Source organism: Sphaerotilus sp., assembly GCF_031429695.1.
Classification (GTDB): domain Bacteria; phylum Pseudomonadota; class Gammaproteobacteria; order Burkholderiales; family Burkholderiaceae_C; genus Sphaerotilus.
Map to the genome: position 1 here is coordinate 1 of NZ_JANPAB010000009.1, position 53,499 is coordinate 53,499.

A 53,499-nucleotide genomic window follows, 5' to 3' on the forward strand; every position below is an offset into this window, starting at 1 on the left:
CGACATCGCCGACTACATCGTCAGCTTCTACAACAGCGTGCGTCTGCACTCCACACTGGGCAACTTGCCTCCCAATGCCTTCGAGCAGCAATCGGCAATCACACAACCTGTCGGGCTGTGCGAAATAACTTGACCAGGACAAGGAACCCCCATGACCACGAGCACCGTCCGCTGGAACGTCGCCGTCTCGCCGGAAGTCGATCAATCCGTGCGCATGTTCATCGCCGCGCAGGGCGGCGGGCGCAAGGGGGATCTGTCACGCTTCATCGAGGAGGCGGTGCGGGCCTACCTGCTGGAGCGCGCCGTCGATCAGGCCAAGATGGCGGCCGCTGGCCTGAGCGAAACCGCGCTGGACGACCTCATCGAAGAGGCGGTGCAGTGGGCGCGTGAGCACTGATGCGGGTCGTGCTGGACACGAACGTGCTGCTCGGTGCGCTGATTTCGCCGCATGGCGCGCCCGATGCGATCTACCGGGCCTGGCGTGCGGGTCGCTTCGAGCTGGTGACATCGGTGGTGCAACTGGACGAGCTGCGCCGCGTCAGCCGCTATCCCAAGCTTCGGGCGATTCTGCCGGCGCACCGGGTGGGCACGATGGTCAACAACCTGCACCGGGCCGTCGTTCTGGAGGCGCTGGCGCCGCTGCCGGTGGGTGTGGAGGCGAGTGATCCCGACGACGATTTCCTGCTGGCGATGGCGCTGACCGGCGAGGTGGACTACCTCGTGACGGGGGATCGCCGCGCCGGTTTGCTGCAGCGAGGCCGTGTCGGGCACGCCTGCATCGTGACGCCGGCGGTCTTCTGTGCCGAGACACGGGTGGTGTGACCATGCAAGCCTGGATGGAATCCCTGATGGCGGCGCTGCTGGCAGCGCTGGCGCTGCCGAAGTTTGGCCTCAGCACCATTTTCATCGTCTCGCTGATCTCGGCGACGCTGTTGCCGCTGGGGTCGGAGCCGGCGGTGTTCGGGCTGGTCAAGCTCAACCCGGAGTTGTTCTGGGTCGCCGTGCTGACCGCGACCGCCGGCAACACGATCGGCGGCGCGATCTCGTGGTGGATGGGCTACGGCGCCGAGAAAGCCTACGAACACGTCACCCACCACGCCGCCAGCGACCACAAGGCGCTTGCGCTGCTGCGCCGCTTCGGGGCGAAGGCGTGCCTGCTGAGCTGGCTGCCGCTGGTGGGGGATCCGCTGTGCGCGGTGGCGGGGTGGCTGCGGCTGCCGTTCTGGCCGTGTCTGCTGTACATGGCGATCGGCAAGTTTCTGCGCTATCTGGTGATGACGGCGGGGTTGCTGTGGGTGTTTCCGGGACAGTTCGCGCCGTGATCCACCATGTTCATTGCCTGTTCAACGACTGAAGGGGGACACCTTGTCTGCTTACTCCGACCTCGAAGCCCGCTTCCTGCGCCTCTACCGCTTCGAGCACCTCGGCTCGATCGTCGGCTGGGACCAGGCCGCCAACATGCCCCCCGGCGGCAACGAAGCCCGCGCCGCCTCGATGGCTGAACTCGACGGCCTGCTGCACGCCCAGCGCACCGACCCCGCGCTGGCCGCCCTGCTGCGCCGGGCGGAAGACGAGACGCTGTCCGACTGGCAGCGCGCCAACCTGCGCGAGATGCGCCGCGACTGGCTCGCCGCCAACGCGCTGCCCGCCGCACTGGTCGAGCGCCGCACGTTGGCCACCGCCCGTTGCGAACACGCCTGGCGCCACCAGCGGCCCGCCAACGACTGGGCCGGCTTCGTCGAGAACTTCAAGCCGGTCGTGCAGGTCGCCCGCGAGGAGGCGATGCACCTGGCCGATGCCACCGGCCTGATGCCCTACGACGCGCTGATGGACCGCTTCGAACCGGGCATGACCAGCACCGAAGTGGACCGCGTGTTTGGCGACCTCAAGACGTGGTTGCCCGGTCTGATCCGGGATGTGCAGGCGCGCCAGCAGGCCGAGCCGCCCGTGCTGCCGCCGGTCGGGCCGTTCCCGCTGCCGCAGCAGAAGGCGCTGAGCCTGGCGGTGATGCAGCGGCTCGACTTCAATTTCGATGGCGGCCGGCTAGACGAGAGCACGCATCCCTTCTCCGGCGGCGTGCCCGAGGACGTGCGGCTGACGACCCGCTATGCCCTGGACAACCTGATGTCGAGCCTGATGGGCACGGTGCATGAAACCGGCCACGCCCGCTACGAACAAGGCTTGCCGCGCGAGTGGCTCGGCCAGCCGATTGCCCGTGCGCGCTCCTACGGTCTGCACGAGAGCCAGAGCCTGTCCTTCGAGATGCAGCTCGGCGCACACCCGGGCTTCGTCGCGCAACTGGTGCCGTTGATGGTCGAGCACTTCGGCGCGCAGCCGGCGTTCACGACCGAGAATCTGACCCGCCTGGCCACGCGGGTCGAGCCGGGACTGATCCGGGTGGATGCCGATGAGGTGACCTATCCGGCGCACGTCATCCTGCGCTTCGAGATCGAGCGGGCGCTGATCGAGGGCCAGATCGATGTGGCCGACATTCCCGCGCTGTGGGACGAGAAGATGGCCGCTTACCTCGGGCGCGACACGCGGGGCGATTACCGCAACGGCCCGATGCAGGACGTGCATTGGCCGTCGGGATCGTTCGGCTATTTCCCCTGCTACACGCTAGGGGCGATGTACGCCGCGCAGTGGTTCGCGACGATGCGCCGCCAGATGCCGGACCTCGACGAGCGCATCGCTGCGGGCGATCTGAACCCGGTGTTCGACTGGCTCAAGGACCACGTCTGGCGCCAGGGCGCGCGCTGGGAGACGCCGGAGCTGACGCGCCGGGCCAGCGGCGAGGCGCTGAATCCGGCGCATTTCCGGGCGCATCTGGAGGGGCGGTATCTGAAATGAGCGATGGATGTGCAGACGTGACCCAGGGCGTCGGCGAGGCGAAGAAGACCCCAGCGCCGGCACAGGTCGTGCCGTCACAGCACTTGGTGGATCTGGCGGTGTCGCTTTTCGGGCAGGAGCATGGGGTTGAGCTGGAGCTTCCGGCCCGCACCGAGGCGCGCCCCCTGGTGTCGTGGCAAGCGTTGATGGACGGTTGATGCGCGCCGAGCCCCCACCCCAGCCCTCCCCGCTGAGGGAGGGAGCAAGAGCATATTGCCCGGCCTCTGCTCTCCTCCCCCCAGCGGGGGGAGGTCGGGAGGGGGGCCTCCGGGGTCAGCCGACGTGTCAATTCGCGCACTGTCAACCGACCCTTGGCATGACACTGGTTATTTCGCCGGCGTGAGCTTGACCACCGTGTACTGCCCCCCCACCTTGTCGGCATCGAACTTCACCTTGTCGCCCACCTTCACGGCGTCGAGCATCCCGGCGTCCTGCACGCGGAACACCATCGTCATCGGGGGCATGTCGAGGTTCTTGATCTCGCCGTGCTTGAGCGTGATCTTCTGCTGCGGCTTGTCGATCTTCAGTACCTCGGCGTCGGTGCTCTGGGCGTGCGCGGGCAGCGCGGCGAACAGGGCAGCGGCGGTGAGGGCGAGAGCGGCGGTCCAGCGGGAAACGGTCATGGCAATTTCTCCTTGCAGTGCAGTAACGGTTCAGCGGGCTTTCGGGGTGACACGCGGGGCCACGCGCAGCGCGCCGACCATGCCGGACTGGAAATGTCCGGCGATCAGGCACGCGAACTGGAAGTCCCCGGCGCGGTTGAAGTTCCACACGATCGCGCCGGACTTGCCCGGTGGCACATGGGCCATGTAGGGCTCGTCATGCTCCATGTCGGGGAACTTGACCATCAGCGCCGCGTGTTCGGCCAGGTCCGGCGGGGTGCCGATGACGAACTCGTGCATCAGCTTGCCCTCGTTGTGCATCACCAGTCGAACCGTCTCGCCCTCGCGCACCTCGATGCGGTCGGGCCGGAAGCGCATGTCGTCGCCCATGCGGACGGTGACCGTGCGGCGCACGGCGCGCGGGTCGCCGGCGATGCCCCAGGCTTTCTGTTCCTTCTTGACGGGGCCGGCGGCGGCGTGGGCTTTCTCGCCGTGGGCCTCTGCTTCGGGGCTGAGCGCAAGGCCGCCGCAGCACAGGGCGCAGCAGGCAGCGATGAAGTTACGGCGGGATGGCGTGTCGTGCAGGTTCATGGTCATGGCTTCTGGATTCAATGGTGCTTGTGATCGGTCGGCTTGCGGGCGCGGACCGTGGTGTCGGTCGGCGCCGGCTGTGCGGGGGCGGCCTTGACCGGCTCGGGCAGCGGCTCGCCCGTCCATTCGTAGGCGACGGTGCCCTTGGGGTGCTTGAACCAGCCGGGGTCGCTGTAGTCACCCGGCTTCTGGTCGCGCCGCACCTTCACGACACTGAACATCCCGCCCATCTCCACCCCGCCGAACGGCCCCTCGCCGGTCATCATCGGCGCGGTGTTGTCGGGCAGCGGCATTTCCATTTCGCCCATGTCGGCCATGCCGCGCTCGCCCATGACCATGTAGTCGGGGATGAGCTTGCTGATCTTCTTCGCCAGCCCCGAGTGATCGACGCCGATCATGGTCGGAACGTTGTGGCCCATCGCGTTCATCGTGTGGTGGCTCTTGTGGCAGTGGAAGGCCCAGTCGCCCTCTTCGCTGGCGATGAACTCGATCTGCCGCATCTGCCCGACCGCGATGTCGGTGGTGACTTCCGGCCAGCGCGCCGACTTCGGCACCGGCCCGCCGTCCGTGCCCGTGACCTCGAACTCATGGCCGTGCAGGTGGATCGGGTGGTTCGTCATCGTCAGGTTGCCGACGCGGATGCGCACCCGGTCGTTCAGCCGCACGTTCAGCGAATCCAGCCCGGGGAAGATCCTGCTGTTCCACGCCCAGAGGTTGAAGTCGAGCATGGTCATGATCTTGGGCGTCGCGCTGCCCGGCTCGATGTCGAAGGCGTTGAGCAGGAAGCAGAAGTCGCGGTCGGCGTCCTCGATCAGCGGGTGGCGGCCCCTGGCGTCGAGCTTCGGGTGCGTGATCCACAGCCCCATCATCCCCATCGCCATCTGCGTCATCTCGTCGGCGTGCGGGTGGTACATGAAGGTGCCGGGGCGGCGGGCCTCGAACTCGTAGACGAAGGTTTTCCCCGGCGGGATCGACGGCTGCGTGAGGCCAGAAACACCGTCCATGCCGCAAGGCAGGCGCTGGGCGTGCCAGTGGACGGCGTGGTGTTCGGGCAGCTTGTTGGTGACGAAGATGCGCACGCGGTCGCCCTCGACCACTTCGATGGTCGGCCCCGGCGACTGGCCGTTGTAGCCCCACAGGTGGGCGTTGAAGCCGGGCGTCATCTCGCGCACGACGGGCTCGGCGACGAGGTGGAACTCCTTGACGCCGTTGTGCATGCGCCAGGGCAGGCTCCAGCCGTGCAGCGTCACGACCGGGCGGTAGGGGCGGCCGTCGGGGGGCATCAGCGGCCTGGCGGTCTGCGCGCTGGTCTGGATCACGGGTTCGGGCAGCGCGGCCATCGCCACGCGGCTGACGGAAGCAGCGGCAACCGCGGCGCCCGCAGAAAAGAAAGTGCGTCGGGAAAGCATGTGGGAATCCTGAGGACTGGTTCTGTTCAGTGCCCGCCGCCGGATTCGGCGCTGGCGGAGGAGGCGGGCGCGGTACCCGCAGACAGCACGGGTCGGCCGAGCATCGCCATCTGCAGATCCGCGTCGGCGAGCCAGAACTCGCGCCGTGCGTCGATGGCGCTGTTGACGCTGGCGATCTGGGCGCGTGCATCGGCGAGCAGCTCAAACACGCCGATCAGCATCCCGTTGTAGCGCAGCACGTTTTCATCGCGGATGCGCTGGCGCAGCGGCACGATGGCGGTCTGCACATGGCGGGCGATGTCCCAGGTGTGGCGCCAGTGCCGGTACGCCTCGCGGACTTCGGAGCGGGCATCGATGGCGATCTCGGCGGTGCGGTGCAGGCTGGCGGTGTAGGTCGCCTCGGCGCGCGCGACCTTGGCGTCGCCCCAGTCGAACAGCGGCAACTCCAGCCCGACCTCCCAGGCGCGGCTGCGGTGGCCATCGTTCGTGATCGAGCGGGTCGCGCCGATTTCCAGCACGTTGAGGAAGCGTGTCGTGCGCGTCAGGCCGAGGGCGCGGGCGGTCTGCTCGGTGGCGGTCTTGGCGGCCTGCACGTCCAGCCGCTGCGCAAGGGCACGCTGCTCGACGTCGGGCTGCTCGATCGGCGTGGCGGGCAGGTCCGGCAGGCGCTCGGGCAGCGTGTAGTCGAGCGCGTCGCCCCATAGGCCGAGCGCCCGGTTCAGCCGCTCGCGGCTGGCGTCGCGGGAACGCTCGCCCCGGGCCATGTTGAGTACCGCGTCGGCCTCGAACGACTGCTCGCGGGCCAGCGCCAGCTTGTTGAAGTTGCCGGCCTGCGCCATGCGCCGCGCCAGTTCCGCACCAGCCGCTGCTGCATCCTGCACCTGCCGCAAATAGCGCAGGCTCTCCTCGGCCGCGACCGCTTCGACCCACGCCTGCCGCACGGTGGCGATCTGCGTGACCACGCGCTGTGTCGTCTGTGCCTGCTGCTGGGCGAGGCGGTGGTCCTCCAGCGTGCGCGTCAGCGGCATGAGCAGCAGGCGGCCGAGGTTGAGGTGCAGGCCACGCTCCCATTCCACCTCGGCGCCGCTGGTGGTGCGGCTGAAGGTGAAGCCGGGGTTGGGCAGGCGGGTGACCTGCGCCCGCTCGGCCTGCGTCACGCCTAGGTCGGCGAGCGCGGCCTGCAGACCCCGGTGGTTCAGCAGCGCGACCTCGACCGCGCCGTGCATCGCCAGCGGTGCGGTGAGCAGGGCGCGGGTGCGCTGCTGGGCGTCGGCGGACGGCGCTTGGGCGTCGGGCCAGCGGGTCAGGGTGGTGCCGGTGTGCTGGCGGAGCTGCTGCTGCACAGGCTCGATCGCCGCGTCGGGCGAGGTCGTGGCACAGCCGGCGAGCACGGCGGCAGCGGCCAGTGCGCTCCAGGCCAGGGAACGGGGCGGCTTCATCGCGTGGCCTCCGGGCTGGCGGTTGGCACTGGATCGGGCGCCTGGGCCTGCTTGAGATAAGCCTTCCAGCCGCCAACTGCCCGCACCCGTTCGTTGACGGCGCGCCAGTCGGCGAGTTCAGGGTGGTCCGGCGCGGCACGGCCTGCCAGGGTGGACCGGTGGACCAGCGGGCGCACGGCGGCCCGTGGATCGGCTGGATCGGCCGGAGCGGCAACGGCCGACATCGCCACCAGCGCGAGCGCGGCGGCAGGGAAACAACGCAACATGGATGGACCTCATCGGACAGATCGACACGGCACGGCACACGACCCGCCAGGCAGGTCGCGCACCACGGTTCGGATCAGGCCGAGCGGCGGGGAGGTCGGAAGAGTTCGCCGGGCGGGCCGTCGCGCACACCCGTGATCGGTGTGACGGCGGGTGCCGCATGGGGCAGGGTGGGCAGGTGCAGCTCGGTCAACGTCGGCAGGCCGAGGCTGGCGTGGCAGACCTCGCACAGCGAGCAGCCAGCGTGGGAGGGTGTTGCCTTGGACGATGCTTCCGCATGGCAGGGCTGCTGCATGTCCTTCACCGCATGGTGGGCGGCAGTCACCGGGGCCACCGCCATCTGCGCCATCGCCCACCCGCGCAGCGGCAGCAGCGCGATCACCAGCCAGAGCAGCCAGTGCAGGGAGGGACGGGACGGGCGGAACATCGCCGCAGTATAGGGGGCCTGCTTGATTCATCTCCCCTGCGGCGAGCGCGAGGTCAGCGCTGCCGGCTCGCCCGGCGTGACCAGCGGCGCAGCGGTGGCGGTCGGGCAGTGCGTGAAGCGCAGGATCTCGCCAACGCGGCGCCACTGCTTGAAGTGCGCCAGATAACGGTTCTGCGCCGCGTAGGCCTCGGACTCGGCCTGCATCACGTGCGGGCAGTCGGCGAACAGCGCGTCGCCGTCGCGGCGGTGCTGCAGGTAGTGGACCAGCTCGTGGACGAGGTAGGACTGGTCGGTCTCGTCGCGCAGGTCCAGCGTGTCGCGGTAGAGGATCTCCGTGCGCTCGGTGTCGTAGACGGCGATCAGCGTGCGGCAATGGCGCGGCTCATCCGGGCAGACGCGGCGTGCGAGTTCGGTGTCGGGCAGTGCGGTCAGGGTGGGCAGTGCGGCTGGCGGGTCCAGCCCGGTGAGCTTGCCGGCCCAGCGCAGCAGATCCTGCATCAGTTCGGTGTCGGGCGGCGGCGCGGCATGGGATGCGGGCACCAGCAGCGCAATCAGCAGCGTGGTGACGATGAAGCCTGCAGGCTGACGTGGATACCGCATAGTGCTCTGCCTCGGAGACCGACACGAAAACACCCTGCACCCGGACCGTTGACGGGGCGTATATGCCGCGTCATGGCCGTGATTAACGCCGCATCAACGCCTGTGTGGTGGAGTGGAATTTCCACGACGGACTCTTGGAGATGAACATGAACTACCGCACCCTTTGCGTCGTCGGCACCGTTGTCACGCTGCTGTTCGGACTCGGATTCGTGATCGCCCCTGCGGTGGTGCTGTCGCTCTACGGCATCGCGACGGTGGACGCCCCGCTGGCGCTGCTGGCGCGCTACTTCGGATCGACGCTGGTCATCTATGCGGCCGCGATCTGGAGCTTCCGCGAGGTCACGGCGGTGCAGATCCAGCGTGGCGCCGCCCGCCTGCTGGCTGCTTCGCAGACCCTCGGGCTGCTGGTGAGTCTGCAAGGCGTGCTGGCCGGCACAGTCAACGCACTGGGCTGGTCGTCGGTGCTGATCTACGGGTTCTTCGTCGTGGCCTGGGCCAGGCTGGGCATGGCGCGGGACTGATGCGTCGCGGTCCACGGACGCAACTCCTCCATGTGCTGGCGCAGGTACTCGATCACCACGCGCCGGTGTTCCGCACCACGGACAGGCGTCGTGCCCTCGGCCGTTGCGCCGGTGGTGTCGTTGCACAGGTCGGGCATGTGGGTGGACACGGCCTTCAGGATGCCGCGCCACGCCTGCTTGACCGCATCGGCCGAGATGCCCAGCCGTGCGGCGATGGCGCGGTCGGTGTCGCCCTGCAGCGCGTAAATCGCCACCGTCTGCTGTGATGGTGGCAGGCCGAACACCGGTGTCTGCGGGTGCAGCAGCCACAGCGACAGGGCGTTGATGGCCCCTGGAGGCTGGTGCGCCCGGTCGAGCACATGCTGGTGCGGCTCGCTGTCGGGAGACAGGTCGGAAGGCGCTTCGAAGGTGTGCGCGAGCTGGAAGCCGCCCGCTGCCATGTACGCCCCCGCTGGTCGCCCGTACACCTCGCCGATCAGGCGCCGCACGTTGTAGCCGGCATGGCAGAAGTACCACGCCGCCGGCCCGAGGGGCATCAGCCGCTGGCTGTCCGGGTGGGTCAGGTCGTGCTCGCGCTGCAGATACAGCGGCATGACCAGGCTCAGGCCCTCCCCGGCATTGGCCCGTGCGGTTTCACGCTGGTCGAGGAAGGGGCGATGGCCGTCGAGTTCCATGCGGTACAGGCGGTCCAGCAGATAGGGCTGCGGCGAGCGCATCAGTTCGTCGTAGACCTCGTCCCGGACGAAGTGGCTGGTGCCGATGGCTTCCATCCGCGGCTGGTGTGGTGTGCGCAAGTCCTCCCAGACCGCGAAGGATTTCGGGGCGCGCCGGTCCTGCGCCAGCCAGTCGGACCACAGCCGCGGCAACTGTTCGCGGACCCGCGGCGAGAGCAGGCAGCGGCCATTGCGGTCGAAAAGATCGAGACAGGCGGGCAGATCCGCTGCCTGTGCCAAGCGATATCGCATGACGCGCTCCCTGTGCTCCATGTCGAAACAGTCCCCATTTTCGGGACTTTTGCCCAGCCTGCAAATGCGCAGAATCGGAGCAAAGCGTTCCACGGGAGGGGCCATGTTGACGGGACACGAACAACGCAGCGAATTGTTCACTGCCGCTGCTGCCGCGCCGTCGGTGCTGCAGATGCATGTGCTCGGATTGCCGCAGCTCTGGTGGCGTGGCGACGACCTGGCGTGGCGGCTGCCCGACAAGCAGCAGGCCTTGCTGTATGTGGTGGCCGTCGAGGGGCATGCGATGTGCCGCACGGCGCTGGCGCAGATGCTGTGGGGCGAATGGCCGGACGAGGCGGCGCGGGCCAATCTGCGGGTGGCGCTGTCGCAATTGCGGCGGGCGCTGCCGGGGATGCTGGAGATCGACATGCGCCGCGTCGGCTTCGTGGGCGCGGGGGCTGCGGTCCTGTGCGATCTTGATGTGCTCGCCGATGCGCTGCTGCCGGGAGCGCCGGCGGCCTGCCGGCTGGCGGGGGCACGGGCGTGGCGCGGCGAGTTGCTGGCGGATTTTGCGCTGCCGGGTTGTGACGGATTCGAGCGCTGGTGCGCCGTGCAACGCCAGCGCGCGGCCGGCATGGCGCTGGCGCTGCAGCGCGAGTTGATGCACGTCAGCGAGGCGGCTGGTGAAGTCGATGCAGCCATCCGCCATGCGCGGGCGCTGCTGCGCATCGACGGCGCCGACGAGGCCGCGCACATGGTGCTGATGCGTCTGCTGGCCGGTCTGGGCGAGCGCACGGCGGCGTTGCGCCAGTACGCCGAATGCACCGCCGCGCTGGCCGAGCAGTTCGGCGCGCGGCCGTCGGCGCGCTGTTACGCGCTGTATGTGCGCATCCATGCCGACATGCTGCCGACGCGGGCGCAGATGTTCGAGCAGTTGGCCGGGCCAGCGCCTGCAGCGACCGCGCTGCGGGTGCATTGAGCGGGGCAGGGCGGTCCTAGAATCCGGAAATTGCCCTGAACCGCACTTTTCCGGAGTCCTGCATGTCCCAAGCCCCCGTCGATCTCTCCCACATCATCCCGCGCGACAAGGCCGAGATCCTCGCCCAGGCGCTGCCGTACATCCGCAAGTTCCACGGCAAGACCATGGTCATCAAGTACGGCGGCAACGCGATGACCGACCCGGCGCTGCAGCAGGCGTTTGCCGAGGACGTGGTGCTGCTCAAGCTCGTGGGCATCAACCCGATCGTGGTCCATGGCGGCGGTCCGCAGATCGACTCGGCGCTGGCGAAGATCGGCAAGAAGGGCACCTTCATCCAGGGCATGCGCGTCACCGATGCCGAGACGATGGACGTGGTCGAGTGGGTGCTCGGCGGCGAGGTGCAGCAGGACATCGTCGGCCTGATCAACGCGGCCGGCGGCAAGGCGGTTGGCCTGACCGGGCGCGACGGCGCCATGGTCCGCGCCCGCAAGCTCAAGCTGCTCGACAAGAACGACCCCAGCATCGAACACGACGTCGGCCAGGTCGGCGAGATCGAGTCCATCGACCCGAGCGTGGTCAAGGCGCTGCAGGACGACCAGTTCATCCCCGTCATCAGCCCGATCGGATTCGGCGAACACAACGAGAGCTACAACATCAACGCCGATCTGGTGGCGTCCAAGCTGGCCGAGATCCTCAAGGCCGAGAAGCTGATGATGCTGACCAACATCTCGGGCGTGCTCGACAAGCAGGGCCAGTTGCTGACCGAGCTGACCTCGCGCCGCATCGACGAGCTGGTCGAGGACGGCACGATCTCCGGCGGCATGCTGCCGAAGCTGGCCGGCGCGATCGACGCGGCCAAGTGCGGCGTGAACGCGGTCCACATCATCGACGGCCGCGTGCCGCATGTGCTGCTGCTGGAGATCCTGACCGACCAGGCCTTCGGGACGATGATCCGGGCGCGCTGAGGTGCCGATGCCGCGTGGCAAGGCCGAGTCGCCGGTCTGGCTCTTCGACCTCGACGACACCCTGCACGATGCGTCGAACGCCGCGTTCGCCGGCATTTCCGCGTCGATGACGGCCTTCATCGAGCGCGAGCTGGCCCTGTCCCGCACCGACGCCGAGGCGCTGCGCGGCCACTACTGGCGGCGCTACGGCGCCACGCTGATCGGGCTGGTGCGCCACCACGGCATCCAGTCGGCGCATTTCCTGCACGACACCCACGCGCTGCCGGGGCTGGAGGCGCGGTTGCGCAGCCATCCGCACGACCTCGCGGCGCTGGCGCGGCTGCCGGGACGCAAGTTCATCCTGACGAATGCGCCCCGTGTCTACGCCGAACGGGTGCTGGACGCGCTGGGGCTGTGGCGCCACTTCGATGGGGTGATCACCATCGAGCAGATGGCGATGTTCGGCCACCTGCGCCCCAAGCCCGATGCACGGATGCTGCGCCACATCGCCGTGCGGCTGAAGGTGCCGGCGCACCGCTGCGTGCTGGTCGAGGACACGCTGGAACACCAGAAGGCGGCGCGGCGCGTCGGCATGCGCACCGTGTGGATGCAGCGCTGGCTGGGGGGCTCACCCACCGCATCGCCGGGGCGTCGGCCGGTGTACGTGTGTGCCAGAATCCGCAGCCTTCAGGCGCTGGCCCGCTGGCGCTGAGTCCTGACGATCCACCTTTGACGCCCCGATCCCACGTGCTCGATCCGATGTCCGACGCCTCCGATTCCGCCAGCCCGTCCATGGCCGCACCCACCGCAGCGCCTGTTGTGCGCAAGCGGCCCAAGCCGGGCGAGCGCCGCGTGCAGATCCTGCATGCGCTGGCGCAGATGCTGGAGCAGCCCGGCAGCGAGCGCATCACCACCGCCGCGCTGGCCGGCCGCCTGGACGTGAGCGAGGCGGCGCTGTACCGCCATTTCGCCAGCAAGGCGCAGATGTTCGAGGGCCTGATCGAGTTCATCGAGTCCAGCGTCTTCACGCTGGTCAACCAGATCGTCGAGCGCGAGCCGGATCCGCGTGTGCAGGCCGCCCACAGCGTCGCGGTGCTGCTGCAGTTCGCCGAGAAGAACCCGGGCATGGCGCGGGTGATGGTGGGCGACGCGCTGGTGCTCGAACACGAGCGGCTGCAGGCGCGCATGAACCAGTTCTTCGACCGCATCGAGTCGTTGTTGCGCCAGAGCTTGCGTTTGGCGGCGGATGCCCGCGGCTCGCTGGCACCCACCGCCGAAGCTGCGGCGCAGGCGTCGATGCTGACCAGCTACTGCCTCGGCCGTCTGCAGCGGTTTGCCCGCTCCGATTTCAAGCGCAGCCCGGTCGAACACCTCGACGCGTCGCTGCAGATGATGATTCACTGAATTCGAAGGCGCCTGCATGAGCGATTTCACCAGCCTGATCACCCGGGCCGAGGCGCTGCTGGCGCGCCTCGAAGCCGTCCTGCCCCACCCGCTGACCGCGCCGGACTGGGGCGCGTCCATCGCCTTCCGCTACCGCAAGCGCGGCCAGGGCGGCGTGCTGGAACCGGTGCGCCACATCGCGCCGTTGAAGCTCGCCGACTTGAAGGAAGTGGACACGCAGAAGGAGCGTCTGCTGCGCAACACCGCGCAGTTCGTCGCTGGCCGCCCCGCCAACAACGTGCTGCTGACCGGCGCACGCGGGACCGGCAAAAGCTCGCTCATCAAGGCTTGCCTGAACACCTTCGCCGACCAGGGCCTGCGCCTGATCGAGGTGGACAAGGCCGACCTGACCGACCTGCCGGACCTCGTGGACCTGATCGCCGAGCGGCCCGAGCGTTTCATCGTCTATTGCGACGACCTGAGCTTCGACGAGGGCGAGTCCGGCTACAAGGCACTGAAGTCCATCCTCGATGGCACCGTGGCGCAGACCAGCGACAACGTGCTGATCTACGCCACCAGCAACCGCCGCCATCTGCTGCCCGAGCAGATGAAGGACAACCTGGGTGCGACCTACACCGACGACGGCGACATGCACCCTGGCGAGGCGGTCGAGGAGAAGGTCTCGCTGTCCGAGCGTTTCGGCCTGTGGGTGAGCTTCTACCCGTTCAGCCAGCGCGAGTACCTGACCATCGTCGGCCAGTGGCTGCGCCACTTCGGCTTGACCGAGGAGGCCATCGCGGCGGCACGCCAGCCGGCGCTGCTCTGGGCGCTGGAGCGCGGCTCGCGCTCGGGGCGCGTGGCCTACCAGTTCGCCCGCGACATGGCCGGCGGTGCGCATGACTGAGCGCGTGCCGGTGGAGGTCGCCGTCGGTGTGCTGATCGAGCGCGAGGCGGATGGGCGCGAGGGCCGTTTCCTGCTGACCTCACGCCCCGAGGGCAAGGTCTACGCCGGCTACTGGGAATTCCCGGGCGGCAAGCTCGAAGCGGGCGAGTCGGTGGAAGACGCGCTGCGCCGCGAGCTGCACGAGGAAATCGGCATCACCATCGGCACCGGGCCGGACGCGGTCCGGCCGTGGCAGCAACTCGTCATGGACTACCCGCACGCGCGGGTGCGCTTGAACTTCTGCAAGGTCTACACATGGACCGGAGCCTTCGAGATGCGCGAGGCGCAGCAGATGGCGTGGCAGACGCTGCCGGTGGACGTGGTGCCGGTGCTGCCCGGGACGATTCCGGTGCTGCAGTGGTTCGCCGAGGAACGTGGCCACACCGGGCCGACGCACCGGGAGGTCTAGGGACTGCCCTGGTCGTCCGGCGGCTCGACCGCGGCGACGCGGAACGACTCGCTGGCCCAGGCGCCGAAGTCGCGCTGGCGGCAGCGCTCGCTGCAGAACGGGCGCCATGGATTGCTCGGCGCGAACAGCGTCATTTCGCGGCAGCTCGGGCAGGCCACTTGCGGTGCAGGGCGCGCGGCGCCTGCCGGGGTGTCGATCGGGTGCATGCGGGGGTGGGTCAGGTCAAGCGCACAGCGTCAGCGGGAGCTGGATGCTGTCGGTCATCGGGCGCAGCTTGCCCTCGTGGTCGGCGCGGGTCAGGCGGATGGCCAGCAGCACGCGGTTGCCGCTGATCTCGGGGATCAGGTGCGAGGTCGGATCGACCTGCAGCCGCGCGAGCAGCAGCGGGCGGCTGCCGGTCAGGTTCTGCTGGAACAGGCCGCTGCGGAACGGCACCATCTGCGTCACACCCGCCTCGCGCAGCAGCCCGAGATTCACCTCCAGCGCCTCGGCCAGCGGATCGAGCACGCCGACCCAGCGCAGCAGATCGTGCCGGCGCCGGTTGGCCGGTTCCTGCTGCCAGGCGAAGTAGGCGGGCAGGTCGAACTCGCAGGTACCGCCGGGGATGTTGATCCGGCTGCGCACGCTCATGAGCCATTCGTTGGACGACAGTGTCTGTTCGGGTTTGGCGGGTGTTGCCTGCAGACGGCGGTGGGCACTGCTGATGCGGTCGATGGCGAGATTGAGCGCCCCTTCCGAGATGGACGGGTTGCCGCGGTAGCCCTCGAAGAGTTCGTGCTGGCGGGCGAGTTCCTGCAGCAGGTCGGTGCGGAAATCGGTGCGCGAGGTCACGTCCATGATCTCGAACAGCGTCGCCAGTGCGTAGTGGTGGTCGGTGGCGCTGTCCTTGGGGACGAGCTGTGCCAGACGCGTGAACAGACGCTCCAGCCGCAGCATCGTGCGGATGCCTTCAGTGAAAGGGTATTCGTAGTAGATCAAGGCCATGCGCTCCCACGGTCCGGGCGCTGGCGCGGCCCGGTCGAGACGATTGTTTCACAGCCAGCCGGACCAGATCCTGCGAACTTCGGTGGCCAGTTCTGCCAGTTCAAGCCCATCGTTGACGATTACGTCATCGGCCACGGCCAGCCGCTGTGCCCGGCTGGCCTGCTGGTCGATGATGCGCTGCACGGCCTCGGCGGTCCAGCCATTGCGTTGCATGACACGGCTGATCTGGGTCTCGACGGCGCAGTCGATCACCAGAATCCGGTCCACCTGCGCCCGCCAGCGGCCGGACTCGACCAGCAGCGGCACATCGAACACGACGATCGCCCCGGCCGGTGCGGCAGCGGCATCGATGCGGGTGTCCTCGCCGATCATGGGATGCAGGATCGCCTCCAGTGCGCGGCGCTGGGCCGGGTCGGCGAAGACCCGCTCGCGCATGCGGGCGCGGTCCATGGCGCCGTTGTCGGCGATCACTTCCGCGCCGAAGTGCGCGGCGAGGGCGGGGATGGCCCGTCCGCCCGGTGCGGTCAGGCGGTGGGCGATGGCGTCGGTGTCCACGGTCCAGGCGCCCAGGTCGCGCAGCATGCGGCAGACGGTGCTCTTGCCGCTGCCGATGCCGCCGGTCAGCCCGACACGTCGCACCGGCTGGCGCGCAGGCTTCACGCCCAGCCCATCCACCGCATCACCCGCTCGCTGCCCGCCAGCAGCACGACCGCGCCGCCGCCCGCCAGGAACGGACCGAACGGCACATAACGCCCCTCGCGCAAGTTGGCGCTGAGCTTCATTCCGATGCCCACCACCGCGCCGAGCAGCGATGCACCCAGCACGATCGGCAGCAGCATCGCCGGCCCCAGCCACGCGCCCAATGCGGCGAGCAGCTTGAAGTCACCCGCGCCCATGCCGTCCTTGCCGGTGGCGAGCTTGAACAGCCAGAAGATGCTCCACAGGCCCAGGTAGCCCGCGACCGCGCCCCAGAGCGACTGGCTCAGCGTCAGCGGAATCCAGCCCATCGCGGCGGCGATCAACCCGGCCCAGGCCAGCGGCTGGGTCATCGAGTCCGGCAGCAGCGTGGTGTCCCAGTCGATCAGCGACATCGCCAGCAGCATCGCGGCGAACGCGCACCACAGCAGCGTCACGGGCTGCGCGCCAAAGCGCCAGCCGATCGCGGCGAACAGCAGCCCGCAGCCCGCCTCGACCAGCGGATAGCGCAGCCCGATCGGCGCCCGGCAGGCCGAGCAGCGCCCACCCAGCCGGAGCCAGCCGACGAGCGGGATGTTCTCGTGCCAGCGCAGCACATGGCCGCAGTGCGGGCAGCGTGAGCGCGGGCGCGACAGGCTCAGCGGCGCGCCGTCGTCACCAGGTGGGCGGGTGGCCTCGATGCCGAGCAACTCGGCACTCTCGGCGCGCCACTGGCGCTCCATCATGATCGGCAGCCGATGCACCACCACGTTGAGGAAGCTGCCAATGCACAGCCCTAGCAGCGCCAGGGTGGCTGGAGAGAGCAGCCATGCCTGGCTCAATGCATGCATATTGGGGTCAGAGGGGATCTACGCATGGTGCTCCCGCAAGGTTGGTCAAGAATCCATTCTCGCCCAGTCTGGTCGGTGCTGCGACGGGCGATTCAGTGGATCAGCACCGGTGTCCGGAGTTTTCTCATGCGTCCTCAATTCAAGGTGTCTTGCCTCGCGGCGGGTGTGTTGTCCTTATGTGCCGCTGCGCCCGTGCTGGCCTTCGACGGCTGGCGGCTGGTGGACAGCACCACGCTCGACAGCACCGGATCGGCCTGGGACTATGTCAACTTCGACCCTGCCTCCAACCGCCTCTACATTGGCCACCGCAAGGAAGGCTTGCAGGTGTTCGATGTGGGGACGAAGAAGCTGCTCAAGACGGTGGCCGGTACCCCGGCGGCCAGCTCCAACGGTGCCACCCTGGTGCCCGAGCACGACCTGGGCATCTCGAACAACGAAAACGGCACCGTGACGCCGTTCCGCCTGTCCACGCTGGAGGCGTCCGAGCCGATCAAGCTCGGCGACGAACTCGACACCAGCCATTACGACCCGGTGACCCAGCGCATCATCGTCAACATGGCCGCTGGCAAGGAGGGCACCGATCTGGTCGTGCTGCAGGCACCCTCGCTCAAGCAGGTCGGCGTCATCCGCGTCCCGACCAAGAAACCCGAGCACGCCGAATCCGACGGGCAAGGCAATTTCTACCTCGCTGCGCGCGACACCGAAAAGGTCTACCGCATCGACACCCGCGAGCTGAAGGTCACGGCGGAATGGGCCACCCCCGGCTGCGGCCAGACCAACAGCACGGCGATCGACCGTGCCAACCGCCGCCTCTTCCTGGGCTGCCGGGGCAATGCCAGCACCAAGCCGTCGTTCGCGGTGATGAATCTGGACACCGGCGCGCTGGTCTACATGGCCGAGGTCGGCGGGGGCAACGACGGCGTGGTGTTCGACGCCGAACTCAAGCGCATCTTCCTGTCCAATGGCGTCAACGCCATCCTGAATGTGTTCGAGCAGCAGGGGGCTGACAGCTACCGCCCGGTCGAAGCACTCGGCACACCGGCCGGCATGCGCTCGCTGGCCCTCAACCCGGCCACGCACCAGCTGTACGCAGTGACGGCGGAAGGCTCGGCCGACTACGCCAAGAAGATCACCACGTCGGTGTCGCCGTACTACGCCAACACCTTTTTCCCGAACAGTTTTCGCGTGATGACCTTCGGACGGCGCTGAGGCCCGTCAGACCACCTGGCCCAGCTTGAAGATCGGCAGGTACATCGCGACCACGATGCCACCGATGATGGTGCCGAGGATCACGATGATGATCGGCTCCATCAGCGTGGACAGGCCCTTGACCGCCTCGTCCACTTCCTGCTCGTAGAAGTCGGCCACCTTGGCGAGCATCTGGTCGAGCGAGCCGGACTCCTCGCCGATCGAACTCATCTGCAGCACCATGCTCGGGAAGATCCCGGTCGACTGCATCGACGAGGTCAGCGCTGCGCCGGTGGCCACGTCGCGCTGGATCTGCTCGGTGGCCAGCGCGAACACCGCGTTGCCCGACGCTCCGCCCACCGAATCCAGTGCCTCCACCAGCGGCACGCCGGCGGCGAACATGGTGGACAGCGTGCGGCACCAGCGCGCGACGGTCGCCTTGTGGACGAGATCGCCGAACACGGGCAGCTTGAGCAGCGTGCGGTCCAGGGCCACCTGCATCTTCGGCGAGCGGCGCCAGCTCTCGATGAGGAAGTAGACCGCGCCGATCATGCTGCCGAAGATCAGCCACCAGTAGTCGACGAAGAACTCCGACATCGCGATCACGACCAGCGTCGGCGTGGGCAGGTCGGCGCCGAAGGAGCTGAAGATCTGCTTGAACGAAGGAATCACGAAAATCATGATCACCGCGACCACGACGAAGGCCACGACCAGCACCGCCACCGGATACACCAGCGCCGCCTTGATCTTCTGCTTCAGCGCCATGGTCTTTTCCTGGTAGGTCGCCAGGCGGTCGAGCAGGGCTTCCAGGATGCCGGCGGCTTCACCGGCTTCAACGAGGTTGCAGTAGAGCGCGTCGAAATGCAGCGGATGGCGGCGCAGCGCGGCCGACAGGCTGGTACCGGTTTCCACATCGCCGCGGATGTCGTTGAGCATGCGTGTCAGGCGCGGATTCGGGCTGCCGCGGGCCACGATGTCAAAAGCCTGCAACAGTGGCACACCCGCCTTCAGCATCGTCGAGAGCTGCCGCGTGAAGATCGCGATGTCCTTGCCCTTGATGGACTTTCCGCCCGAGAGCCGGCGCTTCCTGACCTTGTTGACGAGGATGCCCTGGCGACGCAGGCTGGCGTTGACCATGGCTTCGCCGCCGGCGCGTATTTCGCCGCGGACGGCCTTGCCATTGCGGTCGCGACCTTCCCACTCAAAGACGAAGTCCTTGATTTTCTTCGATGCTGGTGCAGCCGCTGTGGCCATTGCGTCTCCGTCCGCCGGTCACCGGCTCGTTCGTTGGGTCACTGGTTGGTGACCGAAATCACTTCTTCCAGTGTCGTCACCCCCACGCGAACCTTGAGGAGTCCCGACCCCCGCAGGTCGCGCACGCCCTCGCGCTGGGCCTGGGTGGCGATGTCGATCGCGTTGCCTTGCGCCAGGATGATGCGCTGGAGGGCTTCGGTGATCGGCATGACCTGGTACAGACCCACCCGCCCACGGTAGCCGTTGTTGCAGGCCGAGCAGCCGACCGCCTTGTAGGGCTTCCAGGAGCCGTCCAGATCCTCGCTCTTGTAGCCCGCGCGCAGCAGCGCCTCGCGCGGGAAATCCGCGGGTGCCTTGCAGTTCTCGCACAGCCGCCGCGCCAGCCGCTGCGCGGTGATCAGGATCACGCTGGCGGCGATGTTGAACGGCGGCACGCCCATGTTGAGCAGCCGCGTCAGCGTGGTCGGTGCATCGTTGGTGTGCAGCGTGGACAGCACCAGGTGGCCGGTCTGGGCAGCCTTCATGGCGATGTCGGCGGTGTCCAGATCGCGGATTTCGCCGACCATGATCACGTCCGGATCCTGGCGCAGGAATGCCTTCAGCGCGGTGGCGAAGTTCATCCCCGCCTTGTCGTTGACGTTGACCTGGTTGACGCCGGGCAGGTTGATTTCGGCCGGGTCTTCCACGGTCGAGATGTTGATGCCGGGCTGGTTCAGGATGTTCAGGCAGGTGTAGAGCGACACCGTCTTGCCCGAACCGGTCGGGCCGGTGACCAGGATCATCCCGTACGGACGGCGGATGGCGTGCATCAGCCGCTCCTTCTCGTCGCGCTCGTAGCCCAGCGCATCGACGCCGAGCTTGGCCGAGGACGGGTCGAGGATCCGGATCACGATCTTCTCGCCGAACAGCGTCGGCAGCGTGCTGATCCGGAAGTCGATCGCCTTGTTGCCGAACTTCAGCTTCATGCGGCCGTCCTGCGGCACACGCTTCTCGGCGATGTCGAGCCGGCTGATGACCTTGATGCGCGACGCCAGCTTGTCCTTGATCGCGATCGGCGGCTGCGTGATCTCGCGCAGCTCGCCGTCGATGCGGAAGCGCACCCGGTAGGTGTTCTCGTAGGGCTCGAAGTGCAGGTCGGAGGCGCGCATGTTGATCGCGTCGATCAGCATCTTCTGCAGGAAGCGCACGACGGGCGCGTCCTCGACCTCGGCGGTGACTTCCTCGTCGGGCTTGGCGTTCGGGTCCTGCTCCTCGACGTCGAAATCGAACTCGCCGGAGACGATCGAGTCCAGCGCGTCGTTGGCCGAGGTGGTCTTGGCGTCGACGATGCGGGCGAGCTTGTCGTACTCGACGACGATCCACTCCGGCGTGAGCTGGGTGGCGAACTTGATGCGGTCGACGGCTTCCTGGTCGGTCGGATCCGCGCCACCGATGAACAGCCGGTTGCCGCGCTTGCCCAGCACCAGCACCTGGTACTGCGACAGCGTGCGCGTGTCGACCAGGTTCTGCGGCAGCCGGGTGATGTCGACGACATCCAGATCCAGCAGCGGAATGGCCAGCGCCGCCGACAGCGAGTGCGCCAGATCGGCCGGACTCAGTGCCTGCGCGGCGACCGCGGCCGAGACGAAGCTGCGGCGCTGCTCGCGGGCTGAGCGTGCAAGGTCTTCGGCGACCCGCGAGGTGATCTTGCCGGCGTGTACCAGCACGCGCGCGACCCCGGACAGGGTGCTCTGGGGTCCATCGGTGAGGGTGTCGGCTGCCACGGAGTCGGTCGGATTGGCGGAAGTGAAAATCGAATGGTGGATGATCGGCGATCCGGCCCGTGCTGTAAATCACGTCGGACCAGCCCGGAGGTACGGGGGATGGCCCCGTTCATCCGAGGGTCCGCTTGTAACGCAGGCGCCATGCCCGCGGACAGCCGCATGCAAGCCAGAGTGCCTTGCCGTATCAATTCCTTGCAAATCAGCGAGAAAAATCACGTCGCTGAGCGGTACTGCCCGGACCTCCCGTGGTTCAGTTCGTGCCCTTGAAAACCCCGCGCCAGCCCTCATCCTGCAAGCCATCCAAGCGCAAGAGAGACCAGACCGACCATGGACAAGCAAACCCTGTCATTCCAGGCCGAAGTGAAGCAGCTGCTGCACCTCGTCACGCACTCGATGTACTCGAACAAGGAGATCTTCCTGCGCGAGCTGGTCTCCAACGCATCGGACGCCTGCGACAAGCTGCGCTTCGAGGCCCTGAACAACAACGCGCTGTTCGAGGACCAGCCGAACCTGGAAGTCCGTGTCAGCTTCGACAAGGCCGCCCGCCGCATCGTCATCAGCGACAACGGCATCGGCCTGTCGGCGCAGGAGGCCATCGAGCACCTCGGCACCATCGCCAAGAGCGGCACCCGCGAGTTCATGGGCAAGCTCGAAGGCGAGCAGGCCAAGGACGCCAACCTGATCGGCCAGTTCGGCGTGGGCTTCTACTCGGGCTACATCGTGGCCGACCGCATCACGGTGGAGTCGCGCCGCGCCGGCGTGGCGATCACCGAAGGCGTGCGCTGGAGCAGCGAAGGCACGGGCGACTTCGAGGTCGAGACCATCACGCGCGAAACGCGCGGCACCGATGTCATCCTGCACATCCGCGAGGGCGAGGACGAGTTCCTGTCCACCTGGAAGCTCAAGTCCATCATCAGCAAGTACAGCGACCACATCTCGCTGCCGGTGCTGATGCGCAAGGAGAGCTGGGACGCCGAGAAGGGCGAGAACGTCGTCTCCGAGGACTGGGAGCCGGTCAACAAGGCTGCAGCCCTCTGGGCGCGCAGCAAGAGCGACATCACCGACGCCGAGTACAAGGCGTTCTACGAACAGCTCACCTACGACACCACCGCCCCGCTGGCCTACACGCACAACCGCGTCGAAGGCCGCACCGAGTACACGCAGCTCCTGTACATCCCGGCCAAGGCGCCGATGGACCTGTGGAACCGCGACAAGCGCGGCGGCGTGAAGCTCTACGTGAAGCGCGTCTTCATCATGGACGACGCCGAGGCGCTGATGCCGACCTACCTGCGCTTCGTCAAGGGCGTGATCGACTCGGCCGACCTGCCGCTGAACGTGAGCCGCGAGCTGCTGCAGGAAAGCCGCGATGTGAAGGCGATCCGCGAAGGCTCGACCAAGCGCGTGCTGTCGATGCTCGAAGCGCTGGCCGACAGCAGCGACGAGCAGACCGCCGCCGCCGACAAGGCCAAGTACGCCGCCTTCTACAAGGAGTTCGGCGCGGTGCTCAAGGAAGGTGTCGGCGAGGACCACACCAACCAGGAGCGCCTGGCCAAGCTGCTGCGCTTTGCCTCGACGCACGCGGACGAGGGTGTCGCGCTGGCCGACTACGTGTCGCGCATGAAGGACGGCCAGGAAGCCATCTACTACATCACCGCCGACACGCTGGCCGCCGCCAAGAACAGCCCGCAGCTCGAGATCTTCAAGAAGAAGGGCATCGAGGTGCTGCTGTTCACCGACCGCGTGGACGAGTGGATGCTGAGCCACCTCTACGAGTTCGAGGGCAAGAACCTGCAGAGCGTCGCCAAAGGTGCGGTCGATCTGGGCTCGCTCCAGGACGAGGAAGAGAAGAAGCAGGCCGAAGTCGCCGCCGAAGGCTTCAAGCCGACGCTCGACCGTCTCAAGACTGCGCTGGGCGAGCGTGCCAAGGACGTGCGCGTGACGACCCGGCTGGTCGATTCCCCGGCCTGCCTCGTGACCGAAGAAGGTGACATGAGCGGCCACCTGGCACGTCTGCTCAAGCAAGCCGGGCAGGCTGCGCCGTCGTCCAAGCCAGTGCTCGAAGTCAACGCCGACCACGCGCTGGTGAAGAAACTCGCCGCGCTGCCGGAAGGATCGGGCACGTTTGACGACCTTGCGCAGGTGCTGTTCGACAACGCGCTGCTGGCCGAAGGCGGCCAGCTCGACGACCCGGCCGCGCACGTCAAGCGCATCCAGGCCCTGATCCTGGGCTGACCGCGGCGCACTCCTGCGGGATAATCGCAGGATGCTCACCACGTCCTGGCGCCGCCTTGTCAGTTGGGCCGGCATCGCGCTGGTCCTGCTGAACGTGCTCGTGCCGACGCTGTCGCACGCGCTGCGGGCGGCCGATCCGGCGGCGTCGCGGCAGGCCCATCGGGAGATGGTGCTGGCCGTGGCCGGTGACTGGTGCGTCAGCGGTGGTGCTGGTCGGGCCAATGCCGATGACCTGCGGGTGATCGATTCGGCGGTTTCGCTGGAATCGACCCTCCAGCATCTGTCGGCCTGCGACTTCTGCGACCACGCGCCGCTGGCCTGTGCTGCACTGCCGCTGCCGGTGGTGGCTGGCTTTGATCCCGCGCCCCTTGTGGCGTCCGCCGTGCGCTTCGAGGCATTTGCCGCTGCGATCCTGCGCCGGCACGACTTCAGGCTGCCCCTCAGCCACGCGCCTCCCCTGGTCTGAAACCGATCGATCCGTGCCGGACTGCCACGCCGTGGCGGCCGGGCTGGTGCTTGCTTTTCAGACCTGACCTCTCATGCGCAATCTGTTCGTTTCCGTTCTCCGTCGCACGCTGGCGCTGCTGGCCGCCTCGACGCTGCTGTTCTCCTCCGGCACCCGCGCCCACGTCGCGCTCGACACCCCATCGGCCATCGCCGGCAGTTATTACAAGGCCGTGCTGCTGGTCGGCCACGGCTGCGAGGGCGGCCAGCCCACCCACACCGTGACCGTGCGCGTCCCCGCCGGCTTCAAGGGCGCCAAGCCGATGCCAAAACCGGGCTGGGCGCTGTCGATCCGGCGCGAGCCGCTGGCCCAGCCCTACACCAGCCACGGCAAGACCGTCACCGACGACGTGGCCGAGATCGTCTGGGCCGCCCGGAGCGACGAGGCCCGCCTGCCGGATGTGCAGTACGACGAGTTCGTGCTGCGCGGCCAGTTGCCGGCTGCGGCGGGGCCGCTGTGGTTCAAGGTCAGCCAGCGCTGCCCCGTCGGGCAGCTCGACTGGGTGGAGGTGCCGGCGACCGGGACGTCCACCCAGGGTCTGACCGCACCGGCCGTGCGGCTGGATGTCGAGCCAGCTGGCGACACGGGGCATGGGCACCACTGAAGGGGCAGGCGCAGGCCCGGGACTGCTGGTCGGAGCGCGGTGTTTGCCCAAAGAGATGACGCCGGAAATGGTCATCCTCCCTGTGGATGCACCCGGCCGGGATCGGGTGTAGAAGTGGGCTGTGGTCCCTCAGGAGGTCATCATGCGCAGACGTCTCTATTGGCTGTTGCCCGATCTGGTCAGTGCCCGACGGACGATGGATGACTTGCTTCTGGCGCGCATTGCCGAGGAGCATCTCCATTTTGTCGGACGCGAGAGCGCCGACATGTCTGGCCTGCACGTGGCCAATGTGCTGCAGACTTCCGATGTCGTGAAGGCTGCCGAATGGGGGGTCGGCATCGGTGCCGTGCTGGGGGCCGCCACAGGTGTGAGCCTGGGATGGCTGGACCTGTTCGGGGCCGCACCGCCCTCGGCGGTTCTGGTGGTGGTGATGGGCATCGCCGGGGCGCTGTTCGGGGCCTGGGCCTCCAGCATGATCGGTGTTTCCGTGCCCAGCGAGCGCATCAAGCGGTTCGCTCCTGCTGTCGAGGCCGGGCAGATCCTGATGATGGTGGACGTGCCGCGGTCCCGCGTCGAAGAGATCGAGCAACGCCTGAAATCGCTGCATCCCGAGGCGCACCTGGAGGGTCTCGAACCCAACATCCCGGCATTCCCCTGAGCGGTTGCCGCCGGGCGGCAACTGTCCAGAGATCGGACAGGCAGACAGCCCATGGTCATCGCAATCGTCTTGCTGCTGATCGTCGTCGGGTCGGTTCTGTTCCAGTGGTTCACCCCGTGGTTCTCGACGCCGCTGGCCTCCAACTGGCAGTCGATGGACGACATGCTGGTCATCACGCTGGTCGTGACGGGAGTGTTCTTTGTCGGCATCAACCTGTTCATCGTCCTGACGCTGTGGCACTACCGCCACCGTGCCGGTTCCCGGGCGGCCTACCAGCCCGAGAACCGCCCGCTGGAACGCTGGCTGATCGGCCTGACGGCGCTGGGCATCGTGGCGCTGCTGGCGCCGGGCCTGGCGGTCTATGCCCGCTATGTGCAGGCACCGGGCGACGCGATGGTGCTCGAAGTGGTCGGCTGGGGCGCAGCGATGTCCGCTTTGTCAGCGCCACCAATCCGCTGGGGCTCGATCCCACCGACCCGGCCGGGCAGGATGACGTCCTGGTGCTGGGCAACGAGGTCCGTCTGCCGCAGGGCCGGCCGGTCCGGGGGCTGATGCGCTCGAACGACGTGCTGCACGATTTCTTCGTGCCCCCGTTGGGGCGGGCTGCGCTGGGGCCTGATCCTGGCCGTCTTCATGCATCTTGCGTGGGAGCGGATGGCGCTGGTCTGCGCCATCCTGCTGCCACCGCTGTGCCTGCTGGTGCTGGCCTTCGCCACTCAGGCGACCAGTGGCTCTTCCTGCATCGCCTCGACCTGCTCGTGGAGCTGCATCGTCTGCTGCGCCCAGTAGGACGGACTCTCGAAGTTCGGGAAGGCGATCGGGAAGGCCGGATCGTTCCAGCGCCGCGCGATCCAGGCGCTGTGCTGGACGATGCGCAGCGTGCGCAGCGGCTCGATCAGCGCCAGCTCGCGGCGGTCGAATTCACGGAAGGTCTCGTAGCCATCGAGCAGGGCGCCGAGCTGCGCCTGCATCTCGTGGCGTTCGCCGCCGAGCAGCATCCACAAGTCCTGAATCGCCGGGCCGTTCACGGCGTCGTCCAGATCGACGAAGTGCGGGCCATGGCTGGTCCACAGCACGTTGCCGGCGTGGCAGTCGCCGTGGATGCGCATCAGCTCGGGCGCCCCATGCCGCTCGAAGCGCACGTCCACGGCGTCCAGCGCGCGCAGGCAGGCGCTGTGCCAGCCACCGAGGGCGCCCATCGGCAGCAGGTCGCTGTCCACCAGCCACTGCACCGAGGCACGCGCCGCAGCGCTGCCCTCCAGCGTCACGCGGTGCTCGAAACGCTGCTGCTGGCCGACCAGATGCAGGCGCGCCAGAAAGCGGCCGATCCACTCCAGCGTCTGCGGATCTTCGAGTTCGGGGGAGCGGCCGCCACAGCGCGGGCTGACGCCGTAGCGCCAGCCGCCGAGCTTGGCGAGCGTCGGCGGATCACCGAGCAGTTCGATGCCAGCGGCTTCGGGGCGCAGATCGTCGGCGACGCGCAGCATCAGTGGTGGCACGGCGGGCACTTCGGCGTCGGCCAGTGCCTGGGCGAAGGTGTGTTCTTCGAGGATCTGCGCGTCGCTCCAGCGGCCAGCGCGGTAGAACTTCGCGACCACCACGCCCGGCAGCGGCGCGGCTGGGTCGAGACTTTCCTCCAGATGGACCTGGAAGACGCGGTTCTCGTAGGAGTTGAGCTGCAGGATGCGGCCGTCGCCGCGCAGACCGGCGGCGTCGAGCGCGTCGAGCACCGCGTGCGGGGTCAGGCCGGCGTAGGGCTGGTCGAGGTCATGGGATGCGGTCATCCCGCATCCTAGACCAGCCACCTGCCGTTCAGCGGCGTCCGATGATGTCGCCGCCCGCGTCGCCGGAGGGGCCGAAGTCGCCCGGCTGGAACTTGCTGGTGGACGGACCGGCCCAGTTTTTCGGGCCGGCGGTTGGCGAGGCGGGGCTGCGCACGGGGGTGTCGTCGAAGGGATCGCGCTGTGTTTCGGGGGCAAAGAAGGAGTCCTGCGAGAAACCGGATTCGTACCACTGGCCGCCCGCTGCAGCGGCAGGGGCGCTCGACGCACCAGGCACGGCAGGTGCGGCGGCACGTGGAGCCGCTGCGTGGTTCGTGGCCGGGCGGGCGTGGGTTTCCGGCAATCCGCCAGGCACGGCCGGGCGCTGGCCCTGGCCGTCACCGTTGGCGGGCACCAGCAGTTGCAGCTCCGTGGCCGTCGGCAACTGGTCCGAGCGGCAACGCACGTAGCGGATGCGGCAGGCTTCGAGCACCGCCAGCTTGATGGCAGAGACGCGCTTGGCCGGCGGGCGGTTCGGGCGTTCGATGTCCACGGCGGCCAGCACGCGGCCGTTTTCCGCGCAGACCACGAAGCTCACGTGGATCGGTCCGAGCAGGTTGAACCAGTAGCGCAGCTCCTCGCGGTCCTCCGGCTGGCAGAAACGCACCAGCGGCAGCTTGGCCAGGATCGTGTGGTGCGGCAGGGCGGTACGCAGCTGGCGGTAGAGCGCGCGCTCTTCGGGCGAGAAGATCGGGCGCTGGGTCAGCGGCCATTCGGTGGGCAGGTCAACGGCTTTGGTGGACGAGGTGCTGCCGGAGCGGCGCAGCACCAGGACCGCCAGTCCGACGATGCCGGCGATCGCGGCGAGGGCGAGGATCCAGACTTGGGTGGGCATGGTGCGTTCCGGGCAATGAAGTGAACAGGGCGGGTCTGAAACGGTTTAATCGGCTGAATCGGCCAGCACTTGGGCGTCATCCTATGCAATTATGTAACTCGTTGTGAATGCCTTGTCCAAGTGAAACTGAATGCTGATTCAGGGACCGGAAACGAAAAACGGCAGACACACGGTCTGCCGATGGAGAGTTGCAGGACCGCTTTGGTCCGTCCTGCGCGGTTATCGCGGGCCAACTCCCGTCATCCGCAGCACGCGGTGCTGGAAGTGCCGGTAGCGCGCCCAGACGTACTGCATGCGGCGGAGCTGGCCCTTGGCGACGTAGTTGAGGTCGGCCGCGTGGTTGGCGAACAACTCTTCAACCTGGCTCATCAAGCTGTCCGGCGGCAACTGCAGCCAGGCCTCCGATTCGCTGCCGTCGCGCTGCATGTCGGCGCCGGCCTTGCGGGCGATGCGCAGCATGGCGGTGTTTTCGCTCAGGGCGTGGATGAACAGGCGGTCGACGCCACGGTTGCGTGCGTGGCGCACGGCATAGCTGAACAGGCGCCCGCCAAATCCGCGGCCGCGGGCACGGTGGTCGACCGAGACCGCGAATTCGGCCATCCGGCTCACGCCGTGGTTGGCGCTGGCGAGCTGGCTGTAGGCCAGGTGGGCGATGGACACCAGCTGCAGTCGGCGGTTGAAGATGCCGAACACGTCATCGTGCGAGAAGTCCAGCGATGCGGCATACGCACGAATGCGCTCATCATTGGCCGCGTAGCCGAATCGCAGGTAGCGATCCCGGTCGCCGAGTCCCAGCAGGTGCTGAAGAATCTGCGTGCGATGCGTCTCGCCCAGCGGCCGGATCGGAACCCAGCCGGCCCGGGACGGCGCCCTGGAGTGGTTAGTTACAGTACCCATGGGGGCGAATGTAGGTGTAAACCCTTAAATGACACCATCCCTAAGTCGAGAGTCCTTCATGTTCGTGTTGCATTGCAGCATTTTTATTTTGGAGCACCGTGGTGTCCCAGCGCAGAGCCTTTTTGACCATGGCCAGTGGTGCCGTACTCGGACTGACCGGCTGTTCGTCGGTGAGCCGGCTGACCACGCGCCGTGCGGCGCACCGCACGATCGACCCGGCTGATCTGGCCCAGCTCGACCGCCTCACCTGGGGCGCCAGCGCGGCCAGCACCGACGACTGGGCCGAGCGCGGCCGGCGCGACGCGGTGCAGGCGCTGCTGCATCCCGCCGCTGACACCGCGCTGCCGGCCTCCGTGCAAGCCGCCATCGATGCGCTGTCCATCACCCAGATGCCACTACCCGCGCTGGTGGCCGATCTGGAGCAGCGCCGCCGCAGCGACAACCGCCAGGACTACCAGCAGCGCCTCGCCACCGTGGCGCGCGAGGCGGCCAGCCGCTCGCTGCTGCTGGCGCTGCATTCGCCGCATGGCCTGCGCGAGCAGATGACCTGGTTCTGGTTCAACCACTTCAGCATCGCCCAGTCCAAGGCCAATCTGCGCATGCTGGTCGGCGCCTATGAACAGGCGCTGCGCCCGCATGCGCTCGGCCGCTTCAGCGACCTGCTGGTGGCGAGCGCGACGCATTCCGCGATGCTGCGCTACCTCGACAACGAGCAGAACGCCGCCGGCCGCATCAACGAAAATCATGCCCGCGAGCTGATGGAGCTGCACACGCTGGGCGTGGACGGCGGCTACAGCCAGCGCGACGTCCAGGAACTCGCCCGCGTGCTGACCGGACTGGGCGTGAACCTCACCGACATGGCGCCCAAGGTGGCGCCCAAGCTGCAGGCGCTCTACCGGCGCGAAGGGTTGACCGAGTTCCACCCCGGCCGCCACGACATGGGCGACAAGACCGTGCTCGGCCGCGTCATCCAGGGCGGGCGTGGCTGGGACGAGGTGCTGGAGCAGCTCGGTGCGCTCGCCCGGCATCCGGCCACCGCCCGCCATGTCTGCCGCAAGCTGGCCGTGTTCCTGGTCGCGGACGAACCGCCGCCGGCGCTGATCGAGCGTCTGAGCCAGCGTTTCCTCGCCAGCGACGGCGACATCGCGCTCACGCTGGAGACGCTCACCGTGTCGCCCGAGTTCACGGCGTCGCTGGGGCGCAAGTTCAAGGATCCCGTGCATTACGTGCTGTCGGCGCTGCGCCTGTCGGCGGATCCGGCCGCACCGCTGGTCGACATGGCGCCGGTGATGACGGCGCTGAACCGGCTCGGCCAGTCCCTTTACGGCCGGCAGACGCCCGATGGCTATCCGCTCGACGAGAGCGCCTGGAACGGCTCCGGCCAGATGACGGCCCGTTTTGAAGTGGCGCGCACGCTCAGCCGGTTGCCCGCCGTGGCGGGACGACCGCCCACGCTGCCCGACGAGACGCTGGTCCGCCCCCTGGGCGAGCGCACCCGCGGTGTGCTCGCCAAAGCTGCCACGCCGCAGGACCGCCATGCGCTGCTGCTGTCCTGTCCCGAGTTCATGTTGCGTTGACCGTTGACCGAGGAGCCGCTGATGACGATGCTGCGACGTGGGTTTCTGAAGCGGGCCGCCGCCGTGCCGCTGGTGGGGGCCGCCGGCAGGCTGTGGGCGGCACCAGCCTCGGCACCACGGCTGCTGGTGGTGTTCCTGCGCGGCGCGTATGACGCGGCCAGCGTGCTGGTCCCGATTGGCAGCGACGATTACTACGCCGCCCGCCCGCGCATCGCTATTGCGCGGCCCGGCACCGGACCCGAGGCCGCGCTGGTGCTGCCGGACCAGTCCGACTGGGGCCTCACTCCCGCCTGGGCCGACTCGCTGCTGCCGCTCTACGAGCGTGGCCAACTTGCCGCGATCCCGTTTGCCGGCACGCACGACCTCTCGCGCAGCCACTTCGAGACGCAGGACCACATCGAACTCGGTCAGTCCGATGACCCGGTCGCGGGGCGCGATTTCCGCTCCGGCTTCCTGAACCGGCTGGCCGAAGTGCTCGGCGCGCGCGACGCCATCGCGCTGACCAGCGACCTGCCGCTGATCCTGCGCGGCGCGGTCAAGGTGCCGAATCTGGCGCTCGGCTCGGTCGGTCGCGGCGGTGTCGATGCGCGCCAGACCGAGCTGATCCGCCAGATGTACGCCGGCACGCGGCTCGCTGGCCCGGTCAACGACGGCTTCGACGTGCGCCAGGCGGCGCAGCGCGAGCTGATGGGCGGCATGGAAGCCGCCAGCCGCAACGCCATCACCGCACGCGGCTTCGAAGGCGAAGCCCGCCGCATCGGCCGCCTGATGCGCGAGCGCCACCGCCTCGGTTTTGTCGATGTCGGCGGCTGGGACACCCACGTCGGGCAGGGCGCGGGCACCGGCGCGCTCGCCACCCGCGTCGGCGAACTCGGCAACGGGCTGGCCGCGCTGGCGCAGGAGCTGGGCGAGGCGGCGTGGCGCGACACGGTGGTGGTCGTGCTCAGCGAATTCGGCCGCACCTTCCGCGAAAACGGCAACCGCGGCACTGACCACGGACATGGCTCGACCTACTGGGTGCTGGGCGGGTCGGTGCGCGGCGGGCGGGTGGTGGGCGAACAGGTCGCGGTGCGGATGGACACGCTGCACCAGAGCCGGGACTGGCCGGTGCTGAATGAATACCGCGGTGTGTTCGCGGGGCTGTTCCAGCAGATGTACGGGCTGTCGGCGGCGCAGCTTGGCCGGGTGTTCGAGGGGGTGATGCCGGTGGGGCTGGGGTTGGTCTGATCGCCCTCAGGACCACTGCACGCAGCGCATGCTGATGGTGCCGCCCTGAAACCCTTCGAACACATGCCGCGGCCGCTCGCCGCGCTGTGCCGCACCGGCTGCGTAGAGCAGCGGAAAGTAGTGGTCTGGCAGCGGCACGGCGTGCGGCGCTTCAGGCGTGAGCTGCTCGTAGGCGGCCAGCGCACGGGTGTCGCCTGCATCGATGGCCTGCTTGACGCGCTGGTCGAAGTCGTCGGCCCAGGGCGCCAGACCGCGCGGCGAGGCGATCGCGTCGCGCACCGTGTCGCCCAAGTTGTGCACCACATTGCCGCTGCCCAGGATCAGCACGCCCTCGTCGCGCAGCGCCGCCAGCGCCCGGCCGGCGCCGAGGTGGTAGGCGCCGCTGCGGGCGATGTCGATCGACCACTGGAAGACCGGCACATTGGCTGCCGGGAAGAGGTGGTGCAGCACGGTCCAGGCGCCGTGGTCCAGCCCGCGTTCGTCGGCCAGACCGATGCGCTGCGGGCCGAGCCGCGTGGCGGCCCGCCGGGCCACCTCGGGCGCGCCGGGGGCGGGATAGGCCATGGTGTTGAGTTGCGCGGGGAAGCCACCGAAGTCGTGGATCGTCTGCGGCCGTGGCGCCAGCGACACTTTCACCTCACCCTGCGTCAGCCAGTGTGCCGACACCACCAGGATCGCCTTCGGCAGCCCCAGTTCATGGCCCCACTGGCGCAGCGTGCGGGTGAAGTCGTTGTCCTGGATGGCGTTCATCGGGCTGCCGTGGCCGATGAAGATGGCCGGGGCGCGGCCGGTCATCAAGGGGCGGTCGTCCGGCGGCTCGGGCGGCACTTCGGCCGCGCCAGACTGGCGCCACCAGCCTGCCAACCCCGAAGCGACCGCCAGCGCCGAACCGCCGAGCAGGATCTGGCGGCGCGAGGCGAGGGGCTTGGGGTGGGGATGGTTGCGCATGGTCGGTCGAGGGAAGTGACCGATCATCGTAGGAGCGCCCGGGTGCCGGAGCGTTCAGACGCTTTGAATACCCGGAGTCAGAAGGGGATGTCGTCGTCCATGTCGTCAAACCCGGTCGACGACTTCGGCGCAGGCGCCGGGGCCGGACGCGGCGCGGGAGCCCGCGCCGGTGCGGCCGGACGGGGCGCAGCCGCGCGCGGAGCCGGGGCAGGGGCTGGCGAATAACCGCCACCGCCACCACCCATGTCGTCGCCGTACTCGGTGCTGCCACCGCTGCTGCGGCCACCACCGCCGCCGCCGCCGCCCTCGTCACGCCCGCCCAGCAGCTGCATCTGGTCGGCGACGATCTCGGTGGTGTAGCGGTCGTTGCCGTCCTTGTCCTGCCACTTGCGGGTCTTCAGGCGGCCTTCGATGTAGACCGGGCGTCCCTTGCGCAGGTACTCGCCGGCGACTTCGGCCAGGCGGTCGTACATGACGACCGAGTGCCATTCGGTTTCCTCGACACGCTCGCCGGATTCCTTGCTTTTCCAGTTGCGCGTGGTAGCCAGGCGGAGACTGCAGATGGCCGAACCGCTCGGGGTGTAGCGCATCTCGGGGTCTTTGCCGAGGTTGCCGATGAGGATGACTTTGTTGATCGAGGCCATGGCCGCGCGCTCCTGTGGGGTGCTGTGCTCTCCGGGGCCGGTGGGTGGTCCGGGCCGGAATGTGTGACAAGTTGGGGGGCAATTGTGCCGCACCGCCTGCCGGGCGGGGAGGGGGGCGATCTCCCCCATGAGAGCGAGATCGCGACCGCATGGGGCTCGCGTACCATCGGCCTCAGCCATGAATACCCCTGCTTCCCCTTCTACCACTCGCCAGGTTCTCGCCGACGTCTTCGGCTATCCCGCCTTCCGCGGCCAGCAGCAGGCCATCGTCGACCAGCTCATCGGCGGCGGCGATGCACTGGTGCTGATGCCCACCGGCGGCGGCAAAAGCTTGTGCTACCAGATCCCCGCCATCGTCCGCCACCGCGCGGGGCAGGGCGTGGCGGTGGTCGTCAGTCCGCTGATCGCGTTGATGCAGGACCAGGTCGGCGCGCTGGACGAAGTGGGGGTCGAGGCGGCATTCCTCAATTCCACGCTGAGTCCGCAGCAGGCAGCGTCGGTCGAGCAGGGGTTGCTGTCGGGCCGGCTGACCATGCTCTACGCCGCGCCGGAGCGGCTGCTGACACCACGTTTCCTCGCGATGCTGGAGTCGCTGCACGAGCGTGGCCAGCTCTCGCTCTTCGCCATCGACGAAGCGCATTGCGTCAGCCAGTGGGGCCACGATTTCCGCGAGGAGTATCTGGGCCTGAGCGCGTTGCACGAGCGTTTCCCCGATGTGCCGCGCATCGCGTTGACCGCCACCGCCGACGACCACACCCGCGCTGACATCATCGAGCGGCTGCAGTTGCAGGACGCGAAGCTGTTCATCAGCAGCTTCGACCGCCCGAACATCCGTTACGCCATCGTCGAGCGCGACAACGCCCGCACGCAGCTGCTGCGCTTCCTGCGCGATGAGCACGACGGGGATGCGGGTGTCATCTACTGTGGCAGCCGCAAGAAGGTCGAGGAAACCGCGGCCTGGCTGCAAGATGAGGGCATCCCGGCATTGCCGTACCACGCCGGTCTGGACGCGGGTGTGCGCAAGCGCCACCAGGACCGGTTCCTGCGCGAAGAAGGCTTGGTCATGGTGGCGACCATCGCCTTCGGCATGGGCATCGACAAGCCGGATGTGCGCTTCGTCGCCCACCTCGACTTGCCCAAGAACATCGAGGGCTATTACCAGGAGACTGGCCGCGGTGGCCGCGATGGTGCGCCCGCGGATGCGTGGATGACCTACGGCCTGGCCGACGTGGTGAACCAGCGCCGCATGATCGACGAGAGCCCGGCCGCTGACGATTTCAAGCGCGTGCAGCGCGGCAAGCTTGATGCGCTGCTGGCGCTGGCCGAGGCGCACGACTGCCGGCGCGTGCGGCTGCTGACCTATTTCGGCGAGGACAGCCAGCCCTGCGGCAACTGCGACAACTGCCTGCACCCGCCCGTCACCTGGGACAGCACCGATGCGGCGCGCAAGGCCTTGTCGTGCATCTACCGCTTCGCCCAGCACGGCCGCGAGTCGCATGGTGCGCGCAGCTTCGGCACGGTCCAGCTGATCGACGTGCTGCGTGGCAAGCGCACCGACAAGGTCGAGCAGTACGGCCACGCCGGTCTGAGCACGTTTGGCATCGGCGCCGACCTGAGCGAGCAGCAGTGGCGCGCGGTGCTGCGGCAGCTGGTGGCGCTGGGGCATGTCGTGACGGAGGGCGAGTACGGCACGCTCGCGCTGACCGACTCCGCCCGCACTGTGCTGCGCGGCGATGTGCAGCTGCGCATGCGCACCCCGAGCGAGGTGCCGCGCCGCAGCCGTTCGCGTGCCCGACCCGGTGCGGCTGCGGGCGCCGACACCGCGCCGCGCGGACCCAAGGTGGCGCCGGGCGACTTGGACGCCCTGCAGATCGCCCGCTTCGAGGCGCTGCGCCAGTGGCGCGCCGACGTGGCGCGCGAGCACAACCTGCCCGCCTACGTCGTCTTCCACGACGCGACGCTGGCCGAGATGGCCCGCCGCCAGCCGGGTTCGCTGGCCGAACTGGGCGGCATCAGTGGTGTCGGAGCGAAGAAGCTGGACGCTTATGGCGCCGCGCTGCTGCAGGTGCTGGGCCCGGGGTAACCCGATCCGACCGGCGAGGCGTTACCTGCGGATCTCGCTCACAGCCCCGCTGGCTGCAGCGCCGACGGCCTGTGCGCCTTGGCGGGTTGCATCCCACGCGCCGACGGCGGCGTCCTTGACCGTGCGCCCGACTTCGCGCGCGCCATGGGCGACGGCGGCGCCAGCGTCCTTCGCGTCCTTGGCCACTACCTGGCCTGTGGTGCGCGCCTGATCGGTCATGCCTGGATTGGCGGAGGGGTGTTGCGCGCAGCCCGCGGTGATCGACACCACCAGTGCCACCAGCAAGGAGAGATTCAGCTTCAAGAGAGACCTTTCGTTGGATTCAGGATCAGCGCAATCCCGATGCTACGCCGCGCACTCCGGCTGGTCCATTGCAGTGCCTGAACCCCTGCTGACCGTCCACATACCGGATCTGCACGCAGTTGTCCGGCACGGCGCAGTGCACTGGGTCAACCTTCGTCCAGTAGCGCCCAGGCCGCCTGTGCCGCCACCCGTCCCTCGTCGGTCGGCACGACCCAGACTTCGACTGCGCTGCTGGTCGAGTGGATCGGTGCGATGGCGTCGCCGCGGGCCACCTGGTTGGCAGCAGTGTCCAGCTCCACGCCCAGGTAGTGCAGTGCCCGCGCCAGCGCAGCGCGGGTGGCGGCGTCGTGCTCGCCGATGCCGCCGGTGCAGACCAGCACGTCCAAACCGCCCAGCACTGCCGCCAGCGCACCGGCTTCGCGGGTCAGTCGGTAGGTGAACAGGTCGATCGCGGTGCGCGCCTGCGGGTTGCCGTCGTCCGCGGCGCGGCGCAGCAGGCGCATGTCGGCGGACAGGCCAGAGACGCCGAGCAGGCCGCTTTCCTTGTAGAGCAGTTGCTCGACCTGCGCTTCGGTCCAGCCTTCGCGCCACAAGTGCAGCACGACGCCGGGGTCGAGCTGGCCGCAGCGGCTGCCCATCATCAGCCCGTCCAGCACCGAGAAACCCATCGAGGTCGCGACGCTGCGGCCCTCGCGGGCACCGCACAGGCTGGCGCCGCTGCCCAGATGCGCCATCAGCACGCGGCCACTGGCGCGGGTGCTGCAGCCGCGCAGCACCTGCACCACGTAGTCGTAGGACAGCCCGTGGAAGCCGTAGCGGCGCACGCCCTCGTCGTACAGCGCCTGCGGTAGCGCGTAGCGGGTTTCCAGTTCCGGCAGGTCGGCGTGGAAGGCGGTATCGAAACAGCCAATCTGTGGCAGCGCCGGAAACGCCTTGCGCAGTGCCCGCACCCCGGCGAGGTTGTGCGGCTGATGCAGTGGCGCGAGCGGGTTCAGGCTCGCCAGCAGCATCATGGCCGTGTCGTCGAGCCGGGTCGGGGCGCGGTAGTAGCGCCCGCCGTGCACGATCCGGTGTGCCACGGCGACGATGCGCGCGCCGGGTGCCACGGCCACGACATGCGCCTGCATTGCCTTCAGCGCCACGCCGAAACGCTGCGCCTCGTCCGCCGGCTCGGGCAGGTCGACCGGATCCGAGCCCGATGGATACAGCCGCAGCCGCCCGCCCGGCTGCAGGCCGTCGATCTGACCCGCCGCGAAGGACGGGTGCGCGGTGATCTCGCCGAGCGTGTCGCCGCAGCGCGGGTAGAGCGCGAACTTCAGCGTCGAGGAGCCGGCGTTGATGACGAGGATGGAGCCCATGGCCACGGCGTTCTCTTTCACGGCCGCTGCGTTCGCCACGCCAGTGCCAACCGCGCCGCTGCCCCGTCCGCCTGGCTCGTCAGCGCGATCGATGCTGGCGCTGGCGCCGATGGGCAACTCGTCGTCGGTGCGGTTGGTGATCACGGTGTCGTCCGTGCTGGGGGTGGGGGTCGTCATGCTGAGGTGGTTCATCGAATGGCCGAGTTCTACCGCAAGATAGCGCACGGCCAATGCCAGCCGATGACGCCTGCCCGCTGTCAGACCGGCGTGCGCTCTATCCATTGCGGCGCACGGAAGTCAACCCCCATGAACAGGGGGTATATCGGCATGCGGACCTGCGGCATCCCGGCTTCGTCAGTGGTTCAATTCGGTTCCACAGATCGGCCCGGGTCGGGGGAGCGGGGGCTCCCAGACCAGGTGCTGCGCTGCAGAGATTGGGGGATTCCACTGCATGACGATCAATGGTCAGTGGCCGGGCTGTTCGAGCCCGAATATTTTGCCGAACCGTCCGGGCTGGGCCTCGGGGGCTGGTCATGACACCCATGGCCATTGGGCGGAGCTGGCGCTGGGCCGTGTGTCGCAGCGTCTGCGTTTCATTCCGGCTGGTGGATTCCGGATGGGCTCGCCGGCGAGCGAGCCGGGCCGCAAGCAGGACGAGTTGCACCGGTGGGTCACCATCGACTCGCCTTTCTGGCTGGCCGACACCGCCTGCACCCAGGCGCTGTGGCAGGCCGTCACCGGGCAGCAACCCAGCCAGTTCCGCGGCGAGGACCTGCCGGTCGAGCAGGTTAGCTGGGATGCGGTGAATGCGCGCTTTTTCAGCGAACTCAACCGCCGTCTGCCGGAACTGAACGCCATGCTGCCGACCGAGGTGCAGTGGGAGTTCGCCTGCCGCGCCGGCACAGAGACGGCTTTCCACTGGGGTGATGGTCCGATTCCACCGGACCACGCCCACCACGCATCCTGCCAGCCGCGCCAGACAGTGCCTGTGCGTACCTTCGAGCCCAATGCCTGGTGCCTATGGCAGATGCACGGCAATGTCATGGAGTGGTGTGCCCAGACGACGGCCCCTGGTGGTCGGGGTGATGAGCGTGTGGTCCGCGGCGGTTCGTGGAGCAGCAACGCCCGCACGCTGCGCTCGGCCTGCCGTGTCGAGCGCAGCCGTTCCTCGGCGCGCAATGACCTGGGGTTCCGCCTGGCCGTGCCCGCTAGGGGATGAACACCAATCCTCACCGATTCGGTGGCCGTTCCTTCGTAACATCCGGCATGACCACCCAACCGCCGGGAGACCCGATCCATGCCTGACCAGATCCGCCTTGTCGTGCCCACGATTGCCCTGCTGGTGGCCGGCTGGATCGGCTACGGCGTCGGCTCGGCTCGGCTTGAGAATGCGCGGGCGCAGTGGATGGCGCTGGAGAAGTCCGGCCAGTCCGCGCTGGCCGAGCAGACCGCCGCCCGCCAACAGCTGGCCGATGCGCTCCAGGCCCAGCAGGCTGAACACGTAATGCACCTGGCCGCTCAGCGCAAGACCTTCGACGAGCAGAAGGTGGAAATGGCGGAGGCCTTCGACGAGGTGCAGGAGCGGCTGGTCGCGCTCAGCGGCCAGCGCCAGTCCAACGACGCGGAACTCAAGCGCGTGCGCCTTGCGCTTGCTGCCGCCAGCATCGGGCCGGCACGCGAGGAGCTGAACCGCCGCGAGGCCCATCTCGTCACATTGCAGGGTCAGATCAAGCGGCTGCAAGCCGGGCTGAACTGCCTGCAGGCACCCGTGCCGGATGACGCGGTGACCAAGCTCAACCGCGTCAGCGCCAGCCGCTCGGCGGCCCGGTGACTAGGAGGACGACGATGAACCGTTTCTGCTTGTGCCTGCTGGTTGCCGTCGCCCTGACCGGCTGCGCCATGCACCCCGTCGCACAGGTGCCGGCCTCGCTCCGGTGCGAGCCAGCCGCAGCGCTGCTGGCACCATGCGCAGTGCCCGTCGCGCTGAAGGCCGGCCTCACCTACCGCGAGATGCTGGACGCGCACCTGGCAGACCGCCAGCAGCTCCAGCGCTGCGCTGCGCAGCAGGACGATCTGCGGCGCTCGGTGAACACCTGCAATGCGCGGATCGACGCGCACAACGCGGAGCTGTTGAAGGCGGGCAAGAGGCCGTGAGGGCGCAAGACCCCGCTGTGTGACAATCCGCCCCGTGGAGCCAGCCAGACCGCCGCTGGTGCAATCGCCGAAAGGCCGCACTGGAGGAAGGTCCGGACTGCATGGAGCAGCGTAGGAGGTAACGCCTCTCCGCCGTGAGGCGAGGATCAGAGCAACAGAGACGAGCCGGTTCAGTCCGGGTGAAACGGGCAATCTCTACGCGCAGCAACACCAAATAGGCCCGCATTGAGGCGGCTCGCTGAGCGGGCGGGTAGGTGGCACCGAGCCGAGTGGGCGACCCTCGGCCCAGATGAATGGCGGTCACGATGGGGCAACCCATCGCACAGAATCCGGCCTATCGGCTGACTCCACACTTTTACACCTTCGACGATGACCACGACGGCCCCCGTGCGCCATGCGCACCTCGACACCACCGCCGTGCTCAGCCTGCTGCTGTGCTGCTTCCTGTGGGGCCTGAACCAGGTCTCGATCAAGGCGGCGATGCCGGAAGTGCCGGTGCTGGTGCAACTCGCCATCCGCAGTGTGGTCGCCTTCACGCTGCTGCTGGGCTGGATGCGCTGGCGTGGCATCCGCTGGTCGTTCACCGACGGGACCGGGTGGCCGGGGCTGCTGTGCGGGCTGCTGTTCGCGGTCGAGTTCGGGCTGGCGTTTGTCGGGCTGCAGTACACGACGGCCGCGCGTGGTGTCGTTTTCATCAACACGTCTCCCTTCATCGTCGCGCTGGTGCTGGCCGCCGCGCATCAGGGCGAGCGGCTCGTGCCGCTGCAGTTCGGCGGGCTGCTGGTCGCGTTCGGCTCGATCGCGATGGCGTTCGGCGAGGGCGCAGTGGGCGGCTCGTGGAAGGGTGACCTGATGATCCTGGGTGCGGCGCTGCTGTGGGGGCTGACGACGGTGACGATCCGGTTGTCGACGCTGCGCAGTGCCGCTTCGGAAGTGACGCTGGCGTACCAGCTCGGCGTGGCGGCGGTGCTCTCGCCGATCGCGGCGGTCGTGAGCGGCTCGGCGTGGCCTGCGCACTGGAGCGGGCTGGCGCTGGGCGCGCTGTTCTACCAGGGCGTGATCGTCACGTTCGCGAGTTACCTGTTGTGGTTCTGGCTGCTCACGCGCTACCCGGCGACCAAGGTGCAGGCCTTCGTGTTCCTCACGCCGGTGTTCGGAACGCTCTGCGCCGGCTGGCTGCTGGGCGAGGCGATCACGCCGGCGTTGGTGCTGGCGCTGTTGGGGGTCGGGGCCGGGCTTGCGATGCTGAACCGGCGTTCACCGGCCTGAAGGCACGGGCCGGGAAGACCAACTGCATACACGGCCGTGTACCTCGTGTGAAATTGACTCGCGAGAGGCACAACTCCAATACCAGCCAGTGACCGAAATGCGGAAAATGCGCACCGCAGTCCCGCCGCAATTCCCGTTCTGTTCGCTCATCCGCTCCACCGCATGTCGTCTTCCGAGACCCTCGATCCACCGTCCACCAGCTTGTCGCTGCCCATCTGCCAGTTGGTGGGCTTTCCCCTGCAAGACACCACCTGCACCCAGCTGCTGGCGGCGTCCGAGCGCCTGTACACGATCCTGGACAAGCTGCATTCGGGTCTGCTGGTGCTGGACCGCCATTGCCAGGTCGAGTTCGCCAACCTGGCGTTCTGCCACCAGTTCCAGCTGACAGAAACTCCGGCGGCGTTGCGCGGGCTGTCGGTGCCGCAGATGCTGCCGGTGCTCCGCGGTGGATTTGCCGATCCAGTGTCGGCCGGGGCGCGCCTGACCGCCATCGTGGAGGCGGACCAGCCGGTCTACGCCGAAGAGGTGGTGATGCAGGGTGGTGCCGTCGCGGAGCGCGACTTCATCCCGATCCACGTCAACGGGCAATCGGTGGGCCACATGTGGGTCTACCACGACGTCACCCGCTACAAGGAGGCCGAGGCCCAGATGCGGCTGGCGGCCCGGCTGTTCGACCGCACGGGCGAGAGCGTCGTCATCACGGACGCAGACCATGTGATTCAGGTGGTCAATGCGGCTTTCGAGCGCGACACCGGCTACGCGAGCCGCGAGGTCGTCGGCCAGCGCACGGCGCTGCTGGCGTCAGGGCAACACGCTTCCCCGTTTTTTGAAGAGATGCACCGTGCGCTGGCCAGTCGTGGCTGGTGGCAGGGCGAGATCTGGAACCGCCGCCGCGACGGGCAGCTGCACCTGGCGTTCCTGTCGATCAATGCGGTGCAGGACGAGCAGGGGGCCTTGCAGCATTACATCGGCGTCTACAGCGACCCGGGCCGCTATGACGCCTCGCAGCGCCGCATCGAGTATCTGGCGACCCACGATGACCTGACCGGGCTGCCCAACCGCTTCCTGTTCAACGACCGGGTGCGCCAGGCGATCGGCCGTGCTGGCGAGCGCAAGGAGCAGCTGGCGGTCATGTTCGTCGATCTTGACGAGTTCAAGCTGATCAACGACACGCTTGGCCACGCGATCGGCGACGAGTTGCTGCAGGTGATTGCGCAGCGCCTGCGCGACTGCCTGCGCGGCTGCGACACGGTGGCGCGGCTGGGTGGCGACGAGTTTGCGGTATTGATCGAGCACACCAGCGCGGCCGAGGCCGAAGTGATGGCGCGGCGTGTGGTGGAGCTGCTGGGCGCGCCGCTGGCGATGTCCGAGCGGGTGCTCTACGTCGGGGCCAGCCTGGGTGTCGGCATGTACCCGGCGAATGGCCGCGACAGCGCCACGCTGCTGCAGGTGGCCGACGTGGCGATGTACGCCGCCAAGGCCAAGGGCAAACGGACCTACCACTTCTACACCAGCGAGCTGAAGCTCGCGATGGACCAGCAACTGCACCTGGAGATGGGCCTGCGCTGGGCCATCGAGCGCGACGAGCTGCGCCTGCTCTACCAGCCGCAGGTGGATGTCGTGACCGGCGAAGTGGTCGGGGTCGAGCCGCTGGTGCGCTGGCAGCGTCCGGGGGGGGCCTGGCTGATGCCGGCGGCCTTCATCCCGATGGCCGAGAAGAACGGCCTGATCGACGGCATCGGGCTGTGGGTGGCCCGCGAAGCCTGCCGGCAAGTGGTGGCCTGGCAGGCCGCAGGCTACCAGGTGCCGCGCATGTCGATCAATGTGTCGGCGGCGCAGTTCCGGCACCCGGGTCTGGCCGGCCTGATGGCCCGGCTTCTGGCCGAGCATGGGCTGGATCCGGCCCGGTTTGTCATCGAGCTGACCGAGAGCGCGCTCATGGCCGATCCCGAGAGCGCCCACCAGCAGCTGCGTCAGATCCGGCAGGCGGGGCTGCGGGTGTCGATCGACGATTTCGGCACAGGGCATTCCTCGCTGTCGTGCCTGCGGCGCTATCCGCTGGACGAACTGAAGATCGACCGCAGCTTCATCGCCGATCTGGAACACTCGACGCGGGACCTGGAGGTGCTGCGCTCGATCCTGAACCTGTCGCGGGCGCTGGATCTGAGCGTGGTGGTCGAGGGGGTGGAGACCCGTGGCCAGCTCGCGCTGCTGCGCGAGCTGGGATGCACAGTGGCACAGGGTTTCCTGTTCAGCCGACCGGTGAGCGCGGAGGCCGCCCTGCGCTGGCTGCCCCGTGCGCCGGAGTTGTCAGGCGCTGCCTGAGAGCTTGACGACGAGACCTTCTGGCTCGGCCCGCGGTGGCTCGCTCAGGTCAGCGGTCAGGCCGCCAAGGCTGTCCAGTGCGTGCGGGTGTTCCTCGAAGCCATCGTTACCTCCGTCCAGATCGTCGCTGCGCTGCGCCCGCATGCCACTGCGCAAAAAGCGGTTGACATGGCCGCTCGGGCGCGGCGGCAGAAAGCGCGCGAGTTCCGTGAGCGCCATCTGGTAGACATCGCGCTTGAACTCGATCACCACGTCCAGCGGCACCCAGTAGTCGTGCCAGCGCCAGGCGTCGAACTCCGGGTGCGTGGAGGCGCGCAGGTTCATGTCAGTGTCGCGCCCGGTCAGTTGCAGCAGGAACCAGATCTGTTTTTGTCCTCGGTAATGTCCCCGTGCGTCACGGCGGATGAAATGTTCAGGTACCTCGTAGCGCAGCCAGTCGCGCGTGCGCGCCAGGATGCGGACATGTTCAGGATGCAACCCCACCTCTTCGTGGAGTTCTCGGAACATCGCCTGCTCGGGCGATTCACCATACTTGATGCCGCCTTGCGGAAACTGCCAGGAGTGGGTGCGTATGCGTTTGCCCCAGAACACCTGGTTCCGCTGGTTGAGCAGGACGATGCCGACGTTGGGCCGGAAGCCTTCACGGTCGAGCATAATCAGACCCCAATTTTCACGTTGGATTCATTATTGCACTGGGCTTGGTGATCGCAACCCCGCGTATCACCCGACAAGAACAGTGATTTCCCCCGAGTCTGCTGCCCGCCCCATGAAAGCCTCCCAGTTCTTCATCGCCACCCAGAAGGAAGCCCCCGCCGACGCCGAGGTGGTCAGCCACAAGCTCATGATGCGAGCCGGCATGATCAAGCGCCTCGGGGCGGGGATCTACAACTACATGCCGATGGGGCTGCGCGTGATTCGCAAGGTCGAGGCCATCCTCCGCGAGGAGATGGGCCGCTCGGGCGCCGTGGAGATGCTGATGCCGGTCGTCCAGCCGGCCGAGCTGTGGCAGGAGACGGGCCGCTTCGACAAGATGGGCCCGGAGCTGATGCGCGTGAAGGACCGGCACGGCCGCGACTTCATCATCCAGCCGACCAGCGAGGAAGTCGTCACCGACATCGCCCGCCAGGAGCTGCGCAGCTACAAGCAGCTGCCGAAAAATTTCTACCACATCCAGACCAAGTTCCGCGACGAGCGCCGGCCCCGCTTCGGGATCATGCGCGGGCGCGAGTTCACGATGAAGGATGCGTACTCGTTCGACCGCAACCCGGCCGCGGCGGCGAAGAGCTACGACGCGATGTTCGCCGCCTACAAGCGCATCTTCGACCGCTTCGGCCTGCAGTACCGCGCCGTGGCGGCCGACACCGGTGCAATCGGCGGTGACCTCTCGCATGAATTCCAGGTCATCGCCGACACCGGCGAAGACGCGATTGTCTATTGCCCGACCAGCGACTACGCGGCCAACATCGAACTGGCCGAGGCGGTGGCGCTGACCGCCAACCGCGGCGTGGCGACTCGGGGCTTGACGAAAACGGCGACGCCGGGGAAGAGCACCTGCGCCGACGTGGCCGTGCTGCTCGACCTGCCGCTGGCGCAAACCGTCAAGTCGTTGGTGATGGCCACGGACGAAGTGAACGACAAGGGCGACATCGTCAAGTCCACGGTCTGGCTGTTGCTCGTGCGTGGCGACCACGACATGAACGAGGTCAAGGTCGGCAAGGTCGAGGGCCTCAAGGGCGGCTTCCGCTTCGCCACGCTCGCCGAAATCGAGGATCACTTCGGCTGCAAGCCGGGCTACCTCGGCCCGATCGGCCTGAAGAAATCCGTCAAGGTCATCGCCGACCGCACGGTGGCGAACATGGCGGACTTTGTCTGCGGCGCCAACGAACCCGACTTCCACCTCACCGGTGTCAATTGGGGCCGCGACCTGCCCGAGCCGGACGTCATTGCCGACCTCCGCAACGTCGTCGCGGGCGATCCGTCGCCGGACGGGCAGGGCGTGCTGGCGATCCAGCGCGGCATCGAAGTCGGCCACGTGTTCTACCTCGGCACCAAGTATTCGAAGGCCATGAACGCCACCTTCCTCGACGAGACCGGCAAGCCGGCGCACTTCGAGATGGGCTGCTACGGCATCGGTGTCACGCGCATCCTGGGTGCTGCGATCGAACAGAGCCACGACGCCCGCGGCATCGTCTGGCCGGACGCGATTGCCCCATTCACGGTAGCGATCTGCCCGATCGGCTATGACCGTTCTGCCGAGGTGAAGGCTGCCGCTGACGCGTTGCATGACGAGTTGCAGGCGGCGGGGATCGACGTGATGCTCGACGACCGCGGCGAGCGGCCCGGCGCGATGTTCGCGGACTGGGAGCTGATCGGTGTGCCGCACCGCGTGGTCCTCTCCGACCGCGGGCTGAAGGAAGGCCAGCTCGAATACCAGGGCCGCCGAGACGAGGCCGCCACCAAGGTGCCCACCGCCGACGTGGCCGCCTTCGTGAAAGCCCGCTTGCAGGCATGAGTCCGAGCCGCCGCACGCTGCTCGCCTGGGCGGGCAGTGTCGGCCTGACGGGCTGGACGCCGCCGGCGCAGGCGGGCGGTCAGGCGGAAGAGCCGCTGGCCGATGCGGTTCGAACGGCACTGGCCTCGGCGGTGGCTGGCGATGGGGCCCCGCCGCGGCTTGAATTCCCGACGATGGATGCCAGGCTCTCGCACCTGCGCTGGCTCGGTGCGATGAGCCAGCGGCTGGTCAAGCGCAAACCGGATTTCGACGTGCGGCGCGAGTTCCTGGAGACCGTCTGGTACGAGAGCCGCCGTGCCGGGCTGGACACCGCGTTGGTGCTCGGGTTGATCGAGGTGGAAAGCGGTTTCCGCAAGTACGCGATCTCCAGCGTCGGCGCCCGCAGCTACATGCAGGTGATGCCGTTCTGGGCACGCCTGATCGGCGATGGCGATGCCTCGCGGCTGTTTCACATGCAGACCAACCTGCGCTTCGGCTGCGTGATCCTGCGCCACTACCTGGACCGCGAGAAGGGCGACCTGTTCATGGCGCTCGGGCGCTACAACGGCAGCCGTGGCCAGGCACCGTATCCGACCATGGTGATGGCGGCGCGGCGGCGCTGGGAATACACCGATCTGCCCGCTGTCCCTGCCGCTTCACGGTGAGGGGCTCTCCGCTACACTCGGCCGCCATGTCCCGTCGATTGTTGTTCACCCTGCTGGCTGCGCTGCTGCTGCTCTGTGTCGGTCTGTCCGGCCCCGCGCGGGCGGCTGCGACGACGGTGGCAGTGGTCGAGCGTGCGGTGATGGTCATGGAGGCATGCTGCGCACGCCTGCCGTCTGATGAAGGTACGCCTGCCGAGTCGGTGTTTGTGGTGGAGTCCGGCGCAGCGGTCGAACTGTCCGATGTGCCGCTGCTGCCCGCCAGGGCAGAGGGCCTGCCGCTCTTCGACGGCGAGTACCTCCCGCCGTGTCCGGCGCTGCAGACTGGCCACCCTGCGCCGTGCCTTGCCGGGTTGCTGCGTCCGCCGTCCCGGCGCGTCTGACGCCGTTTCCTGCCCGCATCCGGCCTGCCGGCCTGCTCCCGTCCCCCGTTCGTTTCCTTTCAAGGAGTTTTCTGCCATGTCCGATCTCTTCCAGACCCACGGCTTCGGCTCTGTGGCCATGCCCAGCGTGGCCGAGCGCAACCGTGTCCTGCGCAACACCTACTGGCTGCTCGCGCTGTCGATGATCCCCACCGTGCTGGGCGCCTGGATTGGTGTCAGCACCGGCCTGGCGCGCGCCATGTCGCCGATGGTCGGCCTCGTCGTCTTCATGGCCGGCGCGTTCGGCTTCATGTTCGCCATTGAGAAGACCAAGAACTCGGCCGCTGGCGTGCCGGTGCTGCTGGCCTTCACCTTCTTCATGGGCCTGATGCTGTCGCGCCTGGTGGGCTCGGTGCTGGGCATGGCCAACGGGGCTGGCCTGATCATGATGGCCTTCGCCGGCACGGGCACGATCTTCCTGGGGATGGCGACGCTGTCGTCCATCATCAAGCGCGATCTGGGCTCGATGGGCAAGTTCCTGTTCATCGGCATGGTCATGCTGCTGGTGGCCAGCATCGCCAACATCTTCCTGCAGTCGAGCGCGCTGATGATCACGCTGTCGGTCCTGGCGATCGGCATCTTCTCGGCCTTCATCCTCTATGACCTGAAGCGCGTCCAGAGCGGCGAGGAAACCAACTACATCACCGCGACGCTGGGCGTCTACCTGAGCCTGTACAACGTGTTCCAGTCGCTGCTGTCGCTGTTCGGCATCATGGGCGGCCGCGACGAGTAATCGCCGGTGCTGCGGGGGACGGGTGTCAAAGCCCGTTCCAGCGTTTGGGCTGCGCGTTGCCGATGCCGCTGAGCTGAAGCACGCGCTCCACCGTCTCGTCGATCAGCTCGGCGATGGTCTGCGGCCGGTGATAGAACGCCGGTAGTGGCGGGAAGATGATGCCGCCCATCTCCGTGACGGCCGTCATGTTGCGCAGGTGGGCGAGATTGAACGGCGTCTCGCGCACCACCAGGACTAGGCGGCGGCGTTCTTTCAGCGTCACGTCGGCAGCCCGCGTGAGCAGGTTGTCGCCGAAGCCGTGGGCGATGGCAGCGAGTGTCTTCATGGTGCAGGGCGCCACCACCATCGCAGCGGTGTCGAAACTGCCGCTGGCGATGCACGCGCCAATCTCGCCGGGGGCATGGGCGCGGGTCGCCAGCGCTTCGAGCTGGCGGCGGTCGAGGCCGCATTCGTGGTGGACATTGAGCACACCCGAGGGTGTCACCACCAGATGCGTCTCGACCCCGAGGTCGCGGGCGCGTTCCAGCAGCCGCACGCCGTAGGCCGCGCCCGAGGCGCCGGTGATGCCGACGACGAGGCGCTGGGCCGCCTCAGGCGCAGTGGCCGTCAAGTGCTCAGGCCGGCTTGACCGACTGGACCAGTTCCTGCAGCTCGCCCGCTTCGTACATCTCCATCATGATGTCCGAGCCACCGACGAACTGGCCGCCGATGTAGAGCTGCGGGATGGTGGGCCAGTTGGCGTAGTCCTTGATGCCCTGGCGGATTTCCGGGTCTTCGAGAACGTTGACCGTGGTGATCTGGCTGGCACCGCAAGCCTTGAGGATCTGGATCGCTCGGCCGGAGAAACCGCACTGCGGGAATTGGGCGGTACCCTTCATGAACAGGACAACCGGGTTGCCTTTGACGAGGGTGTCGATTTTCTGGTGCGTGGGTGTGGACATGGGCTGTGCGCAGGGCGTTAGGGAAAACAGCCCCGATTTATACGGCAAAACGGTGAATGGCCGTCAGAAGGCGTAGGAAACCCCGAGCTGCAGGTCGCTGCTGCCCGATGCCTGCACGCCGATGTCGGCCGACAGTCCCCAGCCACCCCAGCGGTTGGCACTGACACCCCCCGTGCTGTAGCCCAGGCCGACATAGGGCATGGCGCGGTGCTGGGTGGTGCCCAGACGGACCACGGTGTCGTTGCCCAGCGGACCTTGCAGACCTCCCGTGGCGCGCAGGCCCAGGCTGGGGGCAAAGTAGTGGTCGGCCGCTACACGCCAGCGCAGCGGACTGCCACTGGTGCGGACCACGCCGACGAACGGGGCGCGCAGGCCGGGTTGGTCCATCTCGCCACGGTCACCCGGCCCGGCCGCCAGCGCGGTCAGGCAGCACAGGCTCAGTGCCCAGGGCAGGATGCGTGCGGGTCGGTCCATGGTGTCCTCCGGTCAGCGGTGCAGACCATGCTACGCCTGTAACTTCTTGTGTGCTGGTCCGGTGTGGCGCAAGGGATGCGCTTGTTCGGCAAAGCCAGGCACCGCGGCAGGAATTGGGTATTCGATGCGTTCAGGGGATGGGCGGTGTGCGCCTGTGCAACGCCAGTGGCCGGCGAGGTCGGCCCGCTGGTCGATGCCGCACCACCCCGCGTCCTGCAGCAATGCAGCCACGGCAGGCCCCTGGTCGTGTCCGTGTTCCAGCAGCAGCCAGCCGCCGGGGTGCAGATGTGCCGGGGCGTCGGTGATCAGCTGCCGGATCGCGTCCAGCCCGTCGGCGCCGGAGGTCAGAGCCAGGGTTGGCTCGTGGCGCAGCGCGGGCAGGTGCATGTCGCCTTCCGCGATGTAGGGCGGGTTGCTGACCACCAGATCGAAGCGTTCTCCGGCCACCGGCGCGAACCACGCCCCCAGCCGCCAGCGCACCGGCAGCCCGAGCCGCTCGCCATTGGCCTGTGCGACCGCCAGCGCCGTGGGGCTGAGATCGACGGCGCTGACCTGCGCCTCCGCCTGCCGGTGTCGGATCGCCAGCGCCACCGCGCCGCTGCCCGTGCCCAGATCGACCACCGCCGCACCCGGCGGCAGGCCGGCGAGCACTTCCAGCGCCCAGTCCACCAGCGTCTCGGTGTCCGGCCGCGGGTCGAGCACGTCGGGCGTGACGTGCAGCAGCAGCCCGTGGAACTCGTGCTGCCCGGTGAGGTACGCCACCGGCACGCCGTCCACGCGGCGCGTGAGCCAGTCCTGCCAGCACGCCTGCTGCCCGGCGTCGAGCGGCGCGTCGTCGTGGGTCAGCAGCCAGGTGCGGGAGCGGTCGAGCAGGGCGCTGAGCAGCACGTTCGCATCGCTGCGCGGCAGGCCGAGCGCACGTGCGCGTGCGAGCGCTTCGGCGACGTTCACCCTTGCGCTTCCATCTCGGCCAGCAGCTCCGCGGCGCGGGCGGCCTTGAGCGCGGCGACCACCTCGTCCAGATCGCCCTCGACCACTGCGCCAAGCTTGTAGAGCGTCAGATTGATGCGGTGGTCGGTCAGTCGGCCCTGCGGGAAGTTGTAGGTGCGGATGCGGTCACTGCGGTCGCCGGAGCCGATCAGACCCTTGCGGGTCGCGGCGTCCTTCGCCTGGCGTTCCAGCCGGTCCTTGTCGCGCAGACGGGCGCCTAGCACGGCCAGCGCCTTCGCCTTGTTGCGGTGCTGGCTGCGGTCGTCTTGGCATTCGGCGACGAGTCCGGTTGGCACATGGGTCACGCGCACGGCGGAATCCGTCTTGTTGATGTGCTGCCCGCCGGCGCCGCTGGCGCGGTAGGTGTCGATGCGCAGGTCGGCCGGATTGAGGGTGACTTCCTCGGCCTCGTCCGGCTCGGGCAGCACGGCCACCGTGCAGGCGCTGGTGTGGATGCGCCCTTGCGTTTCGGTGGCCGGCACGCGCTGCACGCGGTGGCCGCCGGATTCGAATTTCAGCGCCTCATAGACCGCCTCGCCCTCGATGCGGACGACGACTTCCTTGTAGCCGCCCAGGTCCGAGTCGCTGGCGGACAGGATCTCGGTCTTCCACCCTTGCCGCTCGGCGTGGCGCAGGTACATGCGCAGCAGGTCGCCCGCGAACAGCGCGGATTCGTCGCCACCGGTGCCGGCGCGGATTTCGAGGAAGGCGTTGCGGTCGTCGTCGGCGTCGCGGGGGAGCAGGGCTGTCTGCAACTCGGCGTCGATTGTGGCGATGTCGGCTTCGGCAGAGACGATTTCGTCGCTGGCCATGCCCGCCATCTCCGGGTCGTCGAGCATCTGGCGGGCTTCGGCCAGATCCTGCTCACGCTGCTGCATGCGGGTCCAGCGGTCGGTCAGCGCCGAGACACGGGCGTGTTCGCGGTTGAGGGCGCGCAGGCGGTTGAGGTCCGACACGACCTGCGGATCGGCCAGCGCGGCGTCGATTTCGGAGAGGCGGACAAGCTGGCGATCGAGTTGCAGGCGCAGGAACGGGGTCATCGGGGGGCTTGGTCGCCGCGCAGGAAGAGCCGTGTCACCGCCTCGACCATCTGCGCGCGCTGCTGGGGATCGGCGTTGTGCAGCTCGGCGAGGGCGCCGTGCAGCATCTTCTGGGTCAGGCTGCGCGCCAGGGCGTCGAGCGCGTCCTCGGGGGAGGCCCCCTTGGCCAGCAGCTTGCGGGCACGCGCCACCTCGGTCTGGCGCCAGTGCTCGGCCTGGGCGTTGACGGCCTGGATCAGCGGCACGGTGGCGCGCTGGTCCAGCCAATGGACGAAGTTCTGCACGCCGGATTCGATGATCGCCTCGGCCTGGGCCACCGCCGCCTGGCGCTTTTCGCCCGCGGTCTGCACCACGGCGGAGAGGTCGTCGACGGTGTAGAGGTAGACGTCGTCGAGCTGCGCGACCTCCGGCTCGATGTCGCGCGGCACGGCCAGATCGACCATGAAGATCGGCCGCCGCCGCCGCGCCTTCAACGCACGCTCGACGGCGCCCAGGCCGATCAGCGGCAGCGAACTGGCGGTGCAGGAAATGACGGCATCGAACTCATGGAGCCGCGCCGGGAGATCCGACAGGCGCATCACTTCGGCGCCGAACTGGCTCGCCAGCTTCTCGCCGCGCTCCAGCGTGCGGTTGGCGATGGTGATGTGCTTGGGGGCTTTGGCGGCGAAGTGGGTCGCGGCGAGTTCGATCATCTCGCCCGCACCGACGAAGAGGATGCGGATCTTGCTCAGGTCTTCGAACAACTGCCCGGCCAGCCGGACGGCGGCGGCGGCCATGCTGATCGAGTGCGCGCCGATCTCGGTCGAGGTGCGCACTTCCTTGGCGACCGAGAAGGATCGCTGGAAGAGCTGGTGCAGCGTGGTGCCCAGCGTGCCGGCGGTGTCGGCCTCGCGCACGGCCTGCTTCATCTGGCCGAGGATCTGCGCTTCGCCCAGCACCATCGAGTCCAGCCCGGACGCCACCCGGAACGCATGGCGAGCGGCCTCCTGGCGCTCCAGCACATGCGTGTGGCGCACCAGTTCGTCGGCGCTGACCTTGCCGTGGGAGGCCAGCCATTCGAGCGTCGGGCGCACCAGCGCCCGGCTGTCGCCAGGGCCGGTGGCGATGTACAGCTCGGTGCGGTTGCAGGTGGACAGCAGGGCGGCTTCCGGTGCAGCACGGTGCAGCCCATCGCGCAATCCATGCAGTGCGGCCGGAATCTGCTCCAGCGTGAACGCAAAACGGCCACGCAGATCGATCGGCGCGGTGTGGTGGTTCAAGCTGAGGGCAAAGACGCTCATGGCGCGATTGTAAGATTCCGCGTTGGCCAGTGCTTTCCTTGGCGCTCCCGCATTCGCCCCGGAATGGGCGTGGATTGAAACCATGGGTCCGCTCGACGCGATCTGGCATTTGTTCAACTTCCTGCTCGCGCCGCTCGGCCTCGGGCTGATCGCGGCATCGCTGTGCAAGCTGGCCTGGTGGCGACCGCTGCGGGCTGTGCGCTGGAGCCGGCTGGCGCTGCCCGCGGCGGGTGCGGCTGTCTTGATCCAGATCATCTTCCTGGTGTGGCTCGGACGCGACGGACGCATGCTCACCTACGGCGCCCAGGTTGTCGGCACGGCGCTGGCGCTGTGGTGGACCGCGTTCGGGCCGCGTCGGCGGCGTTCCTCAACCGGGTGAGGGCACTCCGCTGCAACGTGGATGGGCCTGCCAGGGGTCGCGGTCCTCGCCGCCGAAGGTGCGCAGCAGGAAGTCCCAGAACACCTGTGTGCGCGCTGGCACGTGCTTGCGCGCAGGCATCGTGAGCCACAAGCCGAAGCGCATTGCGTGCCAGCCGGGCAGCACCCGCTCCAGCGTGCCGTTGCGCAGCGCGTCCTCCACCACCAGGGACATCAGCCCCGCGATGCCCAGCCCGGCCAGCGCCGAGGCGCAGAGCGTGTCCGTGTGCGCCGTCGCCAGCAGTGGCTGGCGCGGCGGGCTCACGCGCACCGTGGCACGGCCATCCCCATGCACGAAGGTGACATCGCGCTGCACCATCGACGTTGGCGGCAGCAGCAACTGGTGGCGCTCCAGCGCTTGCGGCGTGTCGGGTCGGCCCGCGCGGTCGAGGTAGCCGGGGGAGGCGCACAGAATGACCTCGCTGCGTGCGAGCTGGCGCGCAATGAAGTCGCCTTCCGGCGCATCGCGCAGCGCCATCACGGTGATGTCGTGGCGGTCGTCCGGGCTGCTGAACTCGGTGGTGGAGGTCAGCGACAGCGTGACCTGCGGGTACTCGGCATGGAAGGTGGGCAGGTGCTTGGCGAGCTGGTGCACGGCGAAGGCCGAGGGCACCATCACCCGGAGGTTGCCCTGTGGCGACTCCGGCACCGCTTGCACCTGCGACTCGGACTCGGCGACATCGGCCAGGATGTGGCGCACACGCTCCAGATAGCGTTCGCCCACGCTGCTCAGCGCCAGGCTGCGGGTGGTGCGCTGGATGAGCCGCGCACCGAGGTGTTCTTCGAGTTCGGCGATCAGCCGGGTGACGACCGCGGGGGCCAGGTCGAGGGCACGGGCGGCGCCCGCGAAACTGCCCTCGTCGATGACGCGGGCAAACACCCGCATCGCGCGCAATTGATCCATGGAAACTCCCTAGACATCGTGGACCACCTGCTCCTGGACCCGCAGGGCGCCCACGGCGACCAGTTCGGCCAGCAAGGTCTGGCAACTGGCGCGGGGTGCGTCGCGGAATCCGGCCCTTCCCAGGGTGCCGACCACCAGCGAGGTGCCTTCGGCCCAGATCAGCAGGTCTTCGAGAGCTTGTTGACGCTCTTCCATCACGTGGTATTTCAACAGAACCTTGGCGGCATGTCGGGCGTGCTGCGCGGGATTGGCAACAAATTTCGACAGCCGTTGCCGGGCGCGCTTCAAGGCCGGGCCGACATCGGTGAAGGCCGGACCGTGGCCGGGGATGACGGTGCGCGCATCGAGCCGCTCGATCAGGTCAAGCACTTCGGCCACCTGGTCGAATGCGTCGATGCCATCCAGTTCCGGAAACACCACGCCGAAGCCGTTGTGCCAGAGCGCGTCGGCCGAGACCAGCACCCCCGCCTGCGCGTCGAACAGCATCAGCGAATCCGGGTCGTGGCCGGGCGCTGCCAGCACGTCCCAGGACCGGTCGCCCACACGCAGCACCTCGCCCGGCCGCAGCACCGCGTCATGCCGGAAGCGGTCGCAGCGCTGCCCGGTGGCGCGGTAGCTCAGCACGTCCAGATCCCAGTCGGTCACCG

60 protein-coding genes, 1 other RNA gene and 2 pseudogenes (1 of these 63 only partly in view) are annotated in these 53,499 nt (G+C 68.2%); 33 read left to right on the forward strand and 30 right to left on the reverse strand.

Features of this window, described 5'->3' with window-relative positions; translation table 11 throughout:
* Window positions 1-151: 151 nt before the first annotated feature.
* Genes RMP06_RS01355 through RMP06_RS01375 form a run of 5 tightly spaced genes read left to right on the forward strand, consistent with a single transcriptional unit; the run spans window position 152 to window position 3,047 of the window.
* Window positions 152-397, forward strand: coding sequence for a ribbon-helix-helix domain-containing protein (locus RMP06_RS01355; RefSeq protein WP_310459984.1), 246 nt, complete (start codon window positions 152-154; stop codon window positions 395-397).
* Entirely contained in the window at window positions 397-822 is a 426-nt protein-coding gene (locus RMP06_RS01360) for a putative toxin-antitoxin system toxin component, PIN family (RefSeq protein ID WP_310459985.1), read from the forward strand. Before RMP06_RS01355 ends, RMP06_RS01360 begins: the two co-directional genes overlap by 1 nt.
* Before the next feature lie 14 nt (window positions 823-836).
* A complete protein-coding gene (locus RMP06_RS01365; protein WP_409050074.1) occupies window positions 837-1,322 on the forward strand; it encodes a YqaA family protein in 486 nt (161 codons plus the stop codon).
* 43 nt (window positions 1,323-1,365) lie between these two features.
* Complete coding sequence (locus RMP06_RS01370; protein WP_310459987.1) at window positions 1,366-2,850, forward strand: carboxypeptidase M32; 1,485 nt, start codon at window positions 1,366-1,368, stop codon at window positions 2,848-2,850.
* A 17-nt stretch (window positions 2,851-2,867) separates the two neighbouring features.
* Window positions 2,868-3,047 (forward strand): hypothetical protein, encoded by a 180-nt coding sequence (locus tag RMP06_RS01375; protein ID WP_310459988.1) that lies wholly within the window; start codon window positions 2,868-2,870, stop codon window positions 3,045-3,047.
* Between the two features lie 168 nt (window positions 3,048-3,215).
* Here the strand turns inward: RMP06_RS01375 and RMP06_RS01380 are convergent, their stop codons facing one another.
* The 7 genes from RMP06_RS01380 to RMP06_RS01410 form a co-directional block, all read right to left on the reverse strand.
* Complete coding sequence (locus tag RMP06_RS01380; RefSeq protein ID WP_310459989.1) at window positions 3,216-3,512, reverse strand: copper-binding protein; 297 nt, start codon at window positions 3,510-3,512, stop codon at window positions 3,216-3,218.
* Between the two features lie 30 nt (window positions 3,513-3,542).
* The gene (locus RMP06_RS01385) at window positions 3,543-4,088 is read right to left on the reverse strand and encodes a cupredoxin domain-containing protein (protein WP_310459990.1); all 546 of its coding nucleotides are present in this window, start codon (window positions 4,086-4,088) and stop codon (window positions 3,543-3,545) included.
* A gap of 11 nt (window positions 4,089-4,099) precedes the next feature.
* Window positions 4,100-5,491 carry a multicopper oxidase family protein gene (locus tag RMP06_RS01390; protein ID WP_310459991.1) on the reverse strand — a complete coding sequence of 464 codons (1,392 nt, stop codon included), beginning with the start codon at window positions 5,489-5,491 and terminating at the stop codon, window positions 4,100-4,102.
* A 26-nt stretch (window positions 5,492-5,517) separates the two neighbouring features.
* The gene (locus tag RMP06_RS01395) at window positions 5,518-6,930 is read right to left on the reverse strand and encodes a TolC family protein (protein WP_310459992.1); all 1,413 of its coding nucleotides are present in this window, start codon (window positions 6,928-6,930) and stop codon (window positions 5,518-5,520) included.
* The gene (locus RMP06_RS01400) at window positions 6,927-7,196 is read right to left on the reverse strand and encodes a hypothetical protein (RefSeq protein ID WP_310459993.1); all 270 of its coding nucleotides are present in this window, start codon (window positions 7,194-7,196) and stop codon (window positions 6,927-6,929) included. Before RMP06_RS01400 ends, RMP06_RS01395 begins: the two co-directional genes overlap by 4 nt.
* A gap of 74 nt (window positions 7,197-7,270) precedes the next feature.
* Window positions 7,271-7,621: a hypothetical protein gene (locus tag RMP06_RS01405; RefSeq protein WP_310459994.1), complete on the reverse strand. Its 351-nt coding sequence runs from the start codon at window positions 7,619-7,621 to the stop codon at window positions 7,271-7,273.
* Window positions 7,622-7,648: 27 nt separating this feature from the next.
* Window positions 7,649-8,221, reverse strand: a complete 573-nt coding sequence (locus tag RMP06_RS01410; protein ID WP_310459995.1) for a DUF6647 family protein — start codon at window positions 8,219-8,221, stop codon at window positions 7,649-7,651.
* 146 nt (window positions 8,222-8,367) lie between these two features.
* Here RMP06_RS01410 and RMP06_RS01415 point away from each other — a divergent pair, with 146 nt between their 5' ends.
* The gene (locus RMP06_RS01415) at window positions 8,368-8,742 is read left to right on the forward strand and encodes a hypothetical protein (protein WP_310459996.1); all 375 of its coding nucleotides are present in this window, start codon (window positions 8,368-8,370) and stop codon (window positions 8,740-8,742) included.
* Here RMP06_RS01415 and RMP06_RS01420 read toward each other — a convergent pair.
* Window positions 8,691-9,707 carry a hypothetical protein gene (locus RMP06_RS01420; protein WP_310459997.1) on the reverse strand — a complete coding sequence of 339 codons (1,017 nt, stop codon included), beginning with the start codon at window positions 9,705-9,707 and terminating at the stop codon, window positions 8,691-8,693. The genes RMP06_RS01415 and RMP06_RS01420 overlap by 52 nt on opposite strands.
* Before the next feature lie 103 nt (window positions 9,708-9,810).
* On the opposite strand from RMP06_RS01420, the gene RMP06_RS01425 reads away from it, so the two are divergent.
* The 6 genes from RMP06_RS01425 (at window position 9,811) to RMP06_RS01450 (ending at window position 14,344) form a co-directional block, all read left to right on the forward strand.
* On the forward strand, window positions 9,811-10,665 hold the full coding sequence (locus RMP06_RS01425) for an AfsR/SARP family transcriptional regulator (RefSeq protein ID WP_310459998.1): 855 nt from the start codon (window positions 9,811-9,813) through the stop codon (window positions 10,663-10,665).
* Between the two features lie 62 nt (window positions 10,666-10,727).
* Complete coding sequence (argB, locus tag RMP06_RS01430) at window positions 10,728-11,630, forward strand: acetylglutamate kinase (protein WP_310459999.1); 903 nt, start codon at window positions 10,728-10,730, stop codon at window positions 11,628-11,630.
* 7 nt (window positions 11,631-11,637) lie between these two features.
* Window positions 11,638-12,321 carry a pyrimidine 5'-nucleotidase gene (locus RMP06_RS01435; RefSeq protein ID WP_310460119.1) on the forward strand — a complete coding sequence of 228 codons (684 nt, stop codon included), beginning with the start codon at window positions 11,638-11,640 and terminating at the stop codon, window positions 12,319-12,321.
* Between the two features lie 47 nt (window positions 12,322-12,368).
* Window positions 12,369-13,013 (forward strand): nucleoid occlusion factor SlmA, encoded by a 645-nt coding sequence (gene slmA / locus RMP06_RS01440; RefSeq protein WP_409050075.1) that lies wholly within the window; start codon window positions 12,369-12,371, stop codon window positions 13,011-13,013.
* A gap of 16 nt (window positions 13,014-13,029) precedes the next feature.
* On the forward strand, window positions 13,030-13,896 hold the full coding sequence (locus tag RMP06_RS01445) for an ATP-binding protein (protein WP_310460000.1): 867 nt from the start codon (window positions 13,030-13,032) through the stop codon (window positions 13,894-13,896).
* Window positions 13,889-14,344 (forward strand): NUDIX domain-containing protein, encoded by a 456-nt coding sequence (locus RMP06_RS01450; protein ID WP_310460001.1) that lies wholly within the window; start codon window positions 13,889-13,891, stop codon window positions 14,342-14,344. Before RMP06_RS01445 ends, RMP06_RS01450 begins: the two co-directional genes overlap by 8 nt.
* Here RMP06_RS01450 and RMP06_RS01455 read toward each other — a convergent pair.
* The 4 genes from RMP06_RS01455 to RMP06_RS01470 are packed head-to-tail and all read right to left on the reverse strand — an operon-like array spanning window position 14,341 to window position 16,854.
* Window positions 14,341-14,550: a DNA gyrase inhibitor YacG gene (locus RMP06_RS01455; protein WP_310460002.1), complete on the reverse strand. Its 210-nt coding sequence runs from the start codon at window positions 14,548-14,550 to the stop codon at window positions 14,341-14,343. The genes RMP06_RS01450 and RMP06_RS01455 overlap by 4 nt on opposite strands.
* Window positions 14,551-14,566: 16 nt before the next feature.
* Entirely contained in the window at window positions 14,567-15,328 is a 762-nt protein-coding gene (gene zapD, locus RMP06_RS01460) for a cell division protein ZapD (protein ID WP_310460003.1), read from the reverse strand.
* A 48-nt stretch (window positions 15,329-15,376) separates the two neighbouring features.
* Window positions 15,377-15,967, reverse strand: coding sequence for a dephospho-CoA kinase (coaE, locus tag RMP06_RS01465; RefSeq protein WP_310460121.1), 591 nt, complete (start codon window positions 15,965-15,967; stop codon window positions 15,377-15,379).
* 17 nt (window positions 15,968-15,984) lie between these two features.
* Entirely contained in the window at window positions 15,985-16,854 is an 870-nt protein-coding gene (locus RMP06_RS01470; RefSeq protein WP_310460004.1) for a prepilin peptidase, read from the reverse strand.
* A gap of 126 nt (window positions 16,855-16,980) precedes the next feature.
* On the opposite strand from RMP06_RS01470, the gene RMP06_RS01475 reads away from it, so the two are divergent.
* Window positions 16,981-18,063 (forward strand): YncE family protein, encoded by a 1,083-nt coding sequence (locus RMP06_RS01475; RefSeq protein WP_310460005.1) that lies wholly within the window; start codon window positions 16,981-16,983, stop codon window positions 18,061-18,063.
* Between the two features lie 6 nt (window positions 18,064-18,069).
* Here the strand turns inward: RMP06_RS01475 and RMP06_RS01480 are convergent, their stop codons facing one another.
* A complete protein-coding gene (locus RMP06_RS01480) occupies window positions 18,070-19,296 on the reverse strand; it encodes a type II secretion system F family protein (RefSeq protein WP_310460006.1) in 1,227 nt (408 codons plus the stop codon).
* A 38-nt stretch (window positions 19,297-19,334) separates the two neighbouring features.
* Entirely contained in the window at window positions 19,335-21,059 is a 1,725-nt protein-coding gene (pilB, locus tag RMP06_RS01485; protein WP_310460007.1) for a type IV-A pilus assembly ATPase PilB, read from the reverse strand.
* 327 nt (window positions 21,060-21,386) lie between these two features.
* Here pilB and htpG point away from each other — a divergent pair, with 327 nt between their 5' ends.
* The 6 genes and pseudogenes from htpG to RMP06_RS21430 all read left to right on the forward strand — a co-directional run.
* Window positions 21,387-23,291 (forward strand): molecular chaperone HtpG, encoded by a 1,905-nt coding sequence (gene htpG, locus RMP06_RS01490; protein WP_310460008.1) that lies wholly within the window; start codon window positions 21,387-21,389, stop codon window positions 23,289-23,291.
* 31 nt (window positions 23,292-23,322) lie between these two features.
* The gene (locus RMP06_RS01495) at window positions 23,323-23,757 is read left to right on the forward strand and encodes a DUF2946 family protein (RefSeq protein ID WP_310460009.1); all 435 of its coding nucleotides are present in this window, start codon (window positions 23,323-23,325) and stop codon (window positions 23,755-23,757) included.
* Window positions 23,758-23,830: 73 nt separating this feature from the next.
* A complete protein-coding gene (locus tag RMP06_RS01500; RefSeq protein ID WP_310460010.1) occupies window positions 23,831-24,400 on the forward strand; it encodes a YcnI family copper-binding membrane protein in 570 nt (189 codons plus the stop codon).
* A 142-nt stretch (window positions 24,401-24,542) separates the two neighbouring features.
* Window positions 24,543-25,058, forward strand: a complete 516-nt coding sequence (locus RMP06_RS01505; protein WP_310460011.1) for a DUF1269 domain-containing protein — start codon at window positions 24,543-24,545, stop codon at window positions 25,056-25,058.
* Between the two features lie 51 nt (window positions 25,059-25,109).
* A pseudogene (locus RMP06_RS01510) lies at window positions 25,110-25,684 on the forward strand (cytochrome c oxidase subunit II); the annotation flags it as partial.
* Window positions 25,662-25,847: pseudogene (locus RMP06_RS21430) on the forward strand (hypothetical protein); the annotation flags it as partial. The pseudogenes RMP06_RS01510 and RMP06_RS21430, both read left to right, overlap by 23 nt.
* Here RMP06_RS21430 and RMP06_RS01515 read toward each other — a convergent pair.
* The 3 genes from RMP06_RS01515 to RMP06_RS01525 form a co-directional block, all read right to left on the reverse strand.
* Complete coding sequence (locus RMP06_RS01515; protein WP_310460012.1) at window positions 25,775-26,842, reverse strand: serine/threonine protein kinase; 1,068 nt, start codon at window positions 26,840-26,842, stop codon at window positions 25,775-25,777. The pseudogene RMP06_RS21430 and the gene RMP06_RS01515 overlap by 73 nt on opposite strands.
* 28 nt (window positions 26,843-26,870) lie before the next feature.
* The gene (locus RMP06_RS01520; protein WP_310460013.1) at window positions 26,871-27,713 is read right to left on the reverse strand and encodes a DUF2726 domain-containing protein; all 843 of its coding nucleotides are present in this window, start codon (window positions 27,711-27,713) and stop codon (window positions 26,871-26,873) included.
* Between the two features lie 219 nt (window positions 27,714-27,932).
* Complete coding sequence (locus RMP06_RS01525; protein ID WP_310460014.1) at window positions 27,933-28,610, reverse strand: GNAT family N-acetyltransferase; 678 nt, start codon at window positions 28,608-28,610, stop codon at window positions 27,933-27,935.
* A 128-nt stretch (window positions 28,611-28,738) separates the two neighbouring features.
* Between RMP06_RS01525 and RMP06_RS01530 the strand changes: the two genes are divergently transcribed.
* Together RMP06_RS01530 and RMP06_RS01535 are read left to right on the forward strand one after the other, a co-directional pair.
* On the forward strand, window positions 28,739-30,187 hold the full coding sequence (locus RMP06_RS01530) for a DUF1800 domain-containing protein (RefSeq protein WP_310460015.1): 1,449 nt from the start codon (window positions 28,739-28,741) through the stop codon (window positions 30,185-30,187).
* A gap of 27 nt (window positions 30,188-30,214) precedes the next feature.
* Entirely contained in the window at window positions 30,215-31,414 is a 1,200-nt protein-coding gene (locus RMP06_RS01535) for a DUF1501 domain-containing protein (protein ID WP_310460122.1), read from the forward strand.
* Window positions 31,415-31,420: 6 nt separating this feature from the next.
* On the opposite strand, the gene ygiD is transcribed toward RMP06_RS01535, so the two are convergent.
* Window positions 31,421-32,362: a 4,5-DOPA-extradiol-dioxygenase gene (ygiD, locus tag RMP06_RS01540; RefSeq protein ID WP_310460016.1), complete on the reverse strand. Its 942-nt coding sequence runs from the start codon at window positions 32,360-32,362 to the stop codon at window positions 31,421-31,423.
* Window positions 32,363-32,439: 77 nt separating this feature from the next.
* Window positions 32,440-33,006, reverse strand: coding sequence for a single-stranded DNA-binding protein (ssb, locus tag RMP06_RS01545; RefSeq protein WP_310460017.1), 567 nt, complete (start codon window positions 33,004-33,006; stop codon window positions 32,440-32,442).
* A 178-nt stretch (window positions 33,007-33,184) separates the two neighbouring features.
* Between ssb and recQ the strand changes: the two genes are divergently transcribed.
* Complete coding sequence (gene recQ / locus RMP06_RS01550) at window positions 33,185-35,089, forward strand: DNA helicase RecQ (RefSeq protein ID WP_310460018.1); 1,905 nt, start codon at window positions 33,185-33,187, stop codon at window positions 35,087-35,089.
* Window positions 35,090-35,110: 21 nt separating this feature from the next.
* On the opposite strand, the gene RMP06_RS01555 is transcribed toward recQ, so the two are convergent.
* Together RMP06_RS01555 and RMP06_RS01560 are read right to left on the reverse strand one after the other, a co-directional pair.
* Window positions 35,111-35,392 carry a hypothetical protein gene (locus RMP06_RS01555; protein WP_310460019.1) on the reverse strand — a complete coding sequence of 94 codons (282 nt, stop codon included), beginning with the start codon at window positions 35,390-35,392 and terminating at the stop codon, window positions 35,111-35,113.
* A gap of 146 nt (window positions 35,393-35,538) precedes the next feature.
* Entirely contained in the window at window positions 35,539-36,927 is a 1,389-nt protein-coding gene (locus RMP06_RS01560) for an acetate/propionate family kinase (RefSeq protein WP_310460020.1), read from the reverse strand.
* 319 nt (window positions 36,928-37,246) lie between these two features.
* On the opposite strand from RMP06_RS01560, the gene RMP06_RS01565 reads away from it, so the two are divergent.
* The 6 genes from RMP06_RS01565 to RMP06_RS01590 all read left to right on the forward strand — a co-directional run bounded on the left by RMP06_RS01565 (window position 37,247) and on the right by RMP06_RS01590 (window position 42,498).
* Complete coding sequence (locus tag RMP06_RS01565; protein WP_310460021.1) at window positions 37,247-37,969, forward strand: formylglycine-generating enzyme family protein; 723 nt, start codon at window positions 37,247-37,249, stop codon at window positions 37,967-37,969.
* Between the two features lie 78 nt (window positions 37,970-38,047).
* Complete coding sequence (locus RMP06_RS01570; protein ID WP_310460022.1) at window positions 38,048-38,581, forward strand: hypothetical protein; 534 nt, start codon at window positions 38,048-38,050, stop codon at window positions 38,579-38,581.
* 14 nt (window positions 38,582-38,595) lie between these two features.
* On the forward strand, window positions 38,596-38,904 hold the full coding sequence (lysC, locus tag RMP06_RS01575) for an Rz1-like lysis system protein LysC (RefSeq protein WP_310460023.1): 309 nt from the start codon (window positions 38,596-38,598) through the stop codon (window positions 38,902-38,904).
* Window positions 38,905-38,940: 36 nt separating this feature from the next.
* Window positions 38,941-39,257: RNase P RNA component class A (gene rnpB / locus RMP06_RS01580), an RNA gene on the forward strand.
* Between the two features lie 16 nt (window positions 39,258-39,273).
* The gene (locus RMP06_RS01585; protein WP_310460024.1) at window positions 39,274-40,173 is read left to right on the forward strand and encodes a DMT family transporter; all 900 of its coding nucleotides are present in this window, start codon (window positions 39,274-39,276) and stop codon (window positions 40,171-40,173) included.
* Window positions 40,174-40,335: 162 nt separating this feature from the next.
* On the forward strand, window positions 40,336-42,498 hold the full coding sequence (locus RMP06_RS01590; protein ID WP_310460025.1) for a putative bifunctional diguanylate cyclase/phosphodiesterase: 2,163 nt from the start codon (window positions 40,336-40,338) through the stop codon (window positions 42,496-42,498).
* Here the strand turns inward: RMP06_RS01590 and RMP06_RS01595 are convergent.
* Window positions 42,484-43,152 carry an RNA pyrophosphohydrolase gene (locus tag RMP06_RS01595; RefSeq protein ID WP_310460026.1) on the reverse strand — a complete coding sequence of 223 codons (669 nt, stop codon included), beginning with the start codon at window positions 43,150-43,152 and terminating at the stop codon, window positions 42,484-42,486. The two genes, RMP06_RS01590 and RMP06_RS01595, sit on opposite strands and share 15 nt — an antisense overlap.
* A 112-nt stretch (window positions 43,153-43,264) precedes the next feature.
* On the opposite strand from RMP06_RS01595, the gene RMP06_RS01600 reads away from it, so the two are divergent.
* The 4 genes from RMP06_RS01600 to RMP06_RS01615 all read left to right on the forward strand — a co-directional run bounded on the left by RMP06_RS01600 (window position 43,265) and on the right by RMP06_RS01615 (window position 46,806).
* The gene (locus RMP06_RS01600) at window positions 43,265-45,010 is read left to right on the forward strand and encodes a proline--tRNA ligase (protein WP_310460027.1); all 1,746 of its coding nucleotides are present in this window, start codon (window positions 43,265-43,267) and stop codon (window positions 45,008-45,010) included.
* Window positions 45,007-45,654, forward strand: a complete 648-nt coding sequence (locus RMP06_RS01605; protein ID WP_310460028.1) for a lytic transglycosylase domain-containing protein — start codon at window positions 45,007-45,009, stop codon at window positions 45,652-45,654. The genes RMP06_RS01600 and RMP06_RS01605 overlap by 4 nt, the downstream gene beginning before the upstream one ends.
* Before the next feature lie 26 nt (window positions 45,655-45,680).
* Window positions 45,681-46,034, forward strand: a complete 354-nt coding sequence (locus RMP06_RS01610; protein WP_310460029.1) for a hypothetical protein — start codon at window positions 45,681-45,683, stop codon at window positions 46,032-46,034.
* Window positions 46,035-46,110: 76 nt separating this feature from the next.
* Window positions 46,111-46,806, forward strand: a complete 696-nt coding sequence (locus RMP06_RS01615) for a Bax inhibitor-1/YccA family protein (RefSeq protein ID WP_310460030.1) — start codon at window positions 46,111-46,113, stop codon at window positions 46,804-46,806.
* Window positions 46,807-46,831: 25 nt separating this feature from the next.
* On the opposite strand, the gene RMP06_RS01620 is transcribed toward RMP06_RS01615, so the two are convergent.
* From RMP06_RS01620 to hemA, 6 genes are all read right to left on the reverse strand, one after another.
* Complete coding sequence (locus RMP06_RS01620) at window positions 46,832-47,416, reverse strand: UbiX family flavin prenyltransferase (RefSeq protein ID WP_310460031.1); 585 nt, start codon at window positions 47,414-47,416, stop codon at window positions 46,832-46,834.
* A 4-nt stretch (window positions 47,417-47,420) separates the two neighbouring features.
* Window positions 47,421-47,747, reverse strand: a complete 327-nt coding sequence (grxD, locus tag RMP06_RS01625; protein WP_310460032.1) for a Grx4 family monothiol glutaredoxin — start codon at window positions 47,745-47,747, stop codon at window positions 47,421-47,423.
* Window positions 47,748-47,810: 63 nt separating this feature from the next.
* Window positions 47,811-48,221, reverse strand: coding sequence for a hypothetical protein (locus tag RMP06_RS01630; RefSeq protein WP_310460033.1), 411 nt, complete (start codon window positions 48,219-48,221; stop codon window positions 47,811-47,813).
* 30 nt (window positions 48,222-48,251) lie between these two features.
* Entirely contained in the window at window positions 48,252-49,172 is a 921-nt protein-coding gene (prmC, locus tag RMP06_RS01635; RefSeq protein ID WP_310460034.1) for a peptide chain release factor N(5)-glutamine methyltransferase, read from the reverse strand.
* A complete protein-coding gene (gene prfA, locus RMP06_RS01640) occupies window positions 49,169-50,251 on the reverse strand; it encodes a peptide chain release factor 1 (RefSeq protein ID WP_310460035.1) in 1,083 nt (360 codons plus the stop codon). Before prfA ends, prmC begins: the two co-directional genes overlap by 4 nt.
* A complete protein-coding gene (gene hemA, locus RMP06_RS01645; protein ID WP_310460036.1) occupies window positions 50,248-51,531 on the reverse strand; it encodes a glutamyl-tRNA reductase in 1,284 nt (427 codons plus the stop codon). Before hemA ends, prfA begins: the two co-directional genes overlap by 4 nt.
* Window positions 51,532-51,613: 82 nt before the next feature.
* Between hemA and RMP06_RS01650 the strand changes: the two genes are divergently transcribed.
* Window positions 51,614-51,910 carry a hypothetical protein gene (locus tag RMP06_RS01650; RefSeq protein ID WP_310460037.1) on the forward strand — a complete coding sequence of 99 codons (297 nt, stop codon included), beginning with the start codon at window positions 51,614-51,616 and terminating at the stop codon, window positions 51,908-51,910.
* Here the strand turns inward: RMP06_RS01650 and RMP06_RS01655 are convergent.
* Window positions 51,899-52,852 carry a LysR family transcriptional regulator gene (locus RMP06_RS01655; RefSeq protein ID WP_310460038.1) on the reverse strand — a complete coding sequence of 318 codons (954 nt, stop codon included), beginning with the start codon at window positions 52,850-52,852 and terminating at the stop codon, window positions 51,899-51,901. The genes RMP06_RS01650 and RMP06_RS01655 overlap by 12 nt on opposite strands.
* Before the next feature lie 9 nt (window positions 52,853-52,861).
* Window positions 52,862-53,499, reverse strand: partial view of an MBL fold metallo-hydrolase gene (locus RMP06_RS01660; RefSeq protein WP_310460039.1) — the 3' portion only. The gene runs 286 nt beyond the window's last position; 638 of the gene's 924 nt are visible here — the last part of the coding sequence; its start codon lies off the right edge, out of view; the stop codon is at window positions 52,862-52,864.

Excerpts from the sequence above, each read along its gene's own strand:
- RMP06_RS01355 (WP_310459984.1), top strand. The coding sequence starts at position 152 with ATGACCACGAGCACCGTCCGCTGGAACGTCGCCGTCTCGCCGGAAGTC.
- RMP06_RS01360 (WP_310459985.1), top strand. The coding sequence starts at position 397 with ATGCGGGTCGTGCTGGACACGAACGTGCTGCTCGGTGCGCTGATTTCG.
- RMP06_RS01365 (WP_409050074.1), top strand. The coding sequence starts at position 837 with ATGGAATCCCTGATGGCGGCGCTGCTGGCAGCGCTGGCGCTGCCGAAG.
- RMP06_RS01380 (WP_310459989.1), bottom strand. The coding sequence starts at position 3,512 with ATGACCGTTTCCCGCTGGACCGCCGCTCTCGCCCTCACCGCCGCTGCC.
- RMP06_RS01385 (WP_310459990.1), bottom strand. The coding sequence starts at position 4,088 with ATGACCATGAACCTGCACGACACGCCATCCCGCCGTAACTTCATCGCT.
- RMP06_RS01390 (WP_310459991.1), bottom strand. The coding sequence starts at position 5,491 with ATGCTTTCCCGACGCACTTTCTTTTCTGCGGGCGCCGCGGTTGCCGCT.
- RMP06_RS01395 (WP_310459992.1), bottom strand. The coding sequence starts at position 6,930 with ATGAAGCCGCCCCGTTCCCTGGCCTGGAGCGCACTGGCCGCTGCCGCC.
- RMP06_RS01400 (WP_310459993.1), bottom strand. The coding sequence starts at position 7,196 with ATGTTGCGTTGTTTCCCTGCCGCCGCGCTCGCGCTGGTGGCGATGTCG.
- RMP06_RS01405 (WP_310459994.1), bottom strand. The coding sequence starts at position 7,621 with ATGTTCCGCCCGTCCCGTCCCTCCCTGCACTGGCTGCTCTGGCTGGTG.
- RMP06_RS01410 (WP_310459995.1), bottom strand. The coding sequence starts at position 8,221 with ATGCGGTATCCACGTCAGCCTGCAGGCTTCATCGTCACCACGCTGCTG.
- RMP06_RS01415 (WP_310459996.1), top strand. The coding sequence starts at position 8,368 with ATGAACTACCGCACCCTTTGCGTCGTCGGCACCGTTGTCACGCTGCTG.
- RMP06_RS01420 (WP_310459997.1), bottom strand. The coding sequence starts at position 9,707 with ATGCGATATCGCTTGGCACAGGCAGCGGATCTGCCCGCCTGTCTCGAT.
- RMP06_RS01425 (WP_310459998.1), top strand. The coding sequence starts at position 9,811 with ATGTTGACGGGACACGAACAACGCAGCGAATTGTTCACTGCCGCTGCT.
- argB (WP_310459999.1), top strand. The coding sequence starts at position 10,728 with ATGTCCCAAGCCCCCGTCGATCTCTCCCACATCATCCCGCGCGACAAG.
- RMP06_RS01435 (WP_310460119.1), top strand. The coding sequence starts at position 11,638 with ATGCCGCGTGGCAAGGCCGAGTCGCCGGTCTGGCTCTTCGACCTCGAC.
- slmA (WP_409050075.1), top strand. The coding sequence starts at position 12,369 with ATGTCCGACGCCTCCGATTCCGCCAGCCCGTCCATGGCCGCACCCACC.
- RMP06_RS01445 (WP_310460000.1), top strand. The coding sequence starts at position 13,030 with ATGAGCGATTTCACCAGCCTGATCACCCGGGCCGAGGCGCTGCTGGCG.
- RMP06_RS01450 (WP_310460001.1), top strand. The coding sequence starts at position 13,889 with ATGACTGAGCGCGTGCCGGTGGAGGTCGCCGTCGGTGTGCTGATCGAG.
- RMP06_RS01455 (WP_310460002.1), bottom strand. The coding sequence starts at position 14,550 with ATGCACCCGATCGACACCCCGGCAGGCGCCGCGCGCCCTGCACCGCAA.
- zapD (WP_310460003.1), bottom strand. The coding sequence starts at position 15,328 with ATGGCCTTGATCTACTACGAATACCCTTTCACTGAAGGCATCCGCACG.
- RMP06_RS01470 (WP_310460004.1), bottom strand. The coding sequence starts at position 16,854 with ATGCATGCATTGAGCCAGGCATGGCTGCTCTCTCCAGCCACCCTGGCG.
- RMP06_RS01475 (WP_310460005.1), top strand. The coding sequence starts at position 16,981 with ATGCGTCCTCAATTCAAGGTGTCTTGCCTCGCGGCGGGTGTGTTGTCC.
- RMP06_RS01480 (WP_310460006.1), bottom strand. The coding sequence starts at position 19,296 with ATGGCCACAGCGGCTGCACCAGCATCGAAGAAAATCAAGGACTTCGTC.
- htpG (WP_310460008.1), top strand. The coding sequence starts at position 21,387 with ATGGACAAGCAAACCCTGTCATTCCAGGCCGAAGTGAAGCAGCTGCTG.
- RMP06_RS01495 (WP_310460009.1), top strand. The coding sequence starts at position 23,323 with ATGCTCACCACGTCCTGGCGCCGCCTTGTCAGTTGGGCCGGCATCGCG.
- RMP06_RS01500 (WP_310460010.1), top strand. The coding sequence starts at position 23,831 with ATGCGCAATCTGTTCGTTTCCGTTCTCCGTCGCACGCTGGCGCTGCTG.
- RMP06_RS01505 (WP_310460011.1), top strand. The coding sequence starts at position 24,543 with ATGCGCAGACGTCTCTATTGGCTGTTGCCCGATCTGGTCAGTGCCCGA.
- RMP06_RS01515 (WP_310460012.1), bottom strand. The coding sequence starts at position 26,842 with ATGACCGCATCCCATGACCTCGACCAGCCCTACGCCGGCCTGACCCCG.
- RMP06_RS01520 (WP_310460013.1), bottom strand. The coding sequence starts at position 27,713 with ATGCCCACCCAAGTCTGGATCCTCGCCCTCGCCGCGATCGCCGGCATC.
- RMP06_RS01525 (WP_310460014.1), bottom strand. The coding sequence starts at position 28,610 with ATGGGTACTGTAACTAACCACTCCAGGGCGCCGTCCCGGGCCGGCTGG.
- RMP06_RS01530 (WP_310460015.1), top strand. The coding sequence starts at position 28,739 with ATGGCCAGTGGTGCCGTACTCGGACTGACCGGCTGTTCGTCGGTGAGC.
- RMP06_RS01535 (WP_310460122.1), top strand. The coding sequence starts at position 30,215 with ATGCTGCGACGTGGGTTTCTGAAGCGGGCCGCCGCCGTGCCGCTGGTG.
- ygiD (WP_310460016.1), bottom strand. The coding sequence starts at position 32,362 with ATGCGCAACCATCCCCACCCCAAGCCCCTCGCCTCGCGCCGCCAGATC.
- ssb (WP_310460017.1), bottom strand. The coding sequence starts at position 33,006 with ATGGCCTCGATCAACAAAGTCATCCTCATCGGCAACCTCGGCAAAGAC.
- recQ (WP_310460018.1), top strand. The coding sequence starts at position 33,185 with ATGAATACCCCTGCTTCCCCTTCTACCACTCGCCAGGTTCTCGCCGAC.
- RMP06_RS01560 (WP_310460020.1), bottom strand. The coding sequence starts at position 36,927 with ATGACGACCCCCACCCCCAGCACGGACGACACCGTGATCACCAACCGC.
- RMP06_RS01570 (WP_310460022.1), top strand. The coding sequence starts at position 38,048 with ATGCCTGACCAGATCCGCCTTGTCGTGCCCACGATTGCCCTGCTGGTG.
- lysC (WP_310460023.1), top strand. The coding sequence starts at position 38,596 with ATGAACCGTTTCTGCTTGTGCCTGCTGGTTGCCGTCGCCCTGACCGGC.
- RMP06_RS01585 (WP_310460024.1), top strand. The coding sequence starts at position 39,274 with ATGACCACGACGGCCCCCGTGCGCCATGCGCACCTCGACACCACCGCC.
- RMP06_RS01590 (WP_310460025.1), top strand. The coding sequence starts at position 40,336 with ATGTCGTCTTCCGAGACCCTCGATCCACCGTCCACCAGCTTGTCGCTG.
- RMP06_RS01595 (WP_310460026.1), bottom strand. The coding sequence starts at position 43,152 with ATGCTCGACCGTGAAGGCTTCCGGCCCAACGTCGGCATCGTCCTGCTC.
- RMP06_RS01600 (WP_310460027.1), top strand. The coding sequence starts at position 43,265 with ATGAAAGCCTCCCAGTTCTTCATCGCCACCCAGAAGGAAGCCCCCGCC.
- RMP06_RS01605 (WP_310460028.1), top strand. The coding sequence starts at position 45,007 with ATGAGTCCGAGCCGCCGCACGCTGCTCGCCTGGGCGGGCAGTGTCGGC.
- RMP06_RS01610 (WP_310460029.1), top strand. The coding sequence starts at position 45,681 with ATGTCCCGTCGATTGTTGTTCACCCTGCTGGCTGCGCTGCTGCTGCTC.
- RMP06_RS01615 (WP_310460030.1), top strand. The coding sequence starts at position 46,111 with ATGTCCGATCTCTTCCAGACCCACGGCTTCGGCTCTGTGGCCATGCCC.
- grxD (WP_310460032.1), bottom strand. The coding sequence starts at position 47,747 with ATGTCCACACCCACGCACCAGAAAATCGACACCCTCGTCAAAGGCAAC.
- RMP06_RS01630 (WP_310460033.1), bottom strand. The coding sequence starts at position 48,221 with ATGGACCGACCCGCACGCATCCTGCCCTGGGCACTGAGCCTGTGCTGC.
- prfA (WP_310460035.1), bottom strand. The coding sequence starts at position 50,251 with ATGACCCCGTTCCTGCGCCTGCAACTCGATCGCCAGCTTGTCCGCCTC.
- hemA (WP_310460036.1), bottom strand. The coding sequence starts at position 51,531 with ATGAGCGTCTTTGCCCTCAGCTTGAACCACCACACCGCGCCGATCGAT.
- RMP06_RS01650 (WP_310460037.1), top strand. The coding sequence starts at position 51,614 with ATGGGTCCGCTCGACGCGATCTGGCATTTGTTCAACTTCCTGCTCGCG.
- RMP06_RS01655 (WP_310460038.1), bottom strand. The coding sequence starts at position 52,852 with ATGGATCAATTGCGCGCGATGCGGGTGTTTGCCCGCGTCATCGACGAG.